Source organism: Caenimonas sedimenti, from assembly GCF_007833165.1.
Taxonomy (GTDB): domain Bacteria; phylum Pseudomonadota; class Gammaproteobacteria; order Burkholderiales; family Burkholderiaceae_C; genus Ramlibacter; species Ramlibacter sedimenti.
The window spans coordinates 1-56727 of the sequence record NZ_VOBQ01000024.1 but is presented as its reverse complement, the minus strand read 5'-3'; the positions used below and the strand labels follow the sequence as shown (position 1 = coordinate 56727).

51 protein-coding genes (1 of these 51 only partly in view) are annotated in these 56727 nt (G+C 68.6%); 35 read left to right on the top strand and 16 right to left on the bottom strand.

Translation table 11 applies throughout. From position 1 onward, the window contains the following. Positions 1-543: the start of a methyltransferase domain-containing protein gene (locus FN976_RS26015; protein ID WP_145896457.1), read on the bottom strand. It extends 774 nt beyond the left edge of the window; the window shows 543 of its 1317 coding nt (coding positions 1-543); its start codon is at positions 541-543; the stop codon falls past the left edge of the window. A gap of 244 nt (positions 544-787) precedes the next feature. Between FN976_RS26015 and FN976_RS26010 the strand changes: the two genes are divergently transcribed. From FN976_RS26010 to FN976_RS25990, 5 genes are all read left to right on the top strand, one after another. Continuing rightward, positions 788-3658, top strand: coding sequence for a 2-oxoglutarate dehydrogenase E1 component (locus FN976_RS26010; protein WP_145896455.1), 2871 nt, complete (start codon positions 788-790; stop codon positions 3656-3658). A gap of 118 nt (positions 3659-3776) precedes the next feature. After that, the gene (gene odhB / locus FN976_RS26005) at positions 3777-5027 is read left to right on the top strand and encodes a 2-oxoglutarate dehydrogenase complex dihydrolipoyllysine-residue succinyltransferase (protein WP_145896453.1); all 1251 of its coding nucleotides are present in this window, start codon (positions 3777-3779) and stop codon (positions 5025-5027) included. A 45-nt stretch (positions 5028-5072) separates the two neighbouring features. Next, positions 5073-6494, top strand: a complete 1422-nt coding sequence (gene lpdA / locus FN976_RS26000; RefSeq protein ID WP_145896451.1) for a dihydrolipoyl dehydrogenase — start codon at positions 5073-5075, stop codon at positions 6492-6494. Positions 6495-6507: 13 nt separating this feature from the next. Then, a complete protein-coding gene (zapE, locus tag FN976_RS25995) occupies positions 6508-7611 on the top strand; it encodes a cell division protein ZapE (RefSeq protein ID WP_145896449.1) in 1104 nt (367 codons plus the stop codon). Next, complete coding sequence (locus tag FN976_RS25990; protein ID WP_145896447.1) at positions 7608-8279, top strand: hypothetical protein; 672 nt, start codon at positions 7608-7610, stop codon at positions 8277-8279. Before zapE ends, FN976_RS25990 begins: the two co-directional genes overlap by 4 nt. A gap of 9 nt (positions 8280-8288) precedes the next feature. Here the strand turns inward: FN976_RS25990 and FN976_RS25985 are convergent, their stop codons facing one another. Next, positions 8289-9059: a PP2C family protein-serine/threonine phosphatase gene (locus FN976_RS25985; protein ID WP_145896445.1), complete on the bottom strand. Its 771-nt coding sequence runs from the start codon at positions 9057-9059 to the stop codon at positions 8289-8291. An 86-nt stretch (positions 9060-9145) separates the two neighbouring features. Here FN976_RS25985 and FN976_RS25980 point away from each other — a divergent pair, with 86 nt between their 5' ends. Both FN976_RS25980 and yoaA read left to right on the top strand, forming a co-directional pair. Next, positions 9146-9349 carry a YdcH family protein gene (locus FN976_RS25980; protein WP_145896443.1) on the top strand — a complete coding sequence of 68 codons (204 nt, stop codon included), beginning with the start codon at positions 9146-9148 and terminating at the stop codon, positions 9347-9349. Then, complete coding sequence (yoaA, locus tag FN976_RS25975) at positions 9349-11379, top strand: DNA repair helicase YoaA (protein WP_145896441.1); 2031 nt, start codon at positions 9349-9351, stop codon at positions 11377-11379. Before FN976_RS25980 ends, yoaA begins: the two co-directional genes overlap by 1 nt. On the opposite strand, the gene FN976_RS25970 is transcribed toward yoaA, so the two are convergent. Then, positions 11330-12127, bottom strand: a complete 798-nt coding sequence (locus FN976_RS25970) for an outer membrane protein assembly factor BamD (protein ID WP_145896556.1) — start codon at positions 12125-12127, stop codon at positions 11330-11332. The two genes, yoaA and FN976_RS25970, sit on opposite strands and share 50 nt — an antisense overlap. A gap of 35 nt (positions 12128-12162) precedes the next feature. On the opposite strand from FN976_RS25970, the gene FN976_RS25965 reads away from it, so the two are divergent. The 20 genes from FN976_RS25965 to FN976_RS25870 all read left to right on the top strand — a co-directional run bounded on the left by FN976_RS25965 (position 12163) and on the right by FN976_RS25870 (position 32441). Then, positions 12163-13179, top strand: coding sequence for an RluA family pseudouridine synthase (locus tag FN976_RS25965; RefSeq protein WP_145896439.1), 1017 nt, complete (start codon positions 12163-12165; stop codon positions 13177-13179). Positions 13180-13287: 108 nt separating this feature from the next. Further along, on the top strand, positions 13288-13989 hold the full coding sequence (gene scpB, locus FN976_RS25960; RefSeq protein WP_145896437.1) for an SMC-Scp complex subunit ScpB: 702 nt from the start codon (positions 13288-13290) through the stop codon (positions 13987-13989). Position 13990: 1 nt separating this feature from the next. Next, complete coding sequence (locus FN976_RS25955; protein ID WP_186511197.1) at positions 13991-15484, top strand: pseudouridine synthase; 1494 nt, start codon at positions 13991-13993, stop codon at positions 15482-15484. A 104-nt stretch (positions 15485-15588) separates the two neighbouring features. Beyond that, positions 15589-16014: a nucleoside-diphosphate kinase gene (gene ndk / locus FN976_RS25950; RefSeq protein WP_145896435.1), complete on the top strand. Its 426-nt coding sequence runs from the start codon at positions 15589-15591 to the stop codon at positions 16012-16014. A 10-nt stretch (positions 16015-16024) separates the two neighbouring features. Beyond that, positions 16025-17182 (top strand): dual-specificity RNA methyltransferase RlmN, encoded by a 1158-nt coding sequence (gene rlmN, locus FN976_RS25945; RefSeq protein ID WP_145896433.1) that lies wholly within the window; start codon positions 16025-16027, stop codon positions 17180-17182. Then, complete coding sequence (pilW, locus tag FN976_RS25940) at positions 17179-18006, top strand: type IV pilus biogenesis/stability protein PilW (protein WP_255440852.1); 828 nt, start codon at positions 17179-17181, stop codon at positions 18004-18006. Before rlmN ends, pilW begins: the two co-directional genes overlap by 4 nt. Further along, on the top strand, positions 17999-19024 hold the full coding sequence (locus FN976_RS25935; protein WP_145896431.1) for a helix-turn-helix domain-containing protein: 1026 nt from the start codon (positions 17999-18001) through the stop codon (positions 19022-19024). Before pilW ends, FN976_RS25935 begins: the two co-directional genes overlap by 8 nt. A gap of 10 nt (positions 19025-19034) precedes the next feature. After that, positions 19035-20315 carry a flavodoxin-dependent (E)-4-hydroxy-3-methylbut-2-enyl-diphosphate synthase gene (gene ispG / locus FN976_RS25930; RefSeq protein WP_145896550.1) on the top strand — a complete coding sequence of 427 codons (1281 nt, stop codon included), beginning with the start codon at positions 19035-19037 and terminating at the stop codon, positions 20313-20315. A gap of 12 nt (positions 20316-20327) precedes the next feature. Continuing rightward, positions 20328-21656: a histidine--tRNA ligase gene (hisS, locus tag FN976_RS25925; RefSeq protein ID WP_145896429.1), complete on the top strand. Its 1329-nt coding sequence runs from the start codon at positions 20328-20330 to the stop codon at positions 21654-21656. 13 nt (positions 21657-21669) lie between these two features. Next, on the top strand, positions 21670-22368 hold the full coding sequence (locus tag FN976_RS25920; RefSeq protein ID WP_145896427.1) for a YfgM family protein: 699 nt from the start codon (positions 21670-21672) through the stop codon (positions 22366-22368). Next, the gene (gene bamB, locus FN976_RS25915; protein ID WP_145896425.1) at positions 22365-23531 is read left to right on the top strand and encodes an outer membrane protein assembly factor BamB; all 1167 of its coding nucleotides are present in this window, start codon (positions 22365-22367) and stop codon (positions 23529-23531) included. Before FN976_RS25920 ends, bamB begins: the two co-directional genes overlap by 4 nt. A 15-nt stretch (positions 23532-23546) precedes the next feature. Next, entirely contained in the window at positions 23547-24884 is a 1338-nt protein-coding gene (der, locus tag FN976_RS25910; RefSeq protein WP_145896422.1) for a ribosome biogenesis GTPase Der, read from the top strand. A 137-nt stretch (positions 24885-25021) separates the two neighbouring features. Then, positions 25022-25270, top strand: a complete 249-nt coding sequence (hfq, locus tag FN976_RS25905; RefSeq protein WP_432417892.1) for an RNA chaperone Hfq — start codon at positions 25022-25024, stop codon at positions 25268-25270. 1 nt (position 25271) lies between these two features. Then, positions 25272-26432 carry a GTPase HflX gene (gene hflX / locus FN976_RS25900; protein WP_145896418.1) on the top strand — a complete coding sequence of 387 codons (1161 nt, stop codon included), beginning with the start codon at positions 25272-25274 and terminating at the stop codon, positions 26430-26432. A gap of 47 nt (positions 26433-26479) precedes the next feature. Further along, entirely contained in the window at positions 26480-27811 is a 1332-nt protein-coding gene (gene hflK, locus FN976_RS25895; protein WP_145896416.1) for an FtsH protease activity modulator HflK, read from the top strand. Positions 27812-27826: 15 nt separating this feature from the next. Beyond that, positions 27827-28750, top strand: coding sequence for a protease modulator HflC (gene hflC, locus FN976_RS25890; protein ID WP_145896414.1), 924 nt, complete (start codon positions 27827-27829; stop codon positions 28748-28750). A gap of 10 nt (positions 28751-28760) precedes the next feature. After that, positions 28761-28949 carry a DUF2065 domain-containing protein gene (locus FN976_RS25885; RefSeq protein WP_145896412.1) on the top strand — a complete coding sequence of 63 codons (189 nt, stop codon included), beginning with the start codon at positions 28761-28763 and terminating at the stop codon, positions 28947-28949. Positions 28950-29373: 424 nt separating this feature from the next. Continuing rightward, positions 29374-30537, top strand: a complete 1164-nt coding sequence (locus FN976_RS25880) for an ATP phosphoribosyltransferase regulatory subunit (protein WP_145896410.1) — start codon at positions 29374-29376, stop codon at positions 30535-30537. Positions 30538-30568: 31 nt separating this feature from the next. Continuing rightward, on the top strand, positions 30569-31897 hold the full coding sequence (locus tag FN976_RS25875; protein ID WP_145896408.1) for an adenylosuccinate synthase: 1329 nt from the start codon (positions 30569-30571) through the stop codon (positions 31895-31897). A 19-nt stretch (positions 31898-31916) separates the two neighbouring features. Beyond that, positions 31917-32441 (top strand): phosphoribosyltransferase, encoded by a 525-nt coding sequence (locus FN976_RS25870; protein ID WP_145896406.1) that lies wholly within the window; start codon positions 31917-31919, stop codon positions 32439-32441. A 10-nt stretch (positions 32442-32451) separates the two neighbouring features. Here the strand turns inward: FN976_RS25870 and FN976_RS25865 are convergent, their stop codons facing one another. Together FN976_RS25865 and FN976_RS25860 are read right to left on the bottom strand one after the other, a co-directional pair. Beyond that, positions 32452-32895 (bottom strand): VOC family protein, encoded by a 444-nt coding sequence (locus FN976_RS25865; protein ID WP_145896404.1) that lies wholly within the window; start codon positions 32893-32895, stop codon positions 32452-32454. A 32-nt stretch (positions 32896-32927) separates the two neighbouring features. Continuing rightward, positions 32928-33770 (bottom strand): helix-turn-helix domain-containing protein, encoded by an 843-nt coding sequence (locus FN976_RS25860; RefSeq protein WP_222432887.1) that lies wholly within the window; start codon positions 33768-33770, stop codon positions 32928-32930. A 37-nt stretch (positions 33771-33807) separates the two neighbouring features. Between FN976_RS25860 and FN976_RS25855 the strand changes: the two genes are divergently transcribed. Continuing rightward, positions 33808-35016 carry a PLP-dependent transferase gene (locus FN976_RS25855; protein ID WP_145896402.1) on the top strand — a complete coding sequence of 403 codons (1209 nt, stop codon included), beginning with the start codon at positions 33808-33810 and terminating at the stop codon, positions 35014-35016. Here FN976_RS25855 and FN976_RS25850 read toward each other — a convergent pair. From FN976_RS25850 to FN976_RS25840, 3 genes are read right to left on the bottom strand one after another with little or no spacing between them, the layout of a single operon-like run. Further along, the gene (locus FN976_RS25850) at positions 35013-38213 is read right to left on the bottom strand and encodes a response regulator (protein WP_145896400.1); all 3201 of its coding nucleotides are present in this window, start codon (positions 38211-38213) and stop codon (positions 35013-35015) included. The two genes, FN976_RS25855 and FN976_RS25850, sit on opposite strands and share 4 nt — an antisense overlap. Before the next feature lie 28 nt (positions 38214-38241). Then, positions 38242-39312, bottom strand: coding sequence for a tRNA 2-selenouridine(34) synthase MnmH (mnmH, locus tag FN976_RS25845; RefSeq protein ID WP_145896398.1), 1071 nt, complete (start codon positions 39310-39312; stop codon positions 38242-38244). Then, positions 39309-39947 carry an arylesterase gene (locus FN976_RS25840; protein WP_255440851.1) on the bottom strand — a complete coding sequence of 213 codons (639 nt, stop codon included), beginning with the start codon at positions 39945-39947 and terminating at the stop codon, positions 39309-39311. The genes mnmH and FN976_RS25840 overlap by 4 nt, the downstream gene beginning before the upstream one ends. Between FN976_RS25840 and FN976_RS25835 the strand changes: the two genes are divergently transcribed. Continuing rightward, the gene (locus tag FN976_RS25835; RefSeq protein ID WP_145896394.1) at positions 39946-40632 is read left to right on the top strand and encodes an ABC transporter ATP-binding protein; all 687 of its coding nucleotides are present in this window, start codon (positions 39946-39948) and stop codon (positions 40630-40632) included. The genes FN976_RS25840 and FN976_RS25835 overlap by 2 nt on opposite strands. On the opposite strand, the gene FN976_RS25830 is transcribed toward FN976_RS25835, so the two are convergent. Next, positions 40629-42872, bottom strand: a complete 2244-nt coding sequence (locus FN976_RS25830) for a protein kinase domain-containing protein (protein ID WP_145896392.1) — start codon at positions 42870-42872, stop codon at positions 40629-40631. The two genes, FN976_RS25835 and FN976_RS25830, sit on opposite strands and share 4 nt — an antisense overlap. 13 nt (positions 42873-42885) lie before the next feature. Continuing rightward, positions 42886-43761 (bottom strand): Tll0287-like domain-containing protein, encoded by an 876-nt coding sequence (locus FN976_RS25825; protein ID WP_145896390.1) that lies wholly within the window; start codon positions 43759-43761, stop codon positions 42886-42888. A 67-nt stretch (positions 43762-43828) separates the two neighbouring features. Here FN976_RS25825 and rlmB point away from each other — a divergent pair, with 67 nt between their 5' ends. Next, positions 43829-44566, top strand: coding sequence for a 23S rRNA (guanosine(2251)-2'-O)-methyltransferase RlmB (rlmB, locus tag FN976_RS25820; RefSeq protein WP_145896388.1), 738 nt, complete (start codon positions 43829-43831; stop codon positions 44564-44566). Between the two features lie 19 nt (positions 44567-44585). Here the strand turns inward: rlmB and FN976_RS25815 are convergent, their stop codons facing one another. Then, positions 44586-46634: a hypothetical protein gene (locus FN976_RS25815; RefSeq protein ID WP_145896386.1), complete on the bottom strand. Its 2049-nt coding sequence runs from the start codon at positions 46632-46634 to the stop codon at positions 44586-44588. Positions 46635-46765: 131 nt separating this feature from the next. Between FN976_RS25815 and FN976_RS25810 the strand changes: the two genes are divergently transcribed. Together FN976_RS25810 and FN976_RS25805 are read left to right on the top strand one after the other, a co-directional pair. Continuing rightward, positions 46766-47485, top strand: coding sequence for an SIR2 family NAD-dependent protein deacylase (locus tag FN976_RS25810; protein WP_145896384.1), 720 nt, complete (start codon positions 46766-46768; stop codon positions 47483-47485). 43 nt (positions 47486-47528) lie between these two features. Next, positions 47529-47750, top strand: coding sequence for a hypothetical protein (locus FN976_RS25805; RefSeq protein WP_145896382.1), 222 nt, complete (start codon positions 47529-47531; stop codon positions 47748-47750). A gap of 3 nt (positions 47751-47753) precedes the next feature. Here FN976_RS25805 and FN976_RS25800 read toward each other — a convergent pair whose 3' ends face one another. The 4 genes from FN976_RS25800 to FN976_RS25785 form a co-directional block, all read right to left on the bottom strand. Next, positions 47754-48335 carry a chromate transporter gene (locus FN976_RS25800; RefSeq protein WP_145896380.1) on the bottom strand — a complete coding sequence of 194 codons (582 nt, stop codon included), beginning with the start codon at positions 48333-48335 and terminating at the stop codon, positions 47754-47756. Next, the gene (locus FN976_RS25795; protein WP_145896378.1) at positions 48332-48898 is read right to left on the bottom strand and encodes a chromate transporter; all 567 of its coding nucleotides are present in this window, start codon (positions 48896-48898) and stop codon (positions 48332-48334) included. The genes FN976_RS25800 and FN976_RS25795 overlap by 4 nt, the downstream gene beginning before the upstream one ends. 92 nt (positions 48899-48990) lie before the next feature. After that, positions 48991-49734 (bottom strand): DMT family transporter, encoded by a 744-nt coding sequence (locus FN976_RS25790; protein ID WP_349291423.1) that lies wholly within the window; start codon positions 49732-49734, stop codon positions 48991-48993. Between the two features lie 260 nt (positions 49735-49994). Then, positions 49995-50930, bottom strand: a complete 936-nt coding sequence (locus FN976_RS25785; protein WP_145896374.1) for a bifunctional helix-turn-helix transcriptional regulator/GNAT family N-acetyltransferase — start codon at positions 50928-50930, stop codon at positions 49995-49997. 104 nt (positions 50931-51034) lie between these two features. Between FN976_RS25785 and FN976_RS25780 the strand changes: the two genes are divergently transcribed. The 3 genes from FN976_RS25780 to FN976_RS25770 are packed head-to-tail and all read left to right on the top strand — an operon-like array spanning position 51035 to position 54264. After that, on the top strand, positions 51035-52063 hold the full coding sequence (locus FN976_RS25780; RefSeq protein WP_145896372.1) for a glycerophosphodiester phosphodiesterase: 1029 nt from the start codon (positions 51035-51037) through the stop codon (positions 52061-52063). A gap of 7 nt (positions 52064-52070) precedes the next feature. Next, on the top strand, positions 52071-52934 hold the full coding sequence (locus FN976_RS25775; RefSeq protein WP_222432885.1) for an SMP-30/gluconolactonase/LRE family protein: 864 nt from the start codon (positions 52071-52073) through the stop codon (positions 52932-52934). A gap of 49 nt (positions 52935-52983) precedes the next feature. Continuing rightward, complete coding sequence (locus FN976_RS25770; RefSeq protein WP_432417891.1) at positions 52984-54264, top strand: glutamate carboxypeptidase; 1281 nt, start codon at positions 52984-52986, stop codon at positions 54262-54264. Positions 54265-54310: 46 nt separating this feature from the next. Here FN976_RS25770 and FN976_RS25765 read toward each other — a convergent pair whose 3' ends face one another. Next, the gene (locus FN976_RS25765) at positions 54311-56458 is read right to left on the bottom strand and encodes a 3-hydroxyacyl-CoA dehydrogenase NAD-binding domain-containing protein (RefSeq protein ID WP_145896367.1); all 2148 of its coding nucleotides are present in this window, start codon (positions 56456-56458) and stop codon (positions 54311-54313) included. Between the last annotated feature and the right edge of the window lie 269 nt (positions 56459-56727).

Here is a 56727-nt window from a genome sequence, read left to right as displayed (position 1 = left end):
CGTGTCTTCCGGTTTCGCCTGCAGGATGGCGGAGTACGCCGCCAGGGCTTCCGCATGACGGTGCTTCATCCGAAGGTCGCGCGCGACCAGCCGCTTGATCGCGATGTTGTCCGGGCTCAGCACGGCAGCGCGCGTGAGCCAGGCGAGCGCCAGGTCCAGGTGCTGGGCGCGATGGGCCACGTCGATCACGCGGGCCAGCAGCGCCGGGTTGTCGCCATCGAGCTGCACGGCCTTTTCAGCCATCGCGATGGCTTCGGTGAACTGGTTCGCGCGCGCCAGTGCCAGCGCGAGCTCGGTCACGGCGACGCTCCAGGCGGGGGCTGCCTCGACAGCGCGGCGCGCGGCATCGACGCCGCCCTTGGCGTTGCCGGAGGCTTCGGCGAGCCGCGATCCCATGAGGTAGATGCGGGCGTCACCCGGCGCCTGGCGCACCAGCACGTTGAGCTGCTGGGCCGCCTCGGCGAGCTGGCGGCGCGCGATCATCTGCTCGATGGCGGTCAGTGGGGCGACAAGCGCGTCGGTGGGTGGGGAGACAGCGTTCATGGGAGAGGCGGCAAAGGCAGGGAAGGGGCGGCCGGCCCGGTGGGCGGCGAGAAGCTGGCGATTATCCCCGAACCGCCATGGTGGCTCCGCCCCGGCTGGCGGCATGCACCGTTCGGTGGCACAATCGCGACCGCAACAAGGCCCTTCCTGCCACAGTCGCATCCGCCAACCGGTTCAGCCGTGCCGCGGAAGGTTTCCACAACCAGCTTGTGTCTCCTCCAGGGAGACGGAAAGTAGCGCAACGATGAGTGAGTCCAGCTCCGTCTACACGGCGTACCAGGGCAATTCCTATCTCTTCGGCGGCAACGCCCCGTATGTCGAGGAGATGTACGAGAACTACCTCGCCAATCCCGGCAGCGTGCCCGAGATGTGGCGCGACTACTTCGACGCCCTGCAGAACGTGCCCGCCGTCGACGGCAGCAATGCCAAGGACGTCCCGCACCTTCCCGTCGTCAACGCCTTCGCCGAGCGCGCCAAGCAGGGCGGCACCAAGGTGGTGGTCGCGGCCGGCGCCGATTCCGAGATGGGGCGCAAGCGCACCGCCGTGCAGCAGCTCATCGCCGCGTACCGCAACGTCGGCGCCCGCTGGGCCGACCTCGATCCGCTGAAACGCGCCGAGCGCGAAAAGATCCCCGAGCTGGAGCCGTCGTTCTACGGCTTCGCCGATGCCGACCAGGAAACGGTGTTCAACACCAGCAACACCTTCTTCGGCAAGGAGACGATGTCGCTGCGCGAGCTGATCAACGCGCTGCGCGAAACCTACTGCGGCACCATCGGCGCCGAGTACATGTACATCAGCGACCAGGGCCACAAGCGCTGGTGGCAGCAGAAGCTGGAGTCGATCCGCAGCAAGCCGAACTTCAGCGCCGAGAAGAAGAAGCACATCCTCGACCGCGTCACCGCGGCGGAAGGCCTCGAGCGCTTCCTCCACACCAAGTACGTCGGCCAGAAGCGCTTCTCGCTCGAAGGCGGCGAGAGCTTCATCGCCTCGATGGACGAACTGATCCAGCAGGCCGGCGCCAAGGGCGTGCAGGAGATCGTGATCGGCATGGCGCACCGCGGCCGGCTGAACGTGCTGGTCAACACCCTGGGCAAGATGCCGAAGGACCTGTTCGCCGAGTTCGAGCACACCGCGCAGGAAGACCTGCCGGCGGGCGACGTCAAGTACCACCAGGGCTTCAGCTCCGACGTGAGCACGCCTGGCGGGCCGGTCCACCTCACGCTGGCCTTCAACCCGTCGCACCTGGAGATCGTGAACCCGGTGGTCGAGGGCTCCGTGCGGGCCCGGATGGACCGCCGCGCCGACCCGCAAGGCAAGCAGGTGCTGCCGGTGCAGGTGCACGGCGACGCCGCCTTTGCCGGCCAGGGCGTCGTGATGGAGACGCTGGCGCTGTCCGAGACCCGCGGCTACTTCACCGGCGGCTCCGTCCACATCGTCATCAACAACCAGATCGGCTTCACCACCTCGGACCCGCGCGACAGCCGCTCCACGCTGTACTGCACGGACGTCGTGAAGATGATCGAAGCGCCGGTGCTGCACGTGAACGGCGACGACCCGGAAGCCGTGGTGCTGGCGACCCAGCTCGCGCTGGAATACCGCATGGAGTTCGCGAAGGACGTGGTGGTCGACATCGTCTGCTTCCGCAAGCTGGGCCACAACGAGCAGGACACGCCCTCGCTGACCCAGCCCCTGATGTACAAGAAGATCGGCCAGCATCCCGGCACCCGCAAGCTGTACGCGGACAAACTCGCCGCGCAGGGCATGGGCGAGACGCTGGGCGACGACATGGTCAAGAGCTACCGCGCGGCCATGGATGCGGGCAAGCACACCGTGGACCCGGTGCTGACCAACTTCAAGAGCAAGTACGCCGTCGACTGGACGCCGTTCCTCGGCAAGAAGTGGACGGACGCGGCCGATACCGCCATCCCGATGGCGGAGTGGAAGCGCCTGGCCGAGCGCATCACGACCATCCCCGAGACCTTCACGCCGCATCCGCTGGTGAAGAAGGTGCTGGACGACCGTGCGGCCATGGGCCGGGGCGAGGTCAACGTCGACTGGGGCATGGGCGAGCACATGGCTTTCGCCTCGCTGGTGGCCAGCGGCTACCCGGTGCGCCTGTCGGGCGAAGACTGCGGCCGCGGGACCTTCACGCACCGTCATTCGGTGCTGCACGACCAGAAGCGCGAGAAGTTCGACGAAGGCACCTACATTCCGCTGTGCAACGTGGCGGAGGGCCAGGCGCCTTTCGTGGTGATCGACTCCATCCTCTCGGAAGAGGCGGTGCTGGGATTCGAATACGGCTACGCGTCGAATGACCCGAACACGCTGGTCATCTGGGAAGCGCAGTTCGGCGATTTCGTGAACGGCGCCCAGGTCGTCATCGACCAGTTCATCGCCTCCGGCGAGGTGAAGTGGGGCCGCGTCAACGGCATCACGCTGATGCTGCCGCACGGCTACGAAGGCCAGGGCCCCGAGCACAGCTCGGCGCGCCTCGAGCGCTTCATGCAGCTGTCGGCCGACACCAACATGCAGGTGGTGCAGCCCACCACGGCCAGCCAGATCTTCCACCTGCTGCGCCGCCAGATGGTGCGCAACCTGCGCAAGCCCCTGGTGATCATGACGCCCAAGTCCCTGCTGCGGAACAAGGATGCGACGTCGCCGCTGGCGGAATTCACCAAGGGCACGTTCCAGACGGTCATTCCCGAGAACAAGGAGCTGAAGGCCGACAAGGTCAAGCGCCTGCTGGTGTGCTCGGGCAAGGTCTACTACGACCTCGCCAAGAAGCGCGAGGAGAAGGGCGCCGACGACGTCGCCATCATCCGCGTGGAGCAGCTGTATCCGTTCCCGCACAAGGCTTTCGCGGCGGAACTGAAGAAGTACCCCAACCTGGCCGACATCGTGTGGTGCCAGGACGAGCCCCAGAACCAGGGCGCGTGGTTCTTCATCCAGCACAACATCCACGAGAACATGCAGGAAGGCCAGAAGCTCGGCTATGCGGGACGCGCGGCGTCGGCGTCGCCGGCGGTGGGGTATTCGCACCTGCATGCGGAACAGCAAAAAGCGCTTGTGGACGCAGCTTTTGCCAAGCTCAAAGGCTTCGTTCTCACAAAGTAATTAGCGCTCCGTCATCCCCGCGAAGGCGGGGATCCAGGGCTCCCAAAGGATGTCCTGAACGCCCTGGATTCCCGCCTCCGCGGGAATGACGAACCATCGAATCTCAGAGGAACAAGAAATGGCTATCGTTGAAGTGAAGGTCCCGCAGCTGTCCGAATCAGTTGCCGAAGCGACCCTGCTGCAGTGGAAGAAGAAGGCGGGTGACCTGGTCGCCCTGGACGAGATCGTGATCGAGATCGAGACCGACAAGGTCGTGCTCGAAGTGCCCGCGCCCGCGGCCGGCGTGCTGGCCGAGATCCTCGTGGCCGACGGCGGCACGGTGGTGGCCGACCAGCCCATCGCGCGCATCGACACCGAAGGCAAGGCCAGTGCTTCGGCGGCGGCACCGGCCCAGGCCGCTGCGCCGGCTCCGGCAGCCGCGCCAGCGGGCGCCGACAAGTCGGGCGTGGCCATGCCCGCGGCCGCGAAGATCATGGCCGACAACAACCTGCAGCCGGGTTCCGTTGCGGGCACCGGCCGCGATGGCCGCGTGACCAAGGGCGACGTGCTGGGCACGCTGGCCGCCGGCCCGGCGAAGGCCGCGGTCGCTCCGCCGGTGCAAGTGGCTGCCGCGCCGAAGGCGGCGCTGGCCCAGGTGGCGGCGCCCGTCGGCGCGCCGAACCTCGGCGACCGGCCGGAACAGCGCGTGCCCATGAGCCGGCTGCGCGCGCGCATCGCCGAGCGCCTGATCCAGTCGCAGTCGACCAACGCCATCCTGACCACCTTCAACGAGGTCAACATGGCCCCGGTGATGGAGATGCGCAAGCGCTTCCAGGAGAAGTTCGAGAAGGAGCATGGCGTCAAGATCGGCTTCATGTCCTTCTTCGTGAAAGCGGCGGTCCACGCGCTGAAGAAGTACCCGGTGCTGAACGCCAGTGTCGACAACAACGACATCGTCTACCACGGCTACTTCGACATCGGCATCGCGGTGGGTTCGCCGCGCGGCCTGGTGGTGCCCATCCTGCGCAACGCCGACCAGATGTCGTTCGCCGACATCGAGAAGAAGATCGCCGAGTTCGGCCAGAAGGCCAAGGACGGCAAGCTGGGCCTGGACGACCTGGCCGGTGGCACGTTCTCCATCTCCAACGGCGGTGTGTTCGGCTCGATGCTGTCCACCCCCATCATCAACCCGCCGCAGTCGGCCATCCTGGGCGTGCACGCCACCAAGGACCGAGCCGTCGTCGAGAACGGCCAGATCGTGGTGCGCCCGATGAACTACCTCGCCATGTCCTATGACCACCGCATCATCGACGGCCGTGAAGCCGTGCTGGGGCTGGTGGCGATGAAGGAAGCGCTGGAAGATCCAGCTCGCCTGCTTTTTGATATTTAACAAAGAACAAGGACGAGGCCCCGACAAGGGGCCTCGTTATCGTCCGTGACAGCAAAGAATTTTGACGTCGTCGTCATCGGCGGCGGCCCTGGCGGCTACATCGCCGCCATCCGCGCGGCGCAGCTGGGCTTCAACACCGCCTGCATCGACGAGTGGAAGAACAAGGACGGCAAGCCCGCGCCGGGTGGTACCTGCACCAACGTGGGTTGCATTCCCTCCAAGGCGCTGCTGCAGTCCTCCGAGCACTACGAGCACGCGGGCAAGCATTTCGCCGACCACGGCATCGAGGTCAAGGGCCTGGGGCTGGACCTCGCGAAGATGCTGGCGCGCAAGGACACCGTCGTGAAGCAGAACAACGACGGCATCCTGTTCCTGTTCAAGAAGAACAAGATCGCCTTCTTCCACGGCCGCGGTTCGTTCGTGAAGGCGGGCGAGGGCGGCTACGACATCCAGGTGGGCGAAGAGACCCTCACCGGCAAGCACGTCATCGTCGCCACCGGTTCCAACGCCCGGCCGCTGCCGGGTGCACCGTTCGACGAGGAGAACATCCTCTCGAACGACGGCGCGCTGCGCATCCAGGGCGTGCCGAAGAAGCTGGGCCTGATCGGCTCGGGCGTGATCGGCCTGGAGATGGGCTCGGTCTGGCGCCGCCTGGGTTCCGAAGTGACCGTGCTGGAAGCCCTGCCGACCTTCCTGGGCGCGGTGGACGAGCAGATTGCCAAGGAAGCCAAGAAAGCTTTCGACAAGCAAGGCCTGAAAATCGAGCTGGGCGTGAAGGTCGGCGAGATCAAGAACGGCAAGAAGGGCGTCTCGGTTGCCTGGACCAACGCCAAGGGCGAGGCGCAGACACTCGATGTCGACAAGCTGATCGTCTCCATCGGCCGCGTGCCGAACACCACCGGGCTGAACCCGGAAGCGGTGGGCCTGAAGCTCGACGAACGCGGGGCCGTGCTGGTCGATGACCAGTGCCGGACCAACCTGCCGAATGTCTGGGCGGTGGGCGACGTCGTGCGCGGCCCGATGCTCGCGCACAAGGCGGAGGAAGAGGGTGTGGCGGTGGCCGAGCGCATCGCCGGCCAGCACGGCCACGTCAACTTCAACACCATTCCCTGGGTGATTTACACCAGCCCCGAGATCGCGTGGGTCGGCCAGACCGAGCAGCAGCTCAAGGCCGCTGGCGTGAAATACAAGGCCGGCACGTTCCCGTTCATGGCGAACGGGCGGGCACGCGCGCTGGGCGACACCACCGGCATGGTCAAGTTCCTGGCGGACGCCACGACCGACGAGATCCTCGGCGTGCACATCGTCGGGCCCATGGCCAGCGAGCTGATCTCGGAAGCCGTCGTGGCGATGGAGTTCAAGGCGTCGAGCGAGGACATCGCGCGCATCTGCCACGCGCATCCGTCGCTGTCGGAGGCGACCAAGGAAGCGGCGCTCGCCGTCGACAAGCGCACGCTGAACTTCTAAAGCGATCCGCGCAGTGCCTTCGGTTCGCGAAGTCTACGAAGCCGAACTCGCTGCCCGCGGCTACCAGAGCGACCCCGCGCAGCTGCGCGCGGTGGACGCACTGGAGCGCTGCGCGCGCGAATGGGCGGACTTCAAGGAGCAACGCTCCAACCTCTTCAAGAAGCTGATCAACCGGCCGGAGATCCCGCGCGGCGTCTACATGCACGGCGGCGTCGGGCGCGGCAAGAGCTTCCTGATGGACTGCTTCTTCCAGGCCGTGCCGATCGTGCGCAAGACCCGCTTGCACTTCCACGAGTTCATGCGGGAGGTGCACCGCGAGCTTGCGGAACTCCAGGGCACGGTGAACCCGCTGGACGAGCTGGGGGAACGCATGGCGAAGCGCTACCGGTTGATCTGCTTCGACGAGTTCCACGTCGCCGACATCACCGACGCGATGATCCTGCATCGCCTGCTGGATGCACTCTTCGAAAATGGGGTGGGCTTCGTGACCACCTCCAACTTCAAGCCCGATGACCTGTACCCGAACGGGCTGCACCGCGACCGCATCCTGCCCGCCATCGCGCTCCTGAACCAGAAGCTGGAAGTGCTGAGCGTGGACAACGGCGTCGACTACCGGCGTCGCACCATGGAGCAGGTGCGGCTGTACCACACGCCGCTGGGCGCGCAGGCGGATGCGGAGATGAACGACGCGTTCACCCGGCTGGCGGAAAGGCACGATGACGAGGACGCGGTCCTGCACATCGAGCACCGCGAAATCCGGGCGCGCCGCAAGGCGGGCGGCGTGGTGTGGTTCGACTTCCGGACCCTGTGCGGCGGCCCGCGCTCGCAGAACGACTACCTGGAGATCGCCACGCAGTTCCACACCGTGCTGCTGAGCGACGTCCCGAGGATGTCCGTGCGAAATGCCTCGGAAGCGCGGCGCTTTACCTGGCTGGTGGACGTGCTTTACGACCGGCGCGTCAAATTGATCCTGTCGGCCGAGGTCCCGCCGGAGGCGTTGTACGTCGAAGGTCCCCTGGCCCACGAATTTCCCAGGACGGTGTCGCGCCTGAATGAAATGCAGTCCACCGATTTCCTGGCCCTGGAACACCGCACGGTCGATACCCGCCTGACATGAAGCTGCTCCCCCTGCTCCTGCTGGCGCTGGCATTCACGGCGCCGTCCCGGGCGGCCGAAGAGGACGCCTCGCGCGAGCGCGAGCAGATCCGCGCGGCCCGTGCCACCGTCCAGTCGCAGTACGCCGCCGAGGAGCAAGCCTGCCACCGTCGCTTCGCCGTGAACGACTGTCTCGACAAGGCGAAGAAGGTGCGCAACGACGCGCTGGCCGACCTGCGCCGGCAGGAGCTCGCGCTCAATGAGGCATCACGGCGGCGCAAGACTGAGGAGCGCCGGCGCGAGATCGATGAGCGAAGTTCGCCCGAACGGCTGGAGGCCGCCGAAAGGCGCCGCCAGGAAGCCCTGGCCGCGCAGCGCGAGCAAGCCGCCCAGAAGGCGGAGCAGGCCGCGCGCCGGGCGTCCGATGCGGCGGAACGGGCCGCCAAAGCCGCTGGCCGCGAGGTCAAGCCGGTGCCGGCAGCACCAGGGCCCGCTGCTTCGGGCCGCGCGGTCGAACCCCGGGCTGGCGCTCTCCGGACGCCTCAGCCGCAGGGCGGAGAAGCGGCCAGGAACCGGGCGGAGTACGAGGCGCGGATCAAGGACGCGCAGGACCGCAAGGCGCGCATCCTGCAGCGAAAGGCCGAGCGGGCCAAGCCGCCAGCTTCGTCGTTGCCGACGCCCGCTTCCTGACGCTCGGGCTCAGCCGCCCAGCGGCTCGACTTTGACGATCACCAGGGACAAGTTGTCGCCGCCGCCATGGGCGCGCGAGCGCGCTTTCTCGATCAGGAACTCCGTCGCTTCGCGCGGCGAGAGCGACGACAGCACCGAGCCGAGTTCGGCCGGGCTGAAGTAGTGCCAGACGCCGTCGCTGCAGGCCAGCAGCGTGTCGCCGGGCCGCAGTTCCTCGATGAAGTGGATGTCCCCTGGCGGGTCTTCCTCGGCACCCAGGCAGCCCATCAGGATGTTGGACTGGGGGTGGACGTTGGCTTCTTCCTCGGTCAGCTCGCCGCGGTCCACCAGGGTCTGCACGTACGAGTGGTCCATCGTGCGCTTGACCAGCTTGTTGCTGTGGTAATGGTAGATGCGGGAGTCGCCGGCGTGAATCCAGTAGCACTCGCCGTTGGGGTTGATCAGGAAGGCGGCCAGGGTGCTGTGCGGCTCCTGCTCGGAGGAGATGGCCGTCAGCTTGATGACCAGGTGGGCCTCCATCAGGATCTGCTTGAGCACCGACGGCGGGTCGTCGTGGTCGGGCGAATAGCGCTCGAACAGCTGGCGTGCCGTCATCATCACCTGGTCCGAGGCCTTGCGCCCGCCGCTGCGGCCGCCCATGCCGTCCGCCACCACGCCCAGCATGCAGCCGTTCACGCGCGGATGCGACAGGAGCTCGATCTGGTCCTGCTGGTATTCACGGTCACCCTTGTGGATGCCGGTGGAGGCGGTGATTCGGTATCCCTTGGTGCTGGTTGCCATTCGACGTTGGTCCTGGTGCGCGGGCACTTCCCTCGATTATGGCCTGCGAAAGACGTATTATCGAATGAACCGCCGCTGAGATCATCTTGGACTCGAATCTGCATTCTCCCGAACGGCGGCTGATCGAGCTTCGCATGGAGCACGCCGACCTCGACGCGCTCATCGATCGCGCGGGCGAGCAGGTGCCCGTGGACGAGCTCATGCTGCGCCGCCTGAAGAAGCGCCGCCTCGCGCTGCGCGACGAAATCGCCCGCCTCGAGCTGGCCCTCGACCCCAAAGAACCCGCCTGATGACCCTGGAAGCGCTGGCCCGCGAGGCCTTTGCCCCTGCGGGCGTGCTGGGGCGCGCCGCCGACGCCTTCCAGCCGCGCGCCGGCCAGACCGACATGGCTGGCGCCGTGGCCCGCACGATCGAGAACGGCGGCGTGCTGGTCGTGGAGGCGGGGACCGGTGTCGGAAAGACATTTGCTTACCTGGTGCCGGCGTTGCTGAGTGGCGAAAGGGTGCTGCTTTCCACCGCCACCAAGACTTTGCAAGACCAGTTGTTCGGCCGTGACCTGCCGCGGCTGGCCGAGGCGCTGGGCTTGCCGGTGCGGATGGCCTTGCTGAAGGGGCGCGGGAGCTATCTCTGCCCGCATCGGCTGGAACTGGCACGCCAGGACGCCAGCTTGCCCGACCGGAGCGCGGTGCGAACCCTGGCCAAGGTGGAAGAATGGGCCCGCACGACCCGCACCGGCGACCTGGCGGAGATGCCCGGCCTCGACGAGCGTTCGCCCGTGATCCCGCTGGTCACCTCCACCCGTGAGAACTGCCTGGGCGCCCAGTGCCCCAAGTTCCGCGGCTGCCACGTCAATGCCGCCCGGCGCGAGGCGCTGGCGGCTGACGTGGTGGTGATCAATCACCACCTGTTCTTCGCCGACCTGGCCGTGCGCGAATCCGGCATGGCCGAACTGCTGCCGACCGTGCGCGTGGCGATCTTCGACGAAGCGCACCAGCTCAATGAGACGGGCGTGCAGTTTCTCGGCAAGCAGCTGGGGACGGGCCAGCTGCTGGACTTCACGCGGGACATGCTGGCGGCGGGGCTGCAATTCGCGCGCGGGCTGGTCGACTGGCAGACCCTGGCGGCCGGGTGCGAGCGCGGCGCGCGCGACCTTCGGCTCGCCGTGGGGCGGGCCGGTGGCGGCAGCCGCCTGCGGTGGACGGGGCGCGTGCCGGACGAAGTGGCCGCGGATGCCTGGGGAGAAGCACTGGACGCGCTGCAGGACGCGCTGGAGCAGGCCGCCGAGGGGCTGTCCAGCGTGAGCGAGATCCAGCCCGATTTCGTGCGGCTGCACGAACGCGCGGCCCTCCTCGCGCAGCGCGTGGCGGCCTTCACCGCGGCGGCGGCACCGGGCTCGGTGCGCTGGCTGGACGTCGGCACGCAGCTGCGCCTGGTCGAGTCGCCGCTGGACATCGCCGAAGCCGTGCGCGACAAGCTGTTGAAGACCGGGCGCGAAGAAGAGGACGCGGATCGGCGCAGCTGGGTGTTCACCTCGGCGACGCTCGGCGACGACGCCCGGCTGCGCTGGTTCACCGAACCCTGCGGACTGGAAGAGGCCGAGGTGCTGCGGGTCGGGAGCCCGTTCGACTATGCATCGCAGGCCGCCGTCTACGTGCCCGAAGGCATGCCCAAGCCGAACGACCCCGGCCACAGTGGCGCCGTCGCGGCACTGGCGCACGCGGCGGTGCGCCGGCTGGGTGGCCGGACCATGGTGCTCACCACCACGCTGCGCGCGCTGCGCGCTGTCGGCGAGGAGCTGCAGGCGCGGTTCAGCGGCACCGGCGAGGTCGAGGTGCTGGTGCAGGGCCAGTGGCCCAAGCGTCGGTTGATCGAGCGCTTCCGGGAGGGCAGCGCGGGCGGCCAGCCGGGCTGCGTGCTGGTGGCGTCCGCGTCGTTCTGGGAGGGCGTCGACGTGCCGGGTGACGCGCTGCAGCTGGTCATCATCGACAAGCTGCCGTTCCCGCCGCCGGGCGACCCGCTGGTCGAAGCGCGTTCACAGCGCCTGGAGACGCAGGGCCGCAGCCCGTTCAACGACTATTTCGTGCCGGAGGCGGCCGTGGCCCTCAAGCAGGGCGCGGGCCGGCTGATCCGGCGCGAGAGCGACCAGGGACTGCTGGTGGTTTGCGACCCGCGGCTGGTGACGATGAGCTATGGCCGGCGCCTGCTGGCGGCGCTGCCGCCGATGCGAAGGCTGGCCGACAAGGCGGCCTTCGCCGAGGCCCTTGGCAGTCTTACCAGAACTTCCACCATGGCGACTGGCGCTGGCCACCCGAGCCTGTGAGATAGCTGCTGGCCGGGTAGTTCTTCTCCAGAACGCGGCGGGTGTCGTCGCGCAGTTCCGGCATGCCCAGCGCGTCATACGAGCGCATCAGGATGAACAGCGCCTCTTCGAGCGCCGGCACGTCGCGGTAGTCGGCCAGCGCGGTCTGCGAGCGGTTGATCGCCGCCACGTAGGCGCCGCGGCTGTAGTAGTAGCGGGCCACGTGCACTTCGTATTGCGCGAGGGAATTGACGATGTACGTCATGCGCGCGCGGGCATCGGGCGTGTAGCGCGAATCCGGGAAGCGGGCCACGAGGTCGCGGAACGACTCGAACGATTCCTTGGCGGCCTTCTGGTCGCGTTCGGACAGGTCCTGCGGCGAGATGAACGAGAAGACGCCCAGGTTGTCGTTGAAGTTGATCACGCCCTTCAGGTACAGCGCGTAGTCGAGCGCCGGGCTGGACGGGTGCAGCTTGATGAAGCGGTCGAGCGTGGCATGGGCCTGGGCCTGGTCGCCCGCCTTGTAATGGGCGTAGGCGCGCTCCAGCTGGGCCTGCTGCGCCAGCGGCGTGCCGGCGGCGCGACCCTCGAGCTTCTCGAACAGCGGGATCGCTTTTTCGTAGCCGCCGGAGTTGAGTTCGTCCTTGGCTTCCGCGTACAGGCGGTTGGGGCTCCACGTGGCGGTCTTGTCATCGTCGGGCGTCGACGAACACGCCGCCAGGAAGGCGACGGCGAGGAGGGCGGGGACCGCCGATAATTTGCCTGGCAACTTCACGCGCGACACTCTCCAAAAAGGGCCGGGCCATTATATCGATCGACCCACCAGACAACGACCTCGAGGAACCCGGCCCCGAAGCGGAGACCCGCGCGTTCACCATTCCGGCGGCTTTGCATGGCGAACGGCTCGACCGTGCGATCGCCGTGCTGGTGCCCGAGTTCTCGCGCAGCTATCTCCAGCAACTGCTGGAGGCGGGCGCCGTCCGCCTGCTCGGCCGCGAGGCGCGCAAGCCCTCGGCCAAGGTGCGCGCCGGCGACACCGGCGAGGTCGAATTGCGGCCGACGCCGCAAAGCCAGGCGTTCCAGGCGGAGGACATCGCGCTCGACGTGGTGTTCGAGGACGAGCACCTGCTGGTCATCGACAAGCCCGCCGGCCTGGTGGTGCATCCGGCCGCCGGCCACTGGAGCGGGACACTGTTGAACGGCCTGCTCGGGCGCGACCGTCAGGCGGCGGGCCTGCCGCGCGCCGGCATCGTCCACCGGCTGGACAAGGACACCAGCGGCCTGATGGTGGTGGCACGCACGCGCAGCGCGATGGACCGACTGGTCGCGATGATCGCTGCGCGCGACGTCACGCGCCAATACATCGCCCTGGCGCACCGGCCCTGGCAGGGCGGTGACCAGCGGCGGGTCGAAGCGCCCATCGGCCGCGACCCGCGCAACCGGCTGCGCATGGCCGTGGTCGATCCGGCCCGCCATCCCGGCAAGCCGGCGGCGACGCAATTCACCCTGCTGCAGCAGGCCGAAGCCGGTTGCCTGGTCCGCGCGACGCTGGAGACCGGCCGCACCCACCAGATCCGGGTGCACATGGCGCACATCGGCCACCCTTTGCTGGGTGACAGCCTCTACGGCGGCAATGCCGGCGCGGGGCTGCCACGCCAGGCGCTGCATGCGTTCCACCTCGCCTTCCCCCACCCTGTGACGGGCGAACCGCTCAGCCTGCGTTCACCCCCTCCCGCCGATCTGCGCGATGCGATGCTGGCGTGGGGCCTGCGTTACAATGAACCCGAATGGCTCACGAGCCAGCCCCCGGCGGCCGCCTGAGAAGGCGCGCAACCGCGGAGGCATCCGGTGCGCAGCCCGTCGCAGGGCTCGCGCGGCCCCCGAAAAGCAGCGCGCCCCAGGCGCCATTTTCCGGACACCGACAGAACCATGAATACGGCGGATGCCCGGCGCGTCCTCGAAACCGCGCTGATCTGCGCGCAGCAGCCGCTGCCGGTGCGTGAATTGCGCGTGCTGTTCAACGACGAGCTCGGCGCCGACACCATCAAGGACCTGCTGGAGCAACTCCAGCAGGAATGGACGCAGCGTGGCGTGGAACTGGTGTGCGTGGCCACCGGCTGGCGCTTCCAGAGCCGGCCCGAGATGCGGGAATACCTGGATCGCCTGCATCCGGAGAAGCCGCCCCGTTACAGCCGCGCCGCGATGGAAACCCTGGCGATCATCGCGTACAAGCAACCCGTGACGCGTGGCGACATGGAAGACATCCGCGGCGTGACGATCAACAGCCAGATCCTGAAGCAGCTGGAAGACCGCGGCTGGGTCGAGGTGATCGGCCACCGCGAGGCCGCCGGGCGGCCGGCGCTCTACGCCACCACCCGCCAGTTCCTGGACGACCTCGGCCTGGCTTCGCTCGACCAGCTGCCGGAACTGGGCAGCCGCGGCCAGCCCGAAGGCGTACTGGCCGGCTTCGGCGAGCAGCTGGAAGCCCAGTCCGCGCTGGCGATGGAAACCCCGGCCGGGCCGGACGCCGGCCCCGAAGCCGGTCCGGCGGAACCCGCCCAAGATGCCCCGGCCCCGCCTTCCGCGGATGCCAGCGACGATTACGACGCGGCTCGCGCCGTCGAGACCTAGCATGAACGACCCTACTGCCAGCGCCGCCACCCACGATGCCTTGCCCGAAGACGAACGCGAGGCGGCCGGGCGGCTGGCCGCGGAGGAGCGTGGGGACGAGGCGCCGGACGGCCTTCGGGCCGAGGGCGACGACGATGGAGACGGCTTGGAGGACGGCGTGGCGCCGCCAGATGGCGGCAGCCCGGGGCCGTCCGCTCCGCTGGAGCCCGCCGATCGTTTCGTCGACGTCGTCACCGGCCGTTTCGATGCGGAGGAAGAGACGCCCGAAGCCGCGCCGCTCAAGCGCGTGCTGCTGCCGCAGCCGGAAACCCCCAAGCTGCACAAGGTGCTGGCCCAGGCGGGCCTGGGCTCCAGGCTGGAGATGGAACAGCTCATCATGGAAGGGCGCATCTCCGTCAACAACGAGCCCGCCCACATCGGCCAGCGCATCCAGTTCGGCGACCAGATCAAGATCAACGGCAAGCCGATCCGCGTGCGCATCGCCCCGCCGCCGGCCCGGGTGATCGCGTATCACAAGCCGGTGGGCGAGGTCGTCACCCACGACGATCCGCAGAACCGGCCCACGGTGTTCCGCAAGCTGCCCAAGCTGCAGCAGGGCAAGTGGCAGTCGGTCGGCCGGCTCGACCTGAACACCGAAGGCCTGCTGCTGTTCACGAATTCCGGCGAACTGGCCAACAAGCTGATGCATCCGCGCTTCGGCCTGGAGCGCGAGTACGCGGTGCGTGTCCTGGGCGCGCTCAGCAACGAGGAAAAGCAGAAGCTGCTGGACGGGGTCGAACTCGACGACGGCCGGGCGCAGTTCGGTTCCATCGAGGACGGCGGCGGCGACGGCTCCAACGTCTGGTACCGCGTGACGATCAGCGAAGGGCGCAACCGCGAGGTGCGGCGCCTGTTCGAAACCGTGGGCCATGCCGTCAGCCGCCTCATCCGCATCCGCTACGGCGCGATGGTGCTGCCGCGCGGCCTGAAACGTGGCATCTGGATGGAACTGGACGAGCGCGACATCCGCTCGCTCACCTCGGCGGCCGGTGCTTCCGACTTCGCCCCGCGCGAAGGCCGCGATGACCGCGACCGCCGGGATGGGCGCGATGGCCGCGACGGCGACGGCGGGCGCGGCAACAACAAGCGGCGGCGCAACGGCCCGCCCCGCGGCGACGGACCGCGGCCGCAGGGCGGGCCGTTCGGCAACCGCGCCGGCGGCCCGGCGCAAGGCCAGGGGCAGGGGCAGCAGAGGCGCAACAAGCCCGACCGCGGGGCCGGCCCGCCCGGCGGTGGCAACCAGCCCGACCCCATGAAGACCTCGCTGGGCTACATCGGTGCGGACAGCTTCAACCGCCAGCGGCGCGGCCCCGGCCCCGGAGGCGGCCAGGGCGGTGGCGGTGGCTTCGGTGGAGGCTATGGAGGTGGTGGCGGCGGCCGTGGCGGCCCACGCCGGGGCGGGGGTGGTGGGGGCGGCGGTGGCGGTGGCGCCGGCGGCGGCCGGGGCGGTCGCTAGAGCGGCCGACCGGACATCCATCACACCGCCCAGTTAGAATTCGAGGCTTTGCCGAACTTTTCGCCTCCGGCAAAACCCTAATCATCAGCTCAGGAAAAAAGCAAATGGCCATCGAACGCACCCTCTCCATCATCAAGCCCGACGCCGTGGCGAAGAACGTGATCGGCCAGATCTACGCGCGCTTCGAAGCCGCCGGCCTGAAAGTGATCGCCGCCCGCATGGCGCACCTGTCGCGCCAGGAGGCCGAGCAGTTCTACGCCGTGCACAAGGAGCGCCCGTTCTTCAAGGACCTCGTCGAGTTCATGATCTCCGGCCCGGTGATGATCCAGGTGCTGGAAGGCGAAGGCGCCATCCTGAAGAACCGCGACCTGATGGGCGCGACCGACCCGAAGAAGGCGGCAGCCGGCACCATCCGCGCCGACTTCGCCGACAGCATCGATGCCAACGCCGTGCATGGCTCCGACGCCGCCGAGACCGCCAAGGTCGAAGTGGGCTTCTTCTTCGCCGGCATGAACGTCTACCCGCGCTGAAGCACATGCGATGACGGCCAACCTGCTCGATTACGACCTCGAGGGTCTGGCCGCTTTCTGCGCGACGCTTGGCGAAAAGCGCTTCCGCGCCACCCAGCTGTTCCGCTGGATCCACCAGAAGGGCGCGCGCGACTTCAGCCAGATGAGTGACCTGGCGAAGTCGCTGCGCGACAAGCTGCAGGGGCACGCCCGGATCGAGGGCCTGCCGGTCATTTCCCGGCACGAGTCCGCCGACGGCACCATCAAGTGGCTGTTCGATGTCGGCAATGGCGACGCCGTCGAGGCCGTGTTCATTCCCGAGGACGACCGGGGGACGCTTTGCGTGTCCTCCCAGGCCGGCTGCGCCGTGGGCTGCCGCTTCTGCTCGACGGGCCACCAGGGCTTTTCGCGCAACCTCACCACCGGTGAGATCGTCGCGCAGCTCTGGTTCGCCGAGCACTTCCTGCGCGCCCACCTGGGCAAAGGCGGCGAGCGCGTCATCTCCAACGTGGTGATGATGGGCATGGGCGAGCCGCTGCAGAACTACGGCGCGCTGGTGCCGGCGCTGCGCGTGATGCTCGACGACCATGGGTACGGCCTGTCGCGTCGGCGGGTCACGGTCTCCACCTCCGGTGTCGTGCCCATGATGGACCGCCTGGGCGACGACTGCCCGGTCGCCCTGGCTGTGTCGCTCCACGCGCCGAACGACGAATTGCGCGACAAGCTCGTGCCGCTGAACAGGAAGTACCCGCTGGCGGAGCTGCTGGACGCCTGCAACCGCTACCTCGCCCACGCGCCGCGCGACTTCATCACCTTCGAATACTGCATGCTCGATGGGGTGAACGACCAGCCGGAGCACGCCCGCCAGCTGATCGAACTGGTGCAGCGCCACGGCGGGCGGGGGGTCTCCTGCAAGTTGAACCTGATCCCTTTCAATCCTTTCCCCGCCTCCGGCCTGCTGCGTTCCCCGCAACAGCGCGTGCAGGCTTTCGCGAAAATCCTGAGTGATGCTGGTATCGTCACCACCGTGCGCAAGACGCGGGGGGACGACATCGACGCCGCCTGCGGACAGCTCGCGGGGGACGTCAAAGACCGGACGCGCGTGGGCAATCGCATCGCGCAACAGCGCACGGTGATGCTGAAACCAGTCGCGCACGACGCGACGGCCAAGGAGACAAGAGGATCATGACAATCGCGATGGCGGGAGCGGGGCGCGGGGCGCCCAGGGGCCGTTGGTTGCTGCTGGCCGGCGCCGTGTGGCTGGCGCTTGCCGGCTGCGCCACGCCGCAGGCGGAGCAGCAGGCCCAGGTCGACGTGGTGACGCCTTCCGACGAACCGGAGAACCGCCGGCGCGCCCGCATCCGGATGGAACTCGCGTCCGGCTACTTCGAGGAGGGCAAGGCCGAAATCGCCCTCGACGAAATCAAGCAGACCATCGCGATCGACCCGGCGTTCGCCGATGCCTACAACCTGCGCGGCATGATCTACATGCGCCTGAACGACACGCGCAGCGCCGAGGAGAGCTTCCGCCGCGCGCTGGCGCTGAATTCACGCGACTCGAACGCGCACCACAACTACGGCTGGCTGCAGTGCACCCTGGGACGGTTCCCCGAGTCCACCCGGTCGTTCGAGGCCGCGCTCGCCAACCCGATCTACGGGGGTCGCGCCAAGACCCTGATGGCGATGGGCCTGTGCCAGGCCCGGGCCGGCCAGCGCGCCGAAGCCGAGCGTTCGCTGGCCCGTTCCTACGAGCTGGACGCGGGCAATCCGATCACCGGCTACAACCTCGCGACGCTGCTCTACCAGCGGGGCGACTACACCCGCGCGCAGTTCCTGATCCGCCGGCTGAACAACACCGACCTGGCCAACGCCGAGACCCTTTGGCTGGGCATCAAGGTCGAACAGCGCATGAACGACCCGGTGGCGATGGAGCAGCTGGGTGACCAGTTGAAGAAGCGGTACCCCCAATCCCGCGAACGGAGCGCCTTCGACCGGAGGGCGTTCGATGAGTGAGGCGGACGAAGCGGTCCCTGGAGGGGAAACCGCCGGCAGCATGCTGCGCCGTGCCCGCGAAGCGGCCGGCCTGCACGTGGCGTCGCTCGCCGTCTCGCTGAAGGTCCCGGTCCGCAAGCTCGAGGCCCTCGAGGAAGACCGGCACGACCTCCTGCCCGATGCGGTGTTCGTGCGGGCGCTGGCGTCCAGCGTCTGCCGCACGCTCAAGATCGATCCGCAACCCATCCTGGAGCGCTTGCCGCAGACGTCGAAGCCGCGCCTGGCCCACAGCCAGGACGGGATCAACACGCCCTTCCGGTCCTCAGGGGAGGGGCCCAAGTCCGGCCTGCGCGAGCATCTCGGCAAGCCCGTGGTCCTCACCGTCGGCGCCCTGTTGCTGGCTGCCGTCGCCGTGGTCCTGCTGCCGGTCGCCCAGCGCGAAGCGGACCCTGCCGGCGCCTCCAGGGGGGAACCCGTCATGCCTCCGGGCACGCCGGCGACGGTCACGGCCGCGCCGGCCGAGCCGCGTGTCGCGGAGCCGGCGGCCAAGCCCGCTGCTGTGGCGGCGCCGGCCGTGCTGCCCAAGCCCGCCGCCAGCGCTTTGGCGGCCGCACCTGTGGCCAAGGCCGCGTCGGCGGCCGCCGTGGCGGCACCAGCCCCGGCCGTCGTTGCGGCGCGCCCGGCCTCGGCTGCGCCAGCTCCCGCCGCTGCTGCTCCTGCTGCTCCTGCTGCTCCTGCTGCAGCTGCAGCGACCCTGCCGGCCGCCGCGCCCGCCACCGCCGCGGCCTCCGCCGCGAAGGCTTCCGGCATCGTCGTTTTCCGGACCCGGGCCTCCTCCTGGATCCAGGTCACGGACGCGCGTGGCAACCAGGTGTTGCGCAAACTGATGGAGCCGGGCGAAACGGCCGGCGCCACCGGACCGCTGCCGCTCACCGTGACCGTCGGCAGCGCGGAAGCGACCGAAGTCGAAGTCCGGGGCAAGCCCTTCAACCTAGGCCCCGTCTCGCGCGACAACGTCGCCCGATTCGAAGTGAAATGAAGCAGTGATGATGTCCACGCCTTGCCTCCCGATCGCCCCCGCCGCGCCCGCCACGCGGCGTACCCGCCAGGCCCAGGTGGCCTGGGGTTCGCGCGTGGTCACCGTGGGCGGCGACGCGCCGGTGCGCGTGCAGTCGATGACCAACACCGATACGCAGGACGCCATCGGCACTGCGATCCAGGTGAAGGAACTCGCGATCGCGGGCTCCGAGCTGGTGCGCATCACCGTGAACACGCCTGAGGCGGCGGCGCAGGTGCCCTACATCCGCGAGCAGCTCGATCGCATGGGCATCGACGTGCCGCTCATCGGCGATTTCCACTACAACGGCCACCGCCTGCTGCAGGACTACCCGGCTTGCGCCGAGGCGTTGTCCAAGTACCGCATCAACCCCGGCAACGTCGGCAAGGGTGACAAGCGCGACCGGCAATTCGGCCAGATGATCGAGGCGGCGCTGCGCTGGAACAAGCCCGTTCGCATCGGCGTCAACTGGGGCAGCCTCGACCAGGAGCTGCTCGCCCAGTTGATGGACGAGAACGCGCTGCGCGCGCAGCCCTGGGACGCGAAATCGGTGATGTACGAAGCGCTGATCACCTCGGCGCTCGAATCCGCCCGCTTCGCGCAGGAAGAGGGCATGCGCCAGGAGCAGGTCATCCTGAGCTGCAAGGTGAGCGGCGTGCAGGACCTGATCGCGGTCTACCGTGAACTGGCGAAGCGCTGCGACAACCCGCTGCACCTGGGCCTGACGGAAGCCGGCATGGGGACCAAGGGCACGGTCGCCTCGTCGGTCGTCCTCGGGATCCTGCTGCAGGAAGGCATCGGCGACACCATCCGCGTCTCGCTCACGCCCCAGCCGGGCGAATCGCGCACGCAGGAGGTCGTGATCGCCTCCGAGATCCTGCAGTCGCTGGGCCTGCGCAGCTTCGTGCCCAGCGTCACGGCTTGCCCCGGTTGCGGCCGCACCACCAGCACCACGTTCCAGGAACTCGCCAAGCAGATCGACGACTACCTGCGGGCGCAAATGCCGGTCTGGCGTGACAAGTACCCGGGCGTCGAGAAGATGAAGGTGGCCGTGATGGGCTGCATCGTCAACGGGCCCGGCGAGAGCAAGCACGCCGACATCGGCATCAGCCTGCCGGGCACGGGCGAGGCTCCGGCCGCGCCGGTGTTCATCGACGGGCAGAAGGCCCTCACGCTGCGCGGCGACAACATTGTCAGCGAGTTCCACCAGCTCGTCGAAACCTACGTCGAGAAGCGCTTCGGCACCCAACCAGCGGCCGCCGAAGCGGCCTGATCCGCGGACACCATGGCCGAGAAATTGAGTGCCGTCAAAGGCATGAACGACATCCTGCCGGCGTCGGTGCCGCGCACCGAGAAACTGCCGGATTCCGCGCTGTGGCAGTGGTTCGAATCGGTGGTGCGGACGGTGCTGGCGCGCTATGGCTACCAGTACCTGCTGACGCCCATCGTCGAGCCCACGGCGCTGTTCGTGCGGGGCCTGGGCGAGGTGACCGACATCGTCGAGAAGGAGATGTATTCCTTCACCGACGCGATGAACGGCGACAAGCTCACCCTGCGTCCCGAGGCCACTGCCGGCATCGTGCGCGCCATGATCGAGCACAACGCCCTCTACAACGGGCCCCTGCGCCTGTGGACGGTCGGGCCCATGTTCCGCCACGAGCGCCCGCAGAAGGGCCGCTACCGGCAGTTCCACCAGCTCGACGTGGAGGCATTGGGCCTCGCGGGACCCGATGTCGACGCCGAGATGATCCTGGTCGCGCGTGCCTTGTGGAAGGAGCTCGGCCTGGTCGAAGGCCAGCACGTGCGCCTGGAGATCAACAGCCTCGGCCAGCCGGGGGAACGCAAGGCGCACCGTGACGCGCTGGTGCGGCACTTCGAGCAGCACGCGGACGTGCTGGACGCCGACGCGCAGCGCCGCCTGCACAGCAATCCGCTGCGCATCCTGGACAGCAAGAATGCCGCGATGCAGCCGGTGGTGGAGTCCGCGCCGCAACTGATGGATTTCCTCGGGCCGGAGTCGCTCGCGCATTTCGACGCGGTGCGCGCGACACTCGATGCCGTCGGCCTGGCCTACCGCGTCAATCCGCGCTTGGTGCGCGGCATGGACTACTACAACCTCACCGTCTTCGAGTGGGTGACCGACCAGCTCGGCTCGCAGGGCACGGTCTGCGGCGGCGGCCGCTACGACGGCCTGATGGCCCAGCTGGGCGGCAAGCCGGCCCCGGCCATCGGCTTCGGGCTCGGCATCGAACGCCTGCTGCTCCTGATGCAGGAACTCGCGCTGCCGGTGCCGGACAGCGCGCCCGATGCTTACGCCATCGTTCCGCCCGGCACGGCGCTGCCGCTGGTGATGACAGCGCTCGAGGCTCTGCGGGCGGCCGGCGTCCGCGTGCAGCAGCATGCGGCGGGCGCTGAAGGCCTGGCCGGCATGAAGGCGCAGTTCAAGAAGGCGGACGCCAGTGGCGCCCGCCACGCACTCATCTTCGGCCCCGACGAACTCGCCCGGGGCCACGTCACCGTCAAGGCGTTGCGCGAAGGGGGCGGCTCCCAGGTCGAACGTCCGCTGGCCACTCCGGCCGCCTGGGCGCCCACCCTCCTACAATCGCGGTCCTGAACAGATTGAATCCATGGCACGACATCTCGACCTCGAAGAACAGGAACAGCTCGACGAGCTGAAGCACTTCTGGAACAAGTGGGGCAACGCCATCACCTGGTTCCTGATCGCCGCACTCGGCTCGTTCGCGGCGTGGAACGGCTGGCAGTTCTGGCAACGCAACCAGGCCGCCCAGGCCTCCGTGCTGTATGACGAAGTGGACCGTGCGGCTGGCGCGGGCGATGCCGTGCGCGTGGAACGCGCCTTCAAGGACATCAAGGACAAGTTCGGCGGCACCGTCTACGCCGAGCAGGCGGCCCTGATGGCGGCCAAGACGCTGGCCGAAAAGGGCCAGCTGGAGCCGGCCAAGGCCGCGCTGCAGTGGGTTGCGGCGGATGCGTCCGACCAAGGCTACAAGGCCCTCGCGCGCCTGCGCCTGGCTTCGCTGTGGGTCGAAAGCAAGAACTACGATGAAGCGCACAAGCAGCTCGCGGGCGCCTTCCCGAAGGAGTTCGAGGCGTTGGCCGCCGACCGCCGGGGCGATGTGTACAACCTGCAGGGCAAGAAAACCGAGGCCAAGGCGGAATACACCAAGGCCTGGCAGGGGCTGGACGAGCAGACTGACTACCGCATGCTGGTGGAGGTGAAGCTCACCGCCCTGGGCGTCGACGTGCAGGCGCTCAAGCCGCCCGCGCCGGCCGCCGCCGCGGCCTCCGGGAGCGCAAAGTCATGATCACCTCGCGTCTGGCCGCACTGGCGCGCCCCGGCCTCGGTGCCCTGGCGATGGCCCTGCTGGCGGGCTGCTCCGTGCTGCCCGCCAGCCTGCCGTTCTTCGGCTCGACGGTCGAAAAGCCGAAGCCGGCGGAACTGCAGGCCAATCCGGGCCTGCTCGGCGTGCGCCAGGCCTGGGTGGCCCGCATCGGCGAAGTGAGCTACGCGCTCGGGCCGGCCGTGAACGGCACCACGCTCACGCTCGCCAGCGGCGCCGGTTCCCTGGTCGCCCTCGACAGCGCGAGCGGGCGCGAACTGTGGCGTGCCAACGCCGGCGCGCCGCTTGCCGCCGGGGTGGGCAGCGACGGCACCACCGCAGCCGTCATCACCCGTGCCAACGACGTGGTGGCCTTCGCCGACGGCAAGGAAACCTGGCGGCAGCGCATGCCTGCGCTCGCGTACACCCCGCCGTTCGTGGCCGGGGGCCGCGTCTTCGTGCTGGCGGCCGACCGTTCGGTGACCGCTTTCGACGGCCGCAACGGCCACAAGCTGTGGACGCAGAGCCGCCCGGGCGAGCCACTGGTGCTGAGCCAGTCGGGCGTGATCCTCGCCGTCGGCGACACGCTGGTGGTGGGGCAGGGCGGCCGGCTGGCGGGCCTCAACCCCGCGAACGGCAGCATCCGCTGGGAGGCGCCGATCGCCACCGCACGCGGGATCAATGACGTGGAACGCCTCACCGACCTGGTGGGCCGGGTCAGCCGCGTAGGCACCAACATCTGCGCGCGCGCGTTCCAGACGGCCGTGGGCTGCGTCGATGCGGCGCGTGGCACCGTTGCCTGGACGCAGCGCGCCAACGGTTTCGAGGGTGTCCACGGCGACGAAGCGAACGTGTTCGGCACCGAGGCCGACGGCAAGGTCGTCGCCTGGAAGCGCGACACGGGCCAGCGCGCCTGGACGAACGAGCGCCTGCTGCACCGCGGCCTGACGGCTCCGCTGGCCCTGGGCCGGTCGGTGGTGGTGGGCGACAGCATGGGCTTCGTGCACTTTCTCTCGCGCGAAGACGGCTCGCTGCTGAACCGCCTGAGCACGGACGGTTCACCCATCGTGGCCGCGCCGCTGGTGGCGGGCAACACGCTGGTCGTGGTCACGCGCAACGGCACCGTCTACGGCTTCGTGCCGGAATAACCGGTCCTCCGCCCCATGAAGCCAGTGATGGCCCTCGTCGGGCGACCCAACGTCGGCAAGTCGACCCTGTTCAACCGGTTGACCAAGTCGCGCGACGCCATCGTCGCCGACTACGCCGGCCTCACGCGTGACCGGCACTACGGCAACGCGAAGCACGGCCGCTACGAATTCATCGTCATCGACACCGGCGGCTTCGAGCCCGACGCCGAGAGCGGCATCTACAAGGAGATGGCCAAGCAGACGCGCCAGGCCGTCGCCGAGGCCGACGTCGTCGTCTTCGTGCTCGATGCCCGCGCCGGCGTTTCGGCGCAGGACCACGACATCGCCAACTACCTGCGGCGCCTGGGCAAGCCGACCGTGCTGGCGGCCAACAAGGCCGAAGGCATGACGGAAGGCGCCCAGCTGGGCGAGTTCTACGAGCTTGGCCTGGGCGAAGTCCACCCGGTCTCGGCGGCGCACGGCCAGGGCATCCGCAGCCTGGTGGACGAGGCGTTCGACCCGCTGAACCTGCCCGAGGAAGACGACGCGGCGGAGCAGCAGCAGACCGGCATCGTCAAGCTGGCGGTGGCCGGCCGGCCGAACGTCGGCAAGTCCACCCTGATCAACGCCTGGCTGGGCGAGGAGCGGCTGGTCGCGTTCGACCTGCCGGGCACCACGCGCGACACCATCTCGGTGCCGTTCGAGCGCAATGGCCAGAAGTTCGAGCTGATCGACACGGCGGGCATCCGGCGCAAGGGCAAGGTGTTCGAGGCCATCGAGAAGTTCTCGGTGGTGAAGACGTTGCAGGCCATCGAGACGGCCCATGTGGTCCTGCTGCTGCTGGACGCCACCCAGGGCGTGACCGACCAGGACGCCCACATCGCCGGCTACATCCTGGAAAGCGGCCGGGCGGTGGTGCTCGCCGTCAACAAGTGGGACGCGACGGACGACTACCAGCGCGAGCAGCTGCGCCGGCAGATCGAGACGCGCCTGGCCTTCCTGAAGTTCGCCGACCTGCATTTCATCTCGGCCGTGAAGCGCCAGGGCCTGGGGCCGGTCTGGGCTTCCATCATCCAGGCGCACCGCTCGGCCATGGTCAAGATGACCACGCCGGTTCTCACCCGCCTGGTGCTCGAGGCGGTGCAGTTCCAGGCCCCCAAGCGCTCGGGCATGTTCCGGCCCAAGCTGCGCTACGCCCACCAGGGTGGCATGAACCCGCCCATCATCGTGGTGCACGGCAACTCGCTCGAGCACGTGACGGACGCGTACAAGCGCTTCCTGGAAGGGCGGTTCCGCAAGGAATTCAACCTGGTCGGGACGCCGTTGCGCATCGAGATGAAGAGTTCCAAGAACCCTTACGCGGACCAGGAATAGCCGGGCTGCGGCGCCTCGGGCTTGAATTCGGCCGAAATAGCGGCAGATGGGCTGTTCGAGCCCTCCGCACGCCCCCGCATCGCCCCGTTGCTGTGGTAATGTGCAACTTCCAACAACGCTCGAACACGGAGAATATCGTGAGCAACAAAGGGCAATTACTACAAGACCCCTTCCTGAACACCCTGCGTCGGGAGCATGTGCCGGTGTCGATCTACCTCGTGAACGGCATCAAGCTGCAGGGTCAGATCGAGTCGTTCGACCAGTACGTCGTGCTGCTGCGCAACACCGTGACCCAGATGGTCTACAAGCACGCGATTTCCACCATCGTTCCCGGGCGCGCGGTGAATTTCTCGCCCGCCGAGGCTGGCGAGGGCACCCCGAGCTGAATTGACAGCGCCCGCCGACCGCCCGGTGGCCGCCACGATCCTCGTGGGGGTGGACCTGGGCTTGCCGCATTTCGACGCCGAGCTGGAGGAACTGGGCCTGCTGGCGCAGACCGCCGGGCTCGAGCCCGTGGCGCGCATGACCTGCAAGCGCAAGGCGCCTGACGCCGCCCTGTTCGTGGGCAGCGGCAAGGCCGATGAGATCAAGGCGCTGGCCGAGGAAACGGGCGCCAGCGAGATCCTGTTCGACCAGTCGCTCAGCCCCGCGCAGCAGCGCAACCTGGAAAGGCACACGGGCCTGCCGGTCAACGACCGCACGCTGCTCATCCTGGAAATCTTCGCCCAGCGGGCCCGCAGCCACGAAGGCAAGCTCCAGGTCGAGCTGGCACGCCTGCGTTACCTCAGCACCCGGCTGGTCCGCCGCTGGTCCCACCTGGAACGCCAGACCGGCGGAGCGGGTGTGCGTGGCGGCCCGGGCGAGAAGCAGATCGAACTCGACCGCCGCATGATCGACGACTCGATCAAGCGCACCCGCGAGCGCCTGGTCAAGGTGAAGAAGCAGCGCCAGACCCAGCGCCGCCAGCGCGAGCGCCGCGAAACCTTCAACATCTCCCTGGTCGGCTACACCAACGCCGGCAAGTCCACGCTGTTCAACGCGCTGGTCAAGGCGCGCGCCTATGCGGCCGATCAGTTGTTCGCCACGCTGGACACCACCACCCGCCAGCTGTACCTGGCCGAGGCCAGCCGCTCCGTCTCGTTGTCCGACACCGTGGGCTTCATCCGCGACCTGCCGCACGGCTTGATCGATGCGTTCCAGGCCACCTTGCAGGAAGCGGCTGATGCCGACCTGTTGATCCACGTGGTGGACGCCGCCAATCCGCACCACCCGGAGCAGCTGGAAGAAGTGCAGCGGGTCCTGCACGAGATCGGTGCCGGCGATGTCCCGCAGCTGCTGGTCTTCAACAAGACGGACATGCTGCTGCCGGAACAGCTCCCGCAGCGCACGGTGGACACCTTCGAGATCGAGGGCGTCCAGGTTCCCCGGGTGTTCGCCAGCAGCCGCACCGGCGCCGGCCTGCCCGAGCTGCGAGGCGAGCTGGCGCGGATCGTTGCCATGCCGGCGCCGCAGGAATCCCAGATCGCCTTTCCCGAGCCCGTGGCCTGATTGGGCACAATGCGGCTGCTGACCTTCAAGACACGAGACGAGAGCGCATGAACCTTCCATTCCGCGGCCTGGGCTTCCCCCGGCTCGCGCAACGCATCCGCGGCATGTTCAACCTGAACGACGACCGTTGGGGCCGGGGCGGCGGCGACGACAAGAAGCCCCCCGAGGGCAACAAGCCCGAAGGCGGGAACAACCGTGGCCAGGGTCCCAATCAGGGCCCGCCGGACCTCGACGAGCTGTGGCGCGACTTCAACCGCAAGCTGGGTGGCCTGTTCGGCGGGCGCCGGCGCGAGGGTGGCGGCGGGTTCGGCGGCGGTGGCGGCGGCAATTTCCAGCCCGACATGAAGAGCGCGGGCGTGGGCGCCGGACTCATTGCCATCGTGGTCGTGGTGATCTGGATGGGCACCGGCATCTTCATCGTGCAGGAAGGCCAGCAGGCCGTCATCACCCGCTTCGGCCGCTACAACGCCACCGTCGGCGCCGGCTTCAACTGGCGGCTTCCTTACCCGATCGAGCGCCACGAGGTGGTGTACGTCACGCAGATCCGCTCGGTCGACGTCGGCCGCGACTCCGTCATCCGCACCACCGGCCTGAAAGAGTCGGCCATGCTGACGGAAGACGAGAACATCGTCGAGATCAAGTTCGCCGTGCAATACCGCCTGAGCGATGCGCGGGCCTGGCTGTTCGAGAGCAAGAACCCGCAGGAAGCCGTGGTGCAGGCGGCCGAGACCGCCGTGCGCGAAGTCATCGGCAAGATGCGCATGGACACGGCGCTCGCCGAAGAGCGCGACCAGATCGGGCCGCGCGTGCGCGCGCTGATGCAGGTCATCCTGGACCGCTACAAGGTCGGCGTGGAAGTCGTGGGCATCAACCTGCAGCAGGGTGGCGTCCGGCCGCCCGAGCAGGTGCAGGCCGCTTTCGACGACGTGCTGAAGGCCGGCCAGGAGCGCGAGCGCGCCAAGAACGAAGCCCAGGCCTACGCCAACGACGTGATCCCGCGGGCCCGCGGCGCCGCCTCGCGGCTTCAGCAGGAAGCCGAAGGCTACAAGTCGCGCATCGTGTCGCAGGCGCAGGGTGACGCGCAGCGCTTCAAGTCCGTGCTGACCGAATACCAGCGCGCGCCCCAGGTGACGCGCGACCGCATGTACCTGGACACCATGCAGGGTGTCTACAGCAGCGTGACCAAGATCATGGTCGAATCGCGCCAGGGGCAGAACATGCTCTTCCTGCCGCTCGACAAGATCATGCAGCAGGTGGCGCAGGGTGGTGTGGCGGCTGAACCCGTCGCGCCGGCCGCCGCCGTGACCCCGCCGCCCGCCGCCGCCGCGGACCCCCGCACGCGCGACAACTCGCGCAGCCGCGAACGCGAAACGCGCTGACCCCGGGACACGCACATGAACAGAATCGGATTCATCGTCTCCTCGCTGCTGGTGGCGCTCGCGCTGCTCAGCTCCATGTTGTTCGTCGTCGACCAGCGCCAGTTCGGCGTGGTCTATTCGCTCGGGCAGATCAAGGACGTCATCACCGAGCCGGGGCTCAATTTCAAGCTGCCGCCACCGTTCCAGAACGTCACCTACATCGACAAGCGCCTGCTCACGCTGGACAGCGTGGACACCGAGCCGATGCTCACCGCCGAGAAGCAGCGCGTGGTGATCGACTGGTACGTGCGCTGGCGCATCAGCGACCCGTCGCAGTACATCCGCAACGTCGGCCTCGATGAGGCCGCCGGTGCCAACCAGCTCAATCGCGTGGTGCGCAACGCCTTCCAGGAAGAAGTGAACCGGCGCACGGTGCGCGAACTGCTTTCGGTGAAGCGCGAGGAAGTCGTCGCCGACGTCAAGCGCGAAGTGCTCGAAGCCGTGAAGGGCGCCAAGCCCTGGGGCGTGGACGTGGTGGACGTGCGCATCACGCGTGCCGACTACGTCGAAGCCATCACCGAATCGGTCTACCGCCGTATGGAGGCTGAGCGCAAGCGCGTCGCCAACGAGCTGCGTTCGACCGGCGCCGCCGAGGGCGAGAAGATCCGCGCCGACGCCGACCGCCAGCGCGAAGTGGCCTTGGCCGACGCTTACCGCGACGCCCAGAAGGTCAAGGGCGAAGGCGACGCGCAGGCCGCGGCGCTCTATGCCGAGGCCTTCGGCCGCGATCCGCAGTTCGCGCAGTTCTATCGCAGCCTCGAGGCCTACAAGCTGAGCTTCAACAAGAAGAGCGACGTGCTGGTGGTCGACCCGTCGGGCTCGGAGTTCTTCCGAGCCTTCCGTGGTGGCGCCCCCGGTGGTGGTGCCGCGCCCGCTGCCCCGGCGGGCCCGCGACGCTAGTCTCCCCGTTGTGTCCAGCGATGTTTTCTGGGCCGCCCTGGCCCTGATGCTGGTGTTCGAGGGGATCTTTCCTTTTCTCGCACCGCGCGGGTGGCGGCAGACGTTCCAGAAGCTGCTGGTGTTGAAGGATGGGCAGTTGCGGTTTTTTGGGCTGACCAGCATCTTGATCGGGGTGGTGCTGCTTTTCTTCTTGCTTTAGGGTCCCTGCTTGCGTGGACCTCGCGGGCAAAGCCGCACGCGGGCGGGCTGTGGCGCGCTGGCACGGCGTTCGTCGGGCCGCGCGCGGCCCTACCGAATTCCCTGCGCCGTCCGGTCTTGCGGCCCCGCCGTCGAACTCGCTGCGCGCCCTACGGGCGCTTCGCTCAAACAGCGGCGGCGAGCATGATCACGTACGCACGGCTCGATCCGCGGCCCTGCGGGCCACTCTCGTAGCCGCGCTGGGCCGCAAGACCGGCCGTCGCAGGCGCCCTGGGCCCTGATACGCGCCACAGCCCGGCCACGCGCGGCGTTGCCGCGAGGTGGAAGCACGCGGCGGCAGCCCTCACCCCAACCCTCTCCCAGGGGGAGAGGGAGGAAGTCAGCGCCCCGGTAGAATCACGTTTTTAACAGCCTGCCTTTTTCCCATGTCCGCCTGGGTCCTGCCGGATCACATCGCCGATGTGTTGCCTTCCGAGGCCCGGCACATCGAAGAACTGCGCCGCGAATTGCTGGACACGGCCCGTGGCTATGGCTACGAGCTGGTGATGCCGCCCATGCTGGAGCACCTGGAGTCGCTGCTCACCGGCACCGGCGAGGCGCTCGACCTGCAGACCTTCAAGCTGGTCGACCAGCTTTCCGGCCGCATGATGGGCCTGCGGGCCGACACCACGCCCCAGGTGGCCCGGATCGACGCGCACCTGTTGAATCGCCGGGGCGTGACGCGCCTCTGCTATTGCGGCTCCGTCCTCCATACCCGCCCGGACAAGCCGCATGCCACGCGCGAGCCGCTGCAGTTCGGCGCCGAGATCTACGGTCACGCCGGCATGGAGGCCGACCTCGAGGCGCTGTCGCTCGCACTGGACTGCCTGAAGGCCACCAAAGTTGGCCCGCTCACCGTGGACATGGCCGATGCCCGCATCGTGCGTTCGGTCCTGGCGGGCGTGCAGGCCGACCGGCCGCGCATGGTGCAGGTGCATGCGGCGCTGGCCGCGAAGGATGCGACCGAGCTGGCGAGCCTGACCAAGGATTTCCCGGAAGCGGCCCGCCGTGGCCTGCAGGCGCTGATCCGCTTGTACGGCGACAACAAGGTGCTGGACGAAGCGGCCGGCGTTCTTCCCGACAACGCCGTGATCCGCGAAGCGCTGGCCAACCTGCGCTGGCTGGCCGGCCATGTCGAAGGCGCACTGGTCCGTTTCGACCTGGCCGACCTGCGCGGCTACGCGTACTACAGCGGGATCCGCTTCGGCATCTACACCCCGGGCGCGAGCGACGCGCTGGTGCGCGGCGGCCGCTACGACGAGGTCGGCGCGGTCTTCGGGCGCAACCGGCCCGCCGTCGGTTTCAGCCTCGACGTGAAGGAACTCGTGGGCGTCGTGGCCAAGAGGTCGCTGAAGGCCGCGATCCGCGCGCCCTGGCTCGACAGCGGCCCCGAGGTCGCCGCGTTGCGCGACGCCATCGCCACCTTGCGGCGCGACGGCGAGACGGTTGTCTGCATCCTGCCGGGCCACGAAAGCGAAGTGGACGAGTTCCACTGCGACCGCGAACTCGCCCGCGACGGCGCCGGCCGCTGGGCCGTGCGCACCCTCTGATCTCCCCCAATTTCTCAAAGAGCGATCTGTCATGACGAAGACGAAGGGCCGCAACGTGGTCGTGGTCGGCACCCAGTGGGGTGACGAAGGCAAGGGCAAGCTGGTCGACTGGCTGACCGAGATGGCGCAGGGCGTCGTGCGGTTCCAGGGCGGCCACAACGCCGGCCACACGCTGGTGATCAACGGCGTGAAGACGGCGCTGCACCTCATCCCCAGCGGCATCATGCGGCCGGGCGTGAAGTGCTACATCGGCAACGGCGTGGTGCTGTCCGCGCCCAAGCTGCTGGAAGAAATCGAAGGGCTGGAAAAGGCGGGCGTGGAGGTGCGCTCGCGCCTGCGCATCAGCGAGGCCTGCCCGCTGATCCTGCCGTTCCACGCGGCGCTGGACATCGCGCGCGAAACGGCGCGCGAGAAGGGCGGTACCGAAAAGATCGGCACCACCGGCCGTGGCATCGGCCCGGCCTACGAGGACAAGATCGCCCGCCGCGCGCTGCGCGTGCAGGACCTGAAGCACCCCGGCCGCTTCGCCGAGAAACTGAAGGTGGTGCTGGAACTGCACAACTTCGTGCTGACCAACTACCTGCATGCGCCCGCGCTGGACTTCCAGCAGGTGCTGGACGAGGCGATGCACCACGCGCAGTGGCTGCGCCCCATGATGGCCGACGTGTCGCGCGAGCTGAACGAGGCGCACATCCACGGCGACAATCTGCTGTTCGAAGGCGCGCAGGGCACGCTGCTGGACGTTGACCACGGCACGTATCCGTACGTGACCTCCAGCAATTGCGTGGCCGGCAACGCCGCCGCGGGCGCGGGCGTGGGCCCGGGCATGCTGCACTACATCCTCGGCATCACCAAGGCGTACTGCACGCGCGTGGGCGGTGGCCCGTTCCCGACCGAACTGGACTGGGAAACGCCCGGCACGGTGGGCTACCACCTGTCAACCGTGGGCGCGGAGAAGGGCGTGACCACCGGCCGCTCGCGCCGTTGCGGCTGGTTCGACGCGGCGTTGCTGAAACGCAGCGCCCAGGTCAACGGCCTGTCGGGTTTGTGCATCACCAAGCTGGACGTCCTGGATGGCATCAAGGAGCTGATGTTGTGCACCGGCTACGAGCTGGACGGCGAGCACACCGACATCCTGCCGCTCGGCGCCGACGAAATCTCCCGCTGCAAGCCGGTCTACGAGACGCTGCCCGGGTGGACCGAATCGACCGTCGGCGTGACCCAGTTCGACAAGCTGCCCGTCAATGCGCGTTTGTACCTGCAGCGGATCGAGCAGGTGACGGGGGTCCCCGTCGATATCATCTCCACCAGCCCCGATCGTGACCACACCATCATGATGCGGCACCCGTACTTGCCCTGAAGCACCCGAGGACCACGCCATGTTGACCGAAGACGGCAAGCATCTGTATGTGAGTTACGACGAGTACCACAACCTGATCGAGAAGCTCGCGATCAAGGTGCACCAGTCGGGCTGGGAGTTCGACACCATCCTTTGCCTGGCGCGCGGTGGCATGCGCCCCGGCGACATCCTGTCCAGGGTGTTCAACAAGCCGCTGGCCATCATGTCCACGAGTTCCTACCGTGCCGAGGCCGGCACGGTGCAGGGGCACCTCGACATCGCCCACTACATCACGACCCCGCAGGGCGAGATCGCGGGGCGCGTGCTGCTGGTGGACGACCTGGCGGATTCCGGCCACACGCTGCACCAGGTGCTCGACCTGCTGCGCACCAAGTACAAGGCCATCACCGAGATGCGCAGCGCCGTCATCTGGACCAAGGGCCTGTCCACTTTCACACCGGACTACCAGGTGGAGTTCCTGCCGACGAACCCGTGGATCCACCAGCCTTTCGAGGGCTACGACAACATGCGCCCGGAGAAGCTCCTCGAAAAATGGAAGATCTGAGCCGCCAGGCTCAGCTGCCCTTCATCAGCGCGTCGTAGCGGCGCTGCATCTCCTCCGGCGTGACCTCCTCGATCGAGTGCCCGACGTTCCAGCGGTGGCCGAACGGGTCGCGCACCACGCCGGAACGTTCCCCATAGAACTGGTCCTGCGGCGCCATCTCCAGCGTGGCACCGAGTTCGACGGCTTTCGCGATCACCGCGTCGGCGTCTTCCACGTGGATGTGCAGCGACACGGCGGTCGGACCACCGGCTTGCGGCCCCCGGATGTTCATCTCGGGGTATTCGTCGCTGATCATCAGCGTGGCGCCGTTGAAATCGAGCTCGCCATGGCCCAGCCTGCCGCTGGGTTCGGTGAGCCGGAACAGCTCGCGAGCGCCGAACGCCTCGACGTAGAAGCGGATCGCGGCGGCGGCGTCACGGACGTGGAGGTAGGGGAACAGTTCCTTGACGGTCATGGTTCAGTCCTTCGGTGGTGGGATGGGCGACTCTAGGGGCGGTCCACCACCGCGTCTTGAACGAATCTGACCCGGACGTGGTTCGGCTGGGCCGGCGCAGCGCGCAGCCAGTCCGTGGGCGTCATGCCGACGAAGGCGCGGAAGTCACGGCTGAAGTGCGCCTGGTCCGCATAGCCCGCGTCCAGGGCGACCTCCGCTGCCGGCGCGCCCGGTGCGCCCAATCGGGCCAGTGCCGCCTGCAGCCGCAGGATGCGCGCGTGTTGCTTGGGCGCGAGCCCGGTGGCCTCGCGGAACTTCGCGACCAGGTGACGGTGGCTGAGACCGCTCGCGCGTACGGCCTCTTCCACCCGCGCACCCTGGTGCAGCACGGCCAGCGACGCGGCAACGCCTGGATGGATGCCTCGCACGCGGGGCAGGCGGGCGAGCAGCCACGTTTCCAGCAACTCAAGACAGCTCGCCGGGTCAGGTTGCGCCTGCATGCGCTCCAGCAGGATGTCTGCATCGCGGCCGCACAGGTCGGCCAGTGGCGTGTGCCGCCCCGCGAGCGCTTCGGCGCTGTCGCGAAACAGGGCGCTGGCGGCACCGGGTTCGAGCTGCGCGCCCACCGACCATCCGGCGACGCCAGCTTCCTTGACGTAGAACGTGTTGCGCGCGCCGCCCACGACCGCATGGCCCAGCGTCGTGCCGGTGGCGTCCGCGGCGTCGCCGAACAGGCGCAGCGGCGGGCCGCCCCAGCGCAGCGCGAGGTGCATGCAGCCGGTCGGCAAGACGTGTTCGCGCCAGGGCTGCTGCCGCATGGCGGGCTCCGCGACATCCGCCCAGACCAGCCGCACGAACGGGCGCAACGCGGGCAGCGGAGGGCGCGAAAGCATCATCGCGGCAATGTAGCACCGGCCCGGCTAACATGGCCGCATGCGCAAGCCGGTCACCGACCTCATCCACCACCCCTACCAGCCGCCCGCCGGTTTCGACGCGCCGCAGCCGGGCGTCTTCAAGGCTTCCACCGTCATCTTCGCCAACGTGGCGGCCATGCGCGCGCGCGACTGGAAGCAAAAGAAGGGCTACACCTACGGCCTCCACGGCACGCCGACGACCTTCATGCTGGAAGAGCGCATCGCCACGCTGGAGGGCGGACGGCAATGCATCCTGCTGCCCAGCGGCCTGGCGGCCATTGCCAACGTCGCGATGGCGCTGCTGAAGACGGGTGACGAGGTACTGATCCCCGACAACGCGTACGGGCCCAATAAGGCGCTGGCCGACGGCGAGTTGCGCCAGTGGGGCATCACCCACCAGCTCTACGACGCGATGAACCCGGCCGACCTGGAAGCCCGCATAGCCCCGCAGACCCGGCTGGTCTGGCTGGAGGCGCCGGGCTCGGTCACCATGGAATTCCCCGACTTGCCCGAGCTGGCGCGCATCTGCCGCCGCAAGGGCGTGACCAGCGCGCTGGACAACACCTGGGGCGCAGGACTCGCGTTCAACGCGTTCGACCTCGCGCCGGGCGCGGGCGAACCGCTGGCCGTGGACATCTCCGTCCATGCGCTCACCAAATACCCCAGCGGCGGTGGCGACGTGCTCATGGGCAGCGTGGTCACGACCGACGAAGCGTTGCACCAGCGGCTGAAACTCACGCACATGCGCATGGGCTGGGGCGTGGGCGGCAACGATGCCGAAGCCGTGCTGCGCTCGCTGCCCAGCCTGCCGCTGCGCTATCGCGCGCATGACCTCGCGGCGCGCGAGCTTGCCCGCTGGTTGCGCAAGCGCCCGGAAATCACCCAGGTCCTGCACCCCGCCATCGAAGGCGCGCCCGGTCACGCGCACTGGGAGGCGCTGTGCGGGCCACGGGACGCGGCGGCGGGCCTGTTCTCGGTGGTCTTCGACGAGCGCTTCAGCCCGGCGCAAGTCGACGCGTTCTGCGATGCGCTGAAACTCTTCAAGCTGGGCTATTCCTGGGGCGGGCCGGTGAGCCTGGCCGTGCCCTACGACGTGCCCAGCATGCGCAGCACGCGCCTGGGCAGCTGGAAGCACCAGGGCACGCTGGTGCGGTTCTCGGTGGGGCTGGAGGCGGTGCAGGACTTGCGTGGCGACCTCGAGCAGGCGCTGGCGGCCCTGCAAAGTTAACGCACCTGCACGGTCCGCAGGTGATCGCGCAGGCGCTCGACGTGCTGCCCCAGCTCATGGGGGTCGCCATTCTCGGCACCGGTTTCGATCTGCCGGCTCTGCCAGGCCGCCCACTGAAATCCGTACAGCGCCAGGCCCCCGCCCGCACGGTGAGCCAGCCCGCGCAACTGTTCCCGGTCGCCGGAGGCCAGCGCCTGCTCCATGGCCTCGACCAGCTGCCGGCGTGACTCCAGGAACTCCGGGATCCGGTCCGCCAGCTCGCTGTCGACCTGCACGACGTCGCCGGGCGCGGGCAGCGTGTCGATGCGGCTGGGCGGCTGTGCCTGTGCCACCGGCGCCAACGCGATCCCCGGGTCGAGTTCCCGCAAGGCTTCCAGCAATGCCTCGCGCGTCACCGGTTTGGTGATGAAGCGGTTGGCCCCGGCGTCGAGGCAGCGGCGGATGGACGCGGCGTCGTCGTTGGACGAGAGCACGATGATGATGCAGGGGCTGCGCTGCTCCAGCGCTTCGCGCCGCCGCACCCAGGCGACCGCCTCGACGCCGCCCATCACCGGCATCTCCATGTCGATCAGGAGGATGTCGGGCCGGTCACGCGCGACCGCCTCGATCGCGGCCTGGCCATTGACGGCGGTGTCCACCGTGAATGGCGGGCTCGGCAGGTAGCGCCGCAGGATCAGGCGGTTGTATTCGTCGTCGTCCACCACCAGGATGCGGCGCGGCTGGAAGTCCGCGGCCGCGAGCGTCTGCGGCAGACCCGGGATGGCGCCGGCCGGCAACGGCGCGGGCAGGGCGTCGGCCGTCAGCGCCTTCAGCGCCAGGGTCAGCGTGGTGCCGGCGATCTCGCTGGACGCCATCGTCAGGTCGCCCTCCTGCACGCGCGCCATCAGGCGCGCCGAGTACGTTCCCAGCCCGGTGCCCCCGCTCTTGCCCGCCGTGACGTACTTGTCGAAGAAGCGTTCCGCCACCGCCGCCGGTACGCTGCCCGGGTTGTGGATGCGCAGCTGGGCCGGGTCGCCGGCCTCCAGCGAGAGGGTCACAGCGCCCCCGGGTGGCGTCGCTTCCACCGCGTTCTTCAGCAGGTTGGCCACGATCGAATAGCACAGCAGCTCTTCGGCCCGCGCATACACCGGCGCGTGCCCCGCGCGCGCCAGCCGGACGCTCACCCGGTTGGCCTCGGCATGGCTCTGCATGTCGACCAGCACCCGGTCGACCACCTCGGCCAGGTTCACCGCCTGCGGCCGGAAGTCGTAGGCGCCGGTTTCCATCTTGAACAGCCCGAGCGACAGGTTCACCATCTCCAGCATGCGGTAGCCGGCCCGCTCGGTCACGCCGAGCAGCTCCAGGTGGTCGGCCGGCATGCGGGGGTCGTCGCGCAGCAGGCGGGTGACGCCGATGATGCTGTTCAGCGGTGTCTTCAGGTCGTGGCGCGACATGCGCTCGACCTCCTCGCGCAGGCGCGCGTTGTCTTCCAGCGCGGCGTTCTGGCGCTGCAGCTGCGTCGCTTGCGAGAGGACCTGGTCACGCGAAGCCTTCAGCCCTTCCTCCATCGCGCGGCGGTCGGTGATGTCGATGAACGAGCAGATGTAGCGCAGCGTGCGGCAATCGCTGCCGGTGAGGCTGATCGCTTCCGGCTTCACCCAGATGTGGCTGCCGTCACGGCGCAGCAGCCGGAACTCCTCCCTGGGCTCATGCCGCATCTCCCCGCTCGCGACCTTGCAGTTGCGCAGCTCCTCGACGAAGCTGGCCCGCACCGCAGCGCGGTCCTCGGGGTGGATGAACTCGTGGAACACCGGCCAGCCGGCGGTGTCCGCATCGGCCGGAAACCCCAGCATCTCCTTCAACCGCTCCGAATAGACGACCTGGCCGGTGGTGACGTCCCAGTCGTAGATGCCGGCCTTGGTGCTGCGCACCAGCAGGTCGCCGCGCACGCGCTGCTCGAGGGCGCGCAGCTCTTCGACGTTGAGCGCCCGCGCCAGGCGCCGCGCCAGCACCACCGAGGGCGACAACACGAACACCATGATCCCGATCGGCGTGAGTCGCCGCGACGGCCCCTCGGCGTAAAACACCATGTCCAGCAGGATCGCCACCACCACCACGGCCATGCCGACCAGCAGCACCGATGCGCCCGCCTGGCCACGCCGCGCCGCCACCGCCATCGCCCAGGTGACGTAGATGGCGAGCGCCACGGACACGAGTTGCCCGGCGAGCGACAGGTGCGAATAGAGGGCGGCCGGCAGGGCGATGACCACCAGCGCACCGAGGGCCGTCAACGCCAGCAGCACGCGCAGTGCCATGCGATGGATGTCGCGCGGGAACAGGCTGCGCACCAGCAGGCCGAACAAGGCCATCGCAGCGAACCACGAGAGGTACTCCACCCGCAAGAAGGCCTCCCACGGTACCTCGGTCCCGAACAGCCGCAGCAGCACGCGTTCGCCGGTCAGGTCCGAATACACGCCCATCGCGATGAGGAACAGGCCGAACAGGAGCGCGGAAGGGTCCTTGCGCCGCGCCACGAAGAAGATGACGGTGACGATGCTGGCCAGCAGGTAGGCGCCCAGCAGCACCGAGTCCTGCACCAGCCGCTGCTCGCGCAGCGCCGCCAGCTGATCCGGCGTGCCCAGCGGAAGTGCACGCACGAAGCCGCCTGCGCGATGGCTGAAGTCGGCCAGGTGCACCGTGATGCGCAGCGGGCAGGCGAACTGCTGCGACAGCGGCACGCGGTTGTGGACCGCGGGACGGGTGGTTTCCGGTGAAGTGCCGGGCTCGCCCTGGCTGGCGACCAGCGTGCCATTGACGAAGACGCGGGCGGCGGTGCGCTGGCCTGCCACGGCCAGCGCATATTGCTGGCCGGCCGGGCAATCGACCTGCAGGGTGTAGCTGCCCCAGCCGTCCGTGCCGGGCGGCTTGCCGCCGGCGGTCAGCTCGTTCCAGCTGCCGGGGACCTTCCCGAAGGCGGTGGCCGGCTGGCTGGTCCAGCCCGGGTCCACGAAGCGCTGCCAGGTGAAGCCCCATTCGCCGCCCAGTTCCAGCACGCCGGCGGGCGCGGCCGGCAAGGCCAGCACGCCCTGGCGCGCTGTGGGGCTCCCGTCCGCCGCAGCAGACGCCACCGCCGCCATCCCCGCCACAAGGAGGACGCAGGCGCGCCAGCGCGCCCAGGCGCGCCGGATGGCTGGAAGAATGGTCAGGTGCTCCGTCATCGGTCCGCGCACCCTGCTGCTGGGGTGCTCAGGCCAGTGTATCGGGCGCCGCCACCATCGCACGCGCGAGTTCGGCCATCGCCTGCGGCGACCGGTCCGCCGGCGCGATGGCGGGCGCCGCCGCGAATTGCGCGAAATTGCGCGCCGTCGAAGCCGCGTAGCCCGGGTCGTAGTGCTTCAACAGCAGTTCGCGCACCACCAGTTCGTGGTTGCCCCGGCGCACTTCGTCCTGCCAAGCCTGCACCTGCGCCTTGCCGCGCAGCTGCGTGAGGGCACCCAGGCGCTGGCAGAACAGGTCCGCGTCCGCCGTGAAGAACGCGTAGTCCTCCAGCAGCAGCCGGACGCGTTCGTCATCGCAAAGCTCCAGCCGCAGGCACTCGCTGCCGCGCATCGCCTCGATCAGGCCGTCCGGCACCGCCACGTTGCCGACCTTGCGGCTTTCGCTTTCGACGAACACGGGCCGGCGGGCATCGAACTGCCGCAGCGTCTCCCACACCAGCGTGTCGAAACGCTTCTGCGAAGGCTGCGGCTGGCCGGGGATCAGCCCCAGCACCGAGCTGCGGTGGCTGGCCAGCGCCTCCAGGTCCAGCACCTGCGCGCCGGCCTGCGCCAGCGCTTGCAACAGCCGCGTCTTGCCGGATCCCGTGGGGCCGCAGATGACCTGGTACCGGTAGTTGGCGGCCAGGGCCGGCAGTTGCGCGAGCACCGCGCCGCGGAAAGCCTTGTAGCCGCCCTCGATGATGTGCACGCGGAAGCCGATCTGTCCGAGCACCAGCGCCAGCGAGCCGCTGCGCTGGCCGCCGCGCCAGCAATAGGCCAGCGGCTTCCAGCCCTTGGGTTTGTCCATCACGCCGCGCTCGATGTGCCGGGCGATGTTGGCGGCGACCAGCGAAGCCCCGCGCTTGCGCGCCTCGAACGGGCTCACCTGCTTGTACAGCGTGCCGACCTCGATGCGCTCGGCATCGTTCAGCGACGGCCAATTCACCGCGCCGGGCAGGCGGTCTTCGGCGTACTCCGCCTCCGTGCGGGCATCGATGACGGCGTCGAACTCGGACAGCCGCGCGATCGCCTCGTCCGCCGGAATGGCCTGCACGCTCACCGCAGCAGTTTCTTCAGTTCCGGCCAGACGTTGTCCAGCATCACCGGATGGGCTTCCTCCGTCGGATGGATGCGATCGCGCTGGAACAGCTTGGTCGGGTCCGGACCGTCAGCCACGCCCTTCAACAGGAACGGCACCACGGCCGCCTTGTGCTGCTTGCCCACCTTTTCGAACAGGCCGGCGAATTGATTGGCGTAGGCGGTGCCGTAGTTCGGCGGGACTTGCATGCCCACCAGCAGCACCTTGGCGCCAGCCTTCTGCGCGGCTTGGGTCATGGCCGAGAGGTTGTCCTCGGTCATGGCCAGCGGCAGGCCGCGCAGCGCGTCGTTGCCGCCGAGTTCCAGCACCACGACCGCGGGCCTGTGCTGCGTGAGCAGCGCACCCAGGCGCGAGCGCCCGCCCGAGGTGGTGTCCCCGCTGATGCTGGCATTGACCACCTTGGCCGCGATCTTTTCCTTCGCCAGGCGCTGTTCCAGCAGCGCCACCCAGCCGGTGCCGCGCTTCAGGCCATACTCGGCGCTCAGCGAGTCGCCGACGACCAGGACCACGCGGTCGGCCGCCTGCGCGCCGGCGCCATAAGCCCCAGCTAATGCGGCCGCGATAAAGTCACGCCGCGTCCACCCCGAAGAAGCCATGTCCGAATCCATCATTTCCGTCGAGCACGTCCATAAATCGGTCACTGATTCGACCGGTACCCTCGACATTCTGCGCGATATCGACTTCCGGCTCGCGCCACGGGAAACCGCGGCCATCGTGGGCGCTTCGGGTTCGGGCAAGAGCACGCTGCTGTCGATCATCGCGGGGTTGGACACGCCGACCAGCGGAACAGTTCGCCTGGCCGGGCAGGACCTGTTCGCCATCGACGAGGACGAGCGGGCCGCGCTGCGGGCGCGCTCGGTGGGTTTCGTGTTCCAGAGCTTCCAGCTCATGGGCAACCTGAGCGCCCTGGAGAACGTGATGCTGCCGCTGGAGCTGGCCGGCCGCAAGGATGCGCGCAAGGCCGCCGGCGAAATGCTGGCACGCGTCGGGCTGGGCGAGCGGCTTTCGCACTATCCCAAGGTGCTTTCGGGCGGCGAGCAGCAGCGGGTGGCGCTGGCGCGCGCCTTCGTCGTGCAGCCGGCCGTGCTGCTCGCCGACGAACCGACGGGCAGCCTCGACTTCGCGACCGGCGAGACCGTCATGCAATTGATGTTCGACTTGAACCGCGAGCTGGGAACCACGCTGGTGCTGGTGACGCACGATCGTGCGATTGCCACCCGCTGCGAGCGGCGCATCACGATCGAGGCGGGGCGCATCGCCCCCGAGCCCGTGCCCGCCTAGAAGTTCCGGCGCGACAGCGCCTTGTGGCACGCCGCCACGAATTCGTCGCGTTGCCCCTGCTGGTCGATGTGGCCAGTCAGGGCCGCCACCAGGTCCTTCAGGTTGCCGCTGCGCGCGGACTCCTTCTTCAGGACGATGCGGGCCATCGGGCCGATGAAGCGGCCCAACGCCAGTTCCACCCCCTGCAGTTCTTCCGCCGTCAGGTCGAGCGCCGGGCCCGACACCGGGGCGGCGCGCGTGAACCCTGTGGTTGTCTGGGTCATCGAGCGCCGCGTGTCCCCGGCGTGATCGCCGCGCGGACCGCTGGGCTGGCTCGGCTGGCTGGGCTGACTGGGGCCGCTGCGCGGTTGCGACGGGTTGGCGCGAGGCTGTGTCGCGCTGCTGCGCGGCTGCGTGGTGTTCGGGCGCGAGCCGCTCAGCGGCATGCTCTGGCTGTTGGGCGGCTGGCTGTGGCCGTGGTGGCCGGCCAGGAACATCTCGCGGGCCTTCGGCTCCTGGATCGATGGGGCGAGCGCTTCGCGCAGCTGCTCGGGCGTCTGCGCGAGGGCGCGCGCCTTCTTCACCAGCACTTTCGACAGCGGCCCGATGTGGCGGGCGAGTTCGACCTCGATTTCGTGCACGGCGTCGTCGTCCAGCGGGACGGATGCCACCGGCACCGTCTGCGAGTACCCCGTGGCCGGGCCCTCCCGCTTGGTGGTGCCGGTCTTCGCCGGCTCGACGGCGTAGACCTCGTGCATGCGGCCGTGCTTGTCCTCGTACTGGCCGCGGTACTCGAACATCTCGGCGGTGTCGTCCGTGATGCGCGAGATGACGTCGTAGTAGGCCCGGGACACCAGGATCTGGTTGGGCTGCGCGAAGTCCATCACGCGCTGCGCGACGTTGATGCCGTCGCCGATGACGTTGACGCGGTCGTTGATGTCCTGGATGACGCGGACCGGCCCCATGTGCAGGCCGATGCGCGCCTGCAGCACCGTGCCGTACTTCTGCGAGAGCAGGTCGCGCAGCAGCAGCGCGGAATGCATCGCTTCCTCGGGGTCGCCCATGAAGCAGATGGCCGCGCCGTCGCCGGTGTCGATGGCGATGCGCGTGTCCTCGGGCACGCCGCGCAGCGCCTTGGTGATCAGCTCGGTGAAGAGCTTCTTCACCGCCACCTGGTCGTCGACGGAACGGATCGAATAGCCGACCAGGTCCAGGAACAGGATGGTGCCCAGCAGGTTGCGCCGCGCCGCCGCGCCGCCCGACGCGGGCAGAGACGGCGCGAAACCCGCGGCCGCCATGGTCTTGCGATCCGGCAGCAGCTGCGTGTGATCCCCCGTGTCGACCGCGCCCGCGGATTCCAGCGCCACGCGGAACTCGGTCACGCTCTGCGGCCGCCGGGTCTCCTCTGGCGTCATGGCCCATTCGATGGCGTGCAGCACGGCTTCGCCATACACGCTGCTCTCGGCGACGGCGGAGGCCGGCAACATCGTGTCGCTCTTGACCCGGGCAGCGGACTCCATCGGCTTCTTGCCCGTGACCATCCAGTACATCACCGCGCCCAGCGAGTAGATGTCGGTCCAGGGGCCCTGGTTACCCTGCGAGTGGTATTGCTCGAACGGGGCGAAGCCCGGGCTCACGATGTTGGTGAGTTCCCGATTGCTCTGCACGCGGCGGGCGGAGCCGAAATCGAGCAGCACCGGCGAACCGTCGGCGCGCACGTAGATGTTGTCCGGCTTGATGTCGCGGTGCAGGAAGCCCGACTTGTGCACCTGCTCGAGGCCATCGAGCAGCGGCCGCACGATCGACAGCAGCAAACGCTGCGACAGCGGCGCGTTCTGCGGCACCCAGCGCTTCAGGGCCAGGCCGGTCTCGTACTCCATCACGATGTAGGCCGTGCCGTTGTCGCGGAAGTAGCGCAGCACCCGCACGATGTTCGGGTGGCGGAAGGTCGCCAGCGCGCGCGCTTCGTCCAGGAAGCGCTCCAGGCCCCAGACGTACTGGTCCTGCGTCTCCTGCTGGCCGCCGCGCACCAGCACCGTGTGGTTAGCGCCCCGCGTGGCGAGATCGTTCGGGAAGTATTCCTTGATGGCAACCGGCAGGTTCAGGTTGCCGTCGCGCGCGAGGTAGGTGATGCCGAAGCCGCCGCCGCCCAGCGGCCGCTCGATCTCGTACTCGTGGATCCGGTAGTTCGCCGGCAGGGCCGAAGCGTCGCCCCCGGCTTTCGCGGCCGGTGGGGCGGAGGGACCCAGCGCGGAGCTCACGGCGGTCCCAGGGTTACTGGTCGCCGATCATCTGCATGGCCTTCTCGAGGCTGCGGCGCATGCGGTTGAAGGAGCTGCCGAGCACGGACATCTCGTCCTTGCCCTTGTCCTTGAACTCCGGCACGCCGAAGTCGCCGGTGCTGATCTTGTCCGCCGCTTCCGACATCTGGCGGATCGGCCGCACGATGAGCCAGCTCAGCATGATGTTGAGCACGATGAAGACGGAGAGGAACACGCCGGCCAGCGACGCCATGAAGGTGGTGAAGGCGCGGTCCGCCTTGGCGAGCGGCACGTCCATCGGGACCGACACGACCTGGGCGCCGACGATCTCGTTGTGCTTCCAGCCGAAGCCGTTGGCCTCGCCGTAGATCTTGAGCATGGTGGGCGGCGCGGCCGATGGCGTGCTGTGGCACTGCAGGCAGGCCGGGTTGCCGATCTTGATGGGCGCCGCGATGAACAGCGACTTGCCCGAGGAGGATTGCCGCTCGCCGACCATTTCCTTGCGGTCCGGGTATTGCCGGAAGGTGTTGACGATGTCGGCTTCCCAGTCCGCCGTGCGATTGCGCGGGTTGGTGGGGTTGAGCGTGGCTTCCTTGTAGCTGTACTCGGTGTATTTCTTGCGCAGCGTGGAGATGGCTTCGGTGGCGGCGAAGGCCGGCACCGTCTGGGGCAGGAAGACTTCGTCCATCTGCTTGATCAGGTGTGGCCGGATCTGGTCCACCGTGTAGGTGCGCACCGAGATGGCCGCCTCCATCATCAACCGCGCGTCGCGGATGACCTCGTCGCGGGCGTTCTCCTGCAACAGCTGGCGCGAGACCCAGCCCGCCGCGGCGAACCCGGCAAGGAAGACGACGATCAGCACGAGGTTGAACTTGAGCCGGAGTCCCATTACCACTCTCCTGTTGTCAGGCGATTCTACTCATCGGGTCAGTGCACGACCACCGGATAATCCTGTGATGTCTTCCCCCAAGGTCCTCTTTGGATTTCACGCGGTCGGTGTGCGAATGCGCACGGCCCCTCAATCCATCCTCGAGTTGTACGTCGACGCCAGCCGCAAGGACGCGCGGATGCGACAGTTCCAGCAGCGCGCGCAGGAGGCCGGGCTGCGCCTCGTCGAGGCCGACGGCCTGCGGCTTTCGCGCCTCGCGGGCAGCGCCGGCCACCAGGGCGTCGTGGCCCGGGTCGAGGCCTTGCCGGTGGCGCATTCGCTGGACGACCTGCTCGATGGCGTGGCGGGGCCGCCACTGCTGCTGGTGCTGGACGGCGTGACCGACCCGCACAACCTCGGGGCCTGCCTCCGGGTGGCCGACGGTGCCGGGTGCCATGCCGTGATCGCACCCAAGGACCATGCCGTCGGCATCAATGCCACGGTGGCGAAGGTGGCGAGCGGCGCCGCCGAAACCGTGCCGTATTTCATGGTGACCAACCTCGCGCGCACGCTGGGTGAACTGAAAGAGCGCAACATCTGGTGCCTGGGGCTGGGCGACGAAGCGCCGCAGTCGCTCTACCAGGCCGACCTGAAGACCGCCACCGCCCTGGTGCTGGGCGCGGAGGGCGCCGGGCTGCGCCAGCTCACGCGCAAGACCTGCGATTCGCTGGTGTCGATTCCCATGGCGGGCGCCGTGGAAAGCCTGAACGTCTCGGTGGCCAGCGGGATCTGCCTCTACGAGGCGGTGCGGCAGCGGGCGGGTTGAAGCGAACCCGCGGCCGGACTCAGAGCAGCAGTTCCCCCAGCCGCCGCAGCATCGCCTCGGCGTCGGCATACAGGCCCGCACCGTGCAGCGATTTCGCCGTGACCATGTCGCCTCGCAACAGCAGATCGGCGTGCAGTTCCATGGCTTCGGCCGCGTCCAGCTGGGGCGTGCTCAACGCCAGTTGGGTGTACTCGCCGGCGCGTGCGCGCATGCCGGCGTCGGCGTGCAGCAGCGCCAGCATGGTCATGGCGCGGGCGCGCTCGTAGCCGTTCTTGGGAAGGGCGGCCGTCTTCACGGATTCGATGGCGGTGGCCATCGCCCCGTCGGCAGTGCCGCCCGCCAGTGCCGCCATGGCGCGCAGCAAGGCGGCGCGCTCGGCGAGATCGGGCTCCCGGGCCGCAAGTGCCAGGCCGGCGGCCAGCGCCCCCGCCGCCTTGTCCGCCTCGCCGGTCAACGATTTCAGCTGGTAGTCGATGGCGTGCAGCCGGGCGCCGGCCGAAGCGTCAGGTGCCTGCGCGATCATGGCCTCGAGCTGGGCCCCGATCGTGCGGGCCTGGGTCCATTGGCCGACCTTGGCGCGGGCCGTCGCCTCCGCCAGCAGGACTTCGCCCAGGGCGACCGTCCAATCGCCCATGGCGGCTGCCTGCTGCGGCCCCTGGATCGTTTTCAGCCCCTCCGCCGACTTGTTCAGGAACAGGCGCGCCAGCTCAGGCGGCAGGTGCGGCTGCCGCGCCGCGATCACGCCGGCCTGCATCAGCGCCTTGGTCCGCCAGAACGGGTCGGCGATGGCTTGCGCGTCGGAGATCAGGCGTTCGGCGGCCGGGCGCAGGGCGCCGGGCGCGGTGCTGGCCAGGGTCCAGGCCCGCACCTCGGCGTCGGCAACCCCGGCGGCCGTGGAGAGTGCCGCGTCCGCGGCATGCGCCGGGATGGCCCGTAGCGCCTTGAGCATTTCGCGGGAACGCGGCAACTGGCCCAGTTCGGCCAGCAGGCGCGTCAGGTCGAAGGCGAGCAGGGTGCGCACGCGCGGTGAAAAGCTGGCGGCTGGCGCGGCGCCTGCCGCCGCCGGGGCGCCGCCGGCGGCAGCTGTGCCGTCCGCCGACCCGGTGGGCGCGGGGTTGCCGCCGGCGGCGGCGCCGTCCGTGCCCGCCGTCTTGTAGCCGACCGATTTCGCCAGCGTCTGTGCCGCGGCCACGGCCTGTTCGACCGAGATGCCCTTGGCGCCGACTCGTTTGCCCCCCGCCGCCTGCACCAGCGGGTCATCCACGTCCGGGTCGCCCGTGGCCGGGCCGCCATAGGCCGCCGCCGCCGCCGCCGTGGAGCCGCCCGCTGCCGCCCCCGCATCCAGCTTGTCGAGCATCTTGCCGGCCTTGGCGGCCTGGCTGTTGGCATTGCCGCTGCCGAACAGGCCGGCCATGGTCCAGCCCGCCGATGTGCCGCGTCCGCCGACGAAGGCGGCCGCGGCGAGCGCGAGCACCGCGGCCGCGACCACGCCCTTGCGCACGCCGCCTCCACCGCCGCCCTTGATGCCGTACTCCGCCTCCAGTTCCTTGCGGATCTCCGCGCGGATCTGCGCCTCCAGCGACTCCTTCGCGCTCTTCTCGGCATGCTGCTGGTCGCGCGCGGTGCGGAAGTCGAGCGCCGCCCGTTCCTTCTCGCGCAGCTTGCGGCGCAGGATCATCTCGTCGGTGACCTTGTCGACGAACACGGTGCAGTTGGGGCACTGGCGGTTTTCCGGCAACGTCACGCGCTGGCCGCAATTGGGGCAGGTGAACAGGTTGTCGAAGGCGCCGGTGGTGACGGCCGAGAGGCTGAGCACGGGCGTCAGTTCCACCGACAGGCCAGCTCGCGTGAACTGGTCGCGGGCCTTTTCGGCGCGCTGCCGGTTGACCGCCGCGCCGATCTTGGCGGCAGGGCCGTTGCGCAGCGCCTTCATCACCGTTTCGACGTGGTCGGGGCGAATCCCGGCGGCGTCGGCCAGCTTGGCCACGTCTTCCAGCCGGCGCCCGGCCGGCATGCGGACGACCACGTCGAATCTGGCTTCGTCCTCGGTGGCTTGGGGGGCGTTCATCTCCATCCTCGCGGCCTCGCTGATGTACTGCTAAGGACGTCATAGTATCTGAATGTATCTAAGCCAACAATGTGTTGCACAGCCCGACGGCGCCCCAGGACGACAATGTCACGATTCGCTCGATTCCTTCCATGAACGATCAAGTCCGAGGTTGGGTGCGCGCTGCCCGGCACCTGTTCGTCCTCACCGGCGCCGGCATGAGCGCCGAGTCGGGCGTGCCGACTTTCCGGGATGCATTGACCGGTCTCTGGTCCCGGTTCCGCCCCGAAGACCTCGCGACCGAGGACGCCTTCCGCGCCAACCCGGCGATGGTCTGGGACTGGTACGCCTCGCGCCGCGCGGCCGTGGCGCAGGTCGAACCCAATGCGGGGCACCGGGCCCTGGCCGATTTCGCGAGGCGCCACCCCGGCCGGCTGACCGTGGTGACGCAGAACGTCGACGGCCTGCACCAGCGCGCCGGCTCCGAAGGCGTGCTGGCGTTGCACGGCAACATCGCCGAGGACAAGTGGCTCGATGTGCCGCGTGCTTGTTGCGATCCGCAGGCGGTGGTGGCCGGCAGCCCGCCGTCCTGTTCGACTTGCGGCAACCAGTTGCGGCCCGCCGTGGTGTGGTTCGGCGAGTCATTGCCGCTGCGGGAACTGCAGGAGGCCGAGCGCGCGGCGCGGGACTGCGACGTGATGCTGGTCGTCGGCACCTCGGGGGTCGTCTACCCTGCGGCGGGACTCGCGCGACTGACGAAGGGCCGGGTGGCCGTCATCAACCCGCACCCAAGCGACCTGGACGACGCCGCCGATGCGGTGCTGCGCGGCACGGCAGCGCAGTTGTTGCCGCAATTGCTGACGGACGGATGAGCTGGAGGCTTGCGCGGCGCACGGAAGCGCCGCAAGATGGCCCATGACTCCCACCCGCATCATCGCCATCCTTCTCCTCGTCGCCGGCGCACTCGCGCTGGTCTACGGCGGCTTCAGCTATTCCAAGGAGACGACCGCCTTGAAAGTGGGGCCCCTCGAAGTGAAGGTGAAGGAGAAGGAGACCTTCAACGTCCCGATGTGGGTGGGCGTCGGCGCGATGCTGGTGGGCGGCTTGCTGCTGGTGGTGGGTGGCAAGAAGGGGTAGTTCCTAGACCCAGCCCAGCCAGCCGGCGATGGCGCCCGCACCCAGCAGCCACAGCAGGTGGATGCGGGTGCGCCACACGAGCAGCGTGCTGGCCAGCGCCAGCGCCCAGGTCGGCCAGTTGCGCAGTTCGTAGCCGTTGGCCGTGGCGAGGATCCAGCCCGTCGCGACGAGCAGCGCCACGACCACCGGCGCCATCCCTTGCTTGAACGCGCGCACGGCGCGCAGCTCGCGGTTGGCGTGGCCCCAGCGCGCGGCCATGTAGGTGAGGGTGGTCGAGGGCAGCATGATGCCCAGCATGCACAGCGCCATGCCGAACAGCGCCATCCACAAGCCGCCGGCGTTCAGGCCCACGTTCCACCCCAGGAGCGCCACGAACAGCACATTGGGCCCTGGTGCCGCCTGGGCGATGGAGATCGAGGCGCTGAACTGCGGCTCGCTCAGCCAGGCCTTTTCCTGCACCAGGTAGCGGTGCATGTCGGGGGCCGTGGTGATCGCGCCGCCCACCGACAGCAGCGAGAGCGCGAGGTAGTGGACGAAGAGCGACAGCCAGTCGGCCTGGCTGAGCACGATGGAGGTGCCCGTCACGTGAGCCTCCGGTAGGCCAGCACGCAACAGAAACCGCCGAGCCCGAACAGCACCCAGGCCAGTGGCAGCTTCATCACGGCGATGGCCATGAAGGCCAGCACACCGATCGCGATGCAGACCGGCAACCCGAGCACGTTCTTGCTCAACGCACCCAGCAACTTCAGCCCGGTCGCGGTGACCAGGCCTGCGGCGACCGCCCCCATGCCGCGCAAGGCGCCGGCGACGTGCGGGTTGCCCGCGAACTCCGCGTAGATCAGGGCCAGCCCCAGCACCACCAGCAGCGGCACGGTCAGCATGCCGGCCAACGCGGCCATCGCGCCCGAGAGCCCGAAGTAGCGCGAGCCGATCATCAGCGACAGGTTGACCACGTTGGGGCCCGGCATGATCTGCGCGACGGCCCATTCCTCGACGAACTCCTCCTTCGTCATCCAGCGCTTCTTCTCGACCAGCTCGCGCTGCACCACGGCGAGGACACCGCCGAAGCCCTGCAGGGCGAGCAGCGTGAAGGAAACGAAGAGGTCGGTGCGTGAACGCGGTTGCGGCCGGGGGTCCTGCTCGGTCATGTGCACGTGATTATCCGGCGTGGTCTGTCACCGGGCTGTCAAAACAGCTTGACCTTCCGGTACCGGAAAGGCGCGGCATCCGGGAGCAAGATTCATCCGGCGCGTTCCCGCGCTTCTTGCGCAGTTGGCGTCCGCGTCGCCAGCCACAGCCCGGCGCCGATCAGTGCCAGCGCCGCCAGCAGCGTCGGGTCCAGCACCTCGCCGAGCAGGCCCCAGCCCAGCAGCGCGGCGGTCACGGGGTTGAGCGACAGGAACACGGTGACGCGGGTGGGCGACTCGTGCTTGAGCGCGTACAGCCACAAGTAATAGCCGATGCCGCTGGAGACGCCGATGAAAACGATCGCGGCCCAGGCGCCCGGAGAAAAAGTCGTCACGCGGGTCAACCATTGCTCCGGCACCGCCACCACCGCCAGGAACAGCACCGAGGCCAGCATCGCCAGCGCCGAGACGGGCACGGTCGGATACCGCTGCAGGTAGGGCCGGTACAGCACGCTGCACAACGCGCCGGTGCAGGCCGCGCCCAGCACGGCGAGCTCGCCCCACCAGTGGCCGCCGGTGCTGGCCTGCAACTTGGGCGCCAACGACACCGCGACGCCGCCGATCGACAGCAGCACACCGGCCAGCAGGCCTGGCGTGACCTGCTCGCGGCCGAAGGCGGCGGCCAGCAGCAGCGTGAGCAGGGGGAACAGGCTGAAGATCAGCGCGGCCTGGGCGGCTTGCACGTGCTGCAAGCCCCAGTTCAGCAAAGCGATCAGGATGCCGAACTGGCCGATGCCGAGCGCGCACATCGCGATGAGGTCGCGCGGCGGCACGCTGGGGTTCGGCTGCGCGCTCACCGCCAGCCTACTCTCACCAAGGTCACCACGGTCACCACGGGTTTCGCGTTGTCGGCCGTCACTCTGCGTAGGCTGGCGGTGAGCGCGCAGCCGAACCCCAGCAACCACAGCCAACGCAAATGGCAGCAAACACAAGAAGCCGATGGCATACCGCAGCATCGCCAGCGTGAGCGGCGGGACCTCGGCCACCGCGAAGCGCGTCGCGACGATCGCGGCGCCCACCAGCACCCCGGCCCCGGCGGCGGCGATGAGTGCACGGCTCAGAGCTTGCGCTCCCAGACTTCGCTCGTGAGCTGCTGGCCGTAGGCCGCGTTGGGCTCGCTCTTCACCAGCTGGAAACCGCGTGATTCATAGATGGCTCGCGCGGCCGTCAAATGGCTCTGCGTCCAGAGCGTCATCTTCCGGTAGCCCTGGGCCCGCGCGAAGGCGATGCATTCGTCGGTGAGCCGCCCGCCCAGCCCGAGCCCGCGCGCTTCCGGCCGCAGGATCAGCAGGCGCAGCTTGGCCACCGTCGCCGATTTGCGCACGACGAACACGGAGCCCATGCGCTCGCCATCGACTTCGGCGATCCAGCACTTCTCCCAGGCGGGATCGAAGTGGAGGATGAACTTCGCGACGATGTCCGCCACCAGCGCCTCGAAGTCGGCGGTGTAGCCGAACTCGCGCGCGTAGAGCTCGCCATGCTGCTGCACCACCCAGCCCATGTCCCCCGGGCCGGGATCACGCAGCACGACCTGCCGTTCGGCGCGCGGCGCCTCGTCCAGGAGCTTTTGCACTCTCGCCATCGCCTCGATCAACGGCCCCCGGTGGCTGGCGGGCACCCGCGCCAGCAGCTCCGCGGTTTCGTCGCGCGACTTCTGCTGCAGCGGTGCGAACACCTGGTACCCGGGCTCGGTCAACCGCAGCAGGCTTTGCCGCGCGTCCTGCGGAGCGCTCTCGCGCTGCAGCCAGCCTTGCTGCTCGAAGCGCCGCAGGATGCGGCTCAGGTAACCCGCATCCAAGGCGAGCTCGCGCACCAGTTCGCTGGCCGTGAGGCCGGGTCGATGGGCGATCTCGTACAGCACCCGCACCTCGGTCAGCGTGAATTCCGAATCCAGGTAACGCTTCAGCACGCCGATGCGCTGCGTGTAGAAGCGGTTGAAGGCCCGCACGGCCTTGACCTGGGCGGCGGGGACGAGCTGCCGGGCGGTGTCCATGGGCGCCAGTTTCCGCCAGATACTTGCCGCAGTCAACTATCTGGTGTTACCGTCATGGTGGCGACGCGCCGCAAAGCTATGCTGGCGCAGCTCGAAAGGACCACATGCACAACCGAAGAACCCTGCTGGCGCTGGCCGGCGCCGCCGCGCTTCCGTTCGGGGCGATTGCCCAGCCTGTCACCCAGCCCATCACCGTGCCGCCTCCCGTGTTCGACTTGCAAGGCCACCGCGGCGCCCGTGCCCTGCTGCCGGAAAACTCGCTTGCCGGCTTCGCGCTGGCGCTGGAGCTCGGCGTGAACACGCTGGAGCTCGACATCGCGATCACCAAGGACGGCGTGCTGGTCATCACGCATGACCGCGGCATCAACGTCGATATCACGCGCGGGCCCGACGGCCAGTTCCTGTCCGGCAAGGGGCCGGCGGTGAAGGACCTGACCTTCGAAGAAGTCCAGCGCTTCGACGTCGGCCGCATCCGGCCCGGCACCAAGTACGCGAGCGACTTCGCCGAGCAGAAGCCGCTGGACGGCACGCGCATCCCGAAGCTGTCCGACCTGTTCGACATGGTCAAGAAATCGGGCAACGACAAGGTGCGCTTTGCGATCGAGACCAAGCTGTCGCCGCTGGCGCCGGAGGAGACCCTGCCGCCCGAGGCTTTCGCGCGTGCCGTGATCGCGGAGATCCGCAAGGCCGGCATGCAGAACCGCAGCGCCGTGATCTCGTTCGACTGGCGCACCTTGCAGGTGGTGCAGAAGGAAGCGCCGGAGATCCAGACCGGCTACATCACCATCCAGACAGCCAACAGCAACACCGTGGGCCGCGACCACTTCACCGCGTCCCCATGGACCGCAGGCTTCAAGCTCGGCGACCATGGCGGCTCGCTGCCGAGGACGATCAAGGCCGCGGGCGGGCACACCTGGTCGTCCTTCCACGGCGACCTGAACCCGGCGCTGGTGAAGGAGGCGCAGTCGCTGGGCCTGAAGGTGCTGGCTTGGACGGTGAATGCGCCCGCGCGCATCGTGCAGATCCTCGACATGGGCGTGGACGGCATCGTCACCGACCGGCCCGACCTGGTGCGCGCGGAGATGCAGAAGCGCGGCATGCCGTTGCCGGCGCCGGCGCCGGTGGCCCGCTAGGACTTCGGTGGCGTCGTTCGAACTGCAGCCGTTCCTGGCCGGCCTGGCGTTTCCGGAATCGGCCCGCTGGCGCGAGGGCGCGCTGTGGTTTTCCGACTTCTACACGGGCCGGGTGCAGCGCGTGACGCCGGACGGTGCCTGCGAGACCATGCTGACCTTGCCGGACGGCGAGCAGCCTTCCGGCCTGGGCTGGCTGCCCGACGGCCGCCTGCTGGTGGTGGCGATGCGGCAGCGCAAGCTGCTCTGCTTCGATGGCCATCGCATCGACGTCTATGCCGACCTCTCGCGGCATGCGCCCGCCGCCTGCAACGACATGCTGGTCGATGGCCTAGGGCGCGCCTACGTGGGCAACATGGGCTTCGACCTGCCGGCGCGCGCGCCGTTCGAGCCCACGGTGCTGCTGCTCGTCATGCCCGACGGGCAAATCCGTGTCGCGGCCGATGACATGCACTTCCCGAACGGTACCGTGCTGACGCCGGATGGCCGCACCTTGATCGTGGGCGAGAGCTATGGCCAGCGCCTGACGGCCTTCGATGTGGGTGACGACGGCAGCCTGCGCAACCGCCGCATCTGGGCGCAGCTCGAAGGCAAGGGGGTGGGCCCGGACGGCATCTGCCTGGACGAAGAAGGTGCCATCTGGCTCGCCTCGCCCGTCAGCCGCGAGGTGTTGCGGGTGCGCGAAGGCGGTGAAGTGACGCACCGTATCGCCACGCCCGAGCAGGCGGTGGCCTGCATGCTCGGCGGCGCGGATCGCCGCACGCTGTACGTGTTGACGGGCCGCGTGATGGTGACGCCGGAGCAGTCGCGGGCCGCGCTCTCGGGACGCATCTCCACGGTGCGGGTGGAGGTGGCAGGCGCCGGTTTGCCGTAGCGCTATGCTTTGCGGCTTCGGAATCGCGAGCCGCTCGATGAAGTTGAAGATGAAACTGCGTACCTTCCTTCTGGCTGCAGCCTGCCTTGGCAACGCGGCTCATGCTCAGCCCGTCGCCAATCCCGATGCCGCTGTTCAGCGCGCGGCTGCCGCGCAGAAGCAACCGCTGCTGGATACGCTCAGGGAACTTGTCTCGATAGAAACTGGCAGCGGTGACATCGAAGGTCTAACCCAGGCGACGGAACTCATCGCGACGAAGCTGCGTGCGTTGGGCGCGACCGTCAACTTCATCGAGCCGACAGAGGCAAAGACCTACCGCATGGCTGACACGCCCGCCAGAATCGGCCGCATGGTGCGGGGCACCTTCAAGGGCGCGGGAACGAAGCGCATCCTGCTGATCGCGCACGTTGATACGGTGTATCTGAAGGGTGCGCTGGCCAGGCAGCCATTCCGCATCGACGGCAACAAGGCCTACGGGCTGGGCATCTCCGACGACAAGCAGGGCATTGCCGTCATTCTGCATACCGTGGCGATGCTCAAGCAGCTGAATTTTTCTGGATATGGCACGCTCACCGTGCTGGTGAATGCCGACGAGGAGATCAGCTCGCCCGGTTCCCGCGTCGAACTCGCGGATGCGGGTGCCGCACACGACGCCGTGCTTTCCTTCGAGGCAACTCGCGTGGGGAGCGACAAGGTGTCACTGGCGACCAGCGGCGTGGGCGCCGTGGAGATCAAGGTCGAGGGCCGGGCCTCGCACGCCGGAGGCGCGCCGGAGCGCGGCATCAATGCGTTGTACGAGTTGTCGCACCAGATCCTGCAGATGCGTGACCTGTCGGAGCCGCAGCTGGGCCTGACGCTGAACTGGACGATCTCGCAGGCCGGCACGAGCCGGAATGTCATCCCCGCGCACGCCTCCGCGCAGGCCGACGTGCGCGTGTTGCGCGTGGCCGACTACGACCGCATCGAGGCGGCCGTGCGCGAACGCGGGAAGAAGCAGTTGCTGCCCGACGCCAAGGTGACGGTGAATTTCGAACGACGCCGTCCGCCGCTGGAGGCGAATGATGCCAACCGCAAGCTGGCCGCGCAGGCCCTGGCGATCTATGCCGAGATCGGCAGGAAACTGGTGGTGGACGACCAGCCCGAAGGCGGCGGCACCGATGCGGCTTTCGCGCAGTTGAAAACGAAGGCGCCGGTGGTGGAGCGTTTCGGCCTGCAAGGCTTCGGCGCGCACTCGGCCGATGACGAGTGGGTCCTGCTGGATTCGATCGAGCCGCGGTTGTACCTGGCGGCGCGGGTGATCATGGACGTCGCTCGCGGCAAGGGGCTGTAGTAGCCGGTATTGCTCCCTCTCCCTCTGGGAGAGGGAGAAATACAAATCACCACTTCGGCTCGTGCTTCCGCACTGCGTCCTTGACATTCGGTGACAGCGCAAATCCCTGCCCGTATTTCGAAGCCAGCACCTCGGCGCGATGGAAGAACGCATCGATGCCGGTCCCATAGATGAACTGCATCGCCCCTCCCGTCCACGCGGGAAACCCGATGCCGAAGATCGAGCCGATGTTCGCGTCGTGCACCGTCGTCAGCACACCCTCCGACAGGCAGCGCGCGGTCTCGACCGACTGGCGATACAGCAGCCGGTCCTTCAGGTCCTGCATCTCCCATGCAGCATCCGGCTTCTCGAACAGCTCCTTCAGCTTCGGCCACAGCGTCTTCTTCGCGCCCTTTTCGGCCGGGTAGTCGTAGAAGCCACCGCCGGCCGCGCGGCCATTGCGGTCGAACTCCTTGACCATGCGTTCGACCAGCAGCTCGCCGGGCGATGCGATGTAGGTGCCGCCTTCGGCGCGCAGGTCGGCTCGCGTCTGGTCCAGCACGTGCACGGACAGCGACAGCGCCGTCTCGTCCATCACCGCGAGTGGCCCCACGGGCATGCCAGCCTGGATGCCCGCCTGTTCGACGACGGCGGCCGGAATCCCTTCACCCACCATCGCGGCGCCTTCCATCACGAAAGTGCCGAACACGCGGCTGGTGAAGAAGCCGCGCGAATCGTTGACGACGATCGGGATCTTGCCGATGGCCTGCACGTAGTCGAACGCGCGTGCCACGGTTTCGTCATCCGTCTGCTTGCCGCGGATGATCTCCACCAGCTTCATCTTGTCGACGGGGCTGAAGAAGTGGATGCCGACGAATTTCGCCGGATTCCTGCTTGCCTTCGCCAGCCCGCTGATCGGAAGAGTGGACGTGTTGCTGGCGAAGAAGCCGCCCGGCGCCAGCTTGCCCTCGGCCTCCTGCGTCACCTTGGCCTTGAGCTCGCGGTTCTCGAACACCGCTTCGATGATCAGGTCGCAGCCTTGCAGGTCGTTCGCGGACTCGGTGGGCGTGATGCGGGCGAGCAGGGCGGCCTGATCGTGCGGGCTCATGCGGCCCTTCTCCACGCGCGGCTGCGTCAGCTTCACGCTGTAGGCCTTGCCGTTGTCCGCCTTGTCCTGCGACACGTCCTTCAACACCGTCGCGATGCCACGGCTGGCCTGCGAGTAGGCGATGCCCGCGCCCATCATCCCGGCGCCCAGCAGGCCCACCTTCTGCGGCTTGAAGCGCGGCACGTCCTTGGGCCGCGACTGGCCGGACTTGATCGCGTTCATGTTGAAGAAGAACGTGTTGATCATGTTCTTCGCCACCGGCGAGACGATCAGACGGGCGAGATAGCGGCTCTCGATGCGCAGCGCGGTGTCGAAATCCACCTGCGCCCCTTCGACCATGGCGGCCAGGATGCTTTCCGGCGCGGGGTAGAGGCCGCGCGTCTTCTGCTTCAGCACCGCGGGCGCCACCGCCAGCATGCCCGCGACTTTCGGATTGCTCGGCGTGCCGCCGGGCATCTTGTAGTTCTTGTCGTCGAAGGGATGCGCCGCCTGCGGGTGCGCTGCAATCCAGGCCAGCGCGGCCGGGCGCAGCGCCTCGGCGTTCGGCACCAGTTCATGCACCAGGCCCAACTCCAGTGCTTCGCGCGGCGGGAACAGCTTGCCTTCGATCAGGTAGGGCTGCGCGCCCATCAGGCCCAGCAGGCGAACCGTCTTCGTGACGCCGCTGGCGCCCGGCAGCAGCCCGAGCGTGACCTCGGGCATGCCGAACTGGATCTTGGGGTCGTCGACAGCGATGCGGTAGTGGCCGATGAGTGCGACCTCCCAGCCGCCGCCCAGCGCCGTGCCGTTGAGGCAAGATACGACGGGCTTGCCCAGCGTCTCCAGCGTGCGGAAGTTCTTCTTGACCAGCTCGATCTCGCGGAACACCGCGGCCGCATCCGCAGGCTGCAGCCGCATCGTGCCCTTGAGGTCGGCGCCCGCGAAGAAGGTGGTCTTCGCGGAGGCCAGCACGATGCCCTGGATCTGGTCCTTGTCCTTCACCACTTGCGCGGTGACCTCGGTCAGGTCGTGCTGCCAGTCCATGCACATCGTGTTGACGGGCGAGTTGGGCTCGTCGAAGGTGATGGTGGCGATGCCGGAGGTGAGTTCGTAGCGGATGGTTTTCATGGGGATGTCCTGGTATTCCTCCCTCCCCCTCCGGGGGAGGGTAGGGGTGGGGGCGCTCGCGCGTGGCGGGGGGGGGGGGGGGCGGGGGGCGGGGGGGGGGGGGGGGGGGGGGGGCCCCCGGGGGGGGGGGGGGGGGGGGGGGGGGGGGGGGGGGTGGCGCCGGCGGCGGCCGGGGCGGTCGCTAGAGCGGCCGACCGGACATCCATCACACCGCCCAGTTAGAATTCGAGGCTTTGCCGAACTTTTCGCCTCCGGCAAAACCCTAATCA

Excerpts from the sequence above, each read along its gene's own strand:
- FN976_RS26010 (WP_145896455.1), top strand. The coding sequence starts at position 788 with ATGAGTGAGTCCAGCTCCGTCTACACGGCGTACCAGGGCAATTCCTAT.
- odhB (WP_145896453.1), top strand. The coding sequence starts at position 3,777 with ATGGCTATCGTTGAAGTGAAGGTCCCGCAGCTGTCCGAATCAGTTGCC.
- FN976_RS25990 (WP_145896447.1), top strand. The coding sequence starts at position 7,608 with ATGAAGCTGCTCCCCCTGCTCCTGCTGGCGCTGGCATTCACGGCGCCG.
- FN976_RS25985 (WP_145896445.1), bottom strand. The coding sequence starts at position 9,059 with ATGGCAACCAGCACCAAGGGATACCGAATCACCGCCTCCACCGGCATC.
- yoaA (WP_145896441.1), top strand. The coding sequence starts at position 9,349 with ATGACCCTGGAAGCGCTGGCCCGCGAGGCCTTTGCCCCTGCGGGCGTG.
- scpB (WP_145896437.1), top strand. The coding sequence starts at position 13,288 with ATGAATACGGCGGATGCCCGGCGCGTCCTCGAAACCGCGCTGATCTGC.
- FN976_RS25955 (WP_186511197.1), top strand. The coding sequence starts at position 13,991 with ATGAACGACCCTACTGCCAGCGCCGCCACCCACGATGCCTTGCCCGAA.
- ndk (WP_145896435.1), top strand. The coding sequence starts at position 15,589 with ATGGCCATCGAACGCACCCTCTCCATCATCAAGCCCGACGCCGTGGCG.
- rlmN (WP_145896433.1), top strand. The coding sequence starts at position 16,025 with ATGACGGCCAACCTGCTCGATTACGACCTCGAGGGTCTGGCCGCTTTC.
- pilW (WP_255440852.1), top strand. The coding sequence starts at position 17,179 with ATGACAATCGCGATGGCGGGAGCGGGGCGCGGGGCGCCCAGGGGCCGT.
- FN976_RS25935 (WP_145896431.1), top strand. The coding sequence starts at position 17,999 with ATGAGTGAGGCGGACGAAGCGGTCCCTGGAGGGGAAACCGCCGGCAGC.
- ispG (WP_145896550.1), top strand. The coding sequence starts at position 19,035 with ATGTCCACGCCTTGCCTCCCGATCGCCCCCGCCGCGCCCGCCACGCGG.
- hisS (WP_145896429.1), top strand. The coding sequence starts at position 20,328 with ATGGCCGAGAAATTGAGTGCCGTCAAAGGCATGAACGACATCCTGCCG.
- FN976_RS25920 (WP_145896427.1), top strand. The coding sequence starts at position 21,670 with ATGGCACGACATCTCGACCTCGAAGAACAGGAACAGCTCGACGAGCTG.
- bamB (WP_145896425.1), top strand. The coding sequence starts at position 22,365 with ATGATCACCTCGCGTCTGGCCGCACTGGCGCGCCCCGGCCTCGGTGCC.
- der (WP_145896422.1), top strand. The coding sequence starts at position 23,547 with ATGAAGCCAGTGATGGCCCTCGTCGGGCGACCCAACGTCGGCAAGTCG.
- hflK (WP_145896416.1), top strand. The coding sequence starts at position 26,480 with ATGAACCTTCCATTCCGCGGCCTGGGCTTCCCCCGGCTCGCGCAACGC.
- hflC (WP_145896414.1), top strand. The coding sequence starts at position 27,827 with ATGAACAGAATCGGATTCATCGTCTCCTCGCTGCTGGTGGCGCTCGCG.
- FN976_RS25880 (WP_145896410.1), top strand. The coding sequence starts at position 29,374 with ATGTCCGCCTGGGTCCTGCCGGATCACATCGCCGATGTGTTGCCTTCC.
- FN976_RS25875 (WP_145896408.1), top strand. The coding sequence starts at position 30,569 with ATGACGAAGACGAAGGGCCGCAACGTGGTCGTGGTCGGCACCCAGTGG.
- FN976_RS25870 (WP_145896406.1), top strand. The coding sequence starts at position 31,917 with ATGTTGACCGAAGACGGCAAGCATCTGTATGTGAGTTACGACGAGTAC.
- FN976_RS25865 (WP_145896404.1), bottom strand. The coding sequence starts at position 32,895 with ATGACCGTCAAGGAACTGTTCCCCTACCTCCACGTCCGTGACGCCGCC.
- FN976_RS25860 (WP_222432887.1), bottom strand. The coding sequence starts at position 33,770 with ATGATGCTTTCGCGCCCTCCGCTGCCCGCGTTGCGCCCGTTCGTGCGG.
- FN976_RS25855 (WP_145896402.1), top strand. The coding sequence starts at position 33,808 with ATGCGCAAGCCGGTCACCGACCTCATCCACCACCCCTACCAGCCGCCC.
- FN976_RS25850 (WP_145896400.1), bottom strand. The coding sequence starts at position 38,213 with ATGACGGAGCACCTGACCATTCTTCCAGCCATCCGGCGCGCCTGGGCG.
- FN976_RS25835 (WP_145896394.1), top strand. The coding sequence starts at position 39,946 with ATGTCCGAATCCATCATTTCCGTCGAGCACGTCCATAAATCGGTCACT.
- FN976_RS25840 (WP_255440851.1), bottom strand. The coding sequence starts at position 39,947 with ATGGCTTCTTCGGGGTGGACGCGGCGTGACTTTATCGCGGCCGCATTA.
- FN976_RS25825 (WP_145896390.1), bottom strand. The coding sequence starts at position 43,761 with ATGGGACTCCGGCTCAAGTTCAACCTCGTGCTGATCGTCGTCTTCCTT.
- rlmB (WP_145896388.1), top strand. The coding sequence starts at position 43,829 with ATGTCTTCCCCCAAGGTCCTCTTTGGATTTCACGCGGTCGGTGTGCGA.
- FN976_RS25815 (WP_145896386.1), bottom strand. The coding sequence starts at position 46,634 with ATGAACGCCCCCCAAGCCACCGAGGACGAAGCCAGATTCGACGTGGTC.
- FN976_RS25810 (WP_145896384.1), top strand. The coding sequence starts at position 46,766 with ATGAACGATCAAGTCCGAGGTTGGGTGCGCGCTGCCCGGCACCTGTTC.
- FN976_RS25805 (WP_145896382.1), top strand. The coding sequence starts at position 47,529 with ATGACTCCCACCCGCATCATCGCCATCCTTCTCCTCGTCGCCGGCGCA.
- FN976_RS25795 (WP_145896378.1), bottom strand. The coding sequence starts at position 48,898 with ATGACCGAGCAGGACCCCCGGCCGCAACCGCGTTCACGCACCGACCTC.
- FN976_RS25785 (WP_145896374.1), bottom strand. The coding sequence starts at position 50,930 with ATGGACACCGCCCGGCAGCTCGTCCCCGCCGCCCAGGTCAAGGCCGTG.
- FN976_RS25780 (WP_145896372.1), top strand. The coding sequence starts at position 51,035 with ATGCACAACCGAAGAACCCTGCTGGCGCTGGCCGGCGCCGCCGCGCTT.
- FN976_RS25770 (WP_432417891.1), top strand. The coding sequence starts at position 52,984 with ATGAAACTGCGTACCTTCCTTCTGGCTGCAGCCTGCCTTGGCAACGCG.
- FN976_RS25765 (WP_145896367.1), bottom strand. The coding sequence starts at position 56,458 with ATGAAAACCATCCGCTACGAACTCACCTCCGGCATCGCCACCATCACC.